The 57671-nt window shown below is 58.4% G+C and carries 47 protein-coding genes and 3 tRNA genes (1 of these 50 running past the window's edge); 16 read left to right on the top strand and 34 right to left on the bottom strand.

The features are described 5' to 3' along the window. From HWX89_RS01470 to rpmG, 9 genes are all read left to right on the top strand, one after another. Nucleotides 1–979 carry the 3' portion of a dihydroorotase gene (locus HWX89_RS01470; protein WP_138795538.1) on the top strand. It extends 311 nt beyond the left edge of the window, so only the last 979 of its 1290 coding nucleotides appear in the window; the start codon falls outside the window, past its left edge; the stop codon is at nucleotides 977–979. Between the two features lie 52 nt (nucleotides 980–1031). Next, a complete protein-coding gene (plsY, locus tag HWX89_RS01465) occupies nucleotides 1032–1649 on the top strand; it encodes a glycerol-3-phosphate 1-O-acyltransferase PlsY (RefSeq protein WP_178340578.1) in 618 nt (205 codons plus the stop codon). Nucleotides 1650–1685: 36 nt separating this feature from the next. Beyond that, nucleotides 1686–2828 (top strand): DNA-processing protein DprA, encoded by a 1143-nt coding sequence (gene dprA, locus HWX89_RS01460; RefSeq protein WP_138795539.1) that lies wholly within the window; start codon nucleotides 1686–1688, stop codon nucleotides 2826–2828. 306 nt (nucleotides 2829–3134) lie between these two features. Next, nucleotides 3135–5813 carry a type I DNA topoisomerase gene (topA, locus tag HWX89_RS01455; RefSeq protein WP_138795540.1) on the top strand — a complete coding sequence of 893 codons (2679 nt, stop codon included), beginning with the start codon at nucleotides 3135–3137 and terminating at the stop codon, nucleotides 5811–5813. Further along, nucleotides 5810–8164, top strand: a complete 2355-nt coding sequence (rnr, locus tag HWX89_RS01450) for a ribonuclease R (protein ID WP_138795541.1) — start codon at nucleotides 5810–5812, stop codon at nucleotides 8162–8164. The genes topA and rnr overlap by 4 nt, the downstream gene beginning before the upstream one ends. 36 nt (nucleotides 8165–8200) lie before the next feature. Beyond that, complete coding sequence (locus HWX89_RS01445; protein WP_138795542.1) at nucleotides 8201–8644, top strand: DUF983 domain-containing protein; 444 nt, start codon at nucleotides 8201–8203, stop codon at nucleotides 8642–8644. 56 nt (nucleotides 8645–8700) lie between these two features. After that, on the top strand, nucleotides 8701–9327 hold the full coding sequence (locus HWX89_RS01440; protein WP_246705077.1) for an NUDIX hydrolase: 627 nt from the start codon (nucleotides 8701–8703) through the stop codon (nucleotides 9325–9327). A gap of 8 nt (nucleotides 9328–9335) precedes the next feature. Then, the gene (locus HWX89_RS01435) at nucleotides 9336–10508 is read left to right on the top strand and encodes an MFS transporter (RefSeq protein WP_138795544.1); all 1173 of its coding nucleotides are present in this window, start codon (nucleotides 9336–9338) and stop codon (nucleotides 10506–10508) included. A gap of 88 nt (nucleotides 10509–10596) precedes the next feature. Then, nucleotides 10597–10764: a 50S ribosomal protein L33 gene (gene rpmG / locus HWX89_RS01430; RefSeq protein WP_003496403.1), complete on the top strand. Its 168-nt coding sequence runs from the start codon at nucleotides 10597–10599 to the stop codon at nucleotides 10762–10764. Nucleotides 10765–11465: 701 nt separating this feature from the next. Here rpmG and HWX89_RS01425 read toward each other — a convergent pair. Next, on the bottom strand, nucleotides 11466–12836 hold the full coding sequence (locus HWX89_RS01425; RefSeq protein ID WP_138795545.1) for a PleD family two-component system response regulator: 1371 nt from the start codon (nucleotides 12834–12836) through the stop codon (nucleotides 11466–11468). A gap of 17 nt (nucleotides 12837–12853) precedes the next feature. Then, nucleotides 12854–13225: a response regulator gene (locus HWX89_RS01420; RefSeq protein WP_003496409.1), complete on the bottom strand. Its 372-nt coding sequence runs from the start codon at nucleotides 13223–13225 to the stop codon at nucleotides 12854–12856. Between the two features lie 131 nt (nucleotides 13226–13356). On the opposite strand from HWX89_RS01420, the gene HWX89_RS01415 reads away from it, so the two are divergent. From HWX89_RS01415 to HWX89_RS01405, 3 genes are all read left to right on the top strand, one after another. Further along, a complete protein-coding gene (locus HWX89_RS01415; protein WP_138795546.1) occupies nucleotides 13357–13665 on the top strand; it encodes a DUF3572 domain-containing protein in 309 nt (102 codons plus the stop codon). Between the two features lie 85 nt (nucleotides 13666–13750). Then, a complete protein-coding gene (locus tag HWX89_RS01410; RefSeq protein ID WP_138795547.1) occupies nucleotides 13751–15034 on the top strand; it encodes a DNA polymerase IV in 1284 nt (427 codons plus the stop codon). A 146-nt stretch (nucleotides 15035–15180) separates the two neighbouring features. After that, complete coding sequence (locus tag HWX89_RS01405) at nucleotides 15181–16419, top strand: L,D-transpeptidase family protein (protein ID WP_138795548.1); 1239 nt, start codon at nucleotides 15181–15183, stop codon at nucleotides 16417–16419. Nucleotides 16420–16429: 10 nt separating this feature from the next. Here HWX89_RS01405 and dnaE read toward each other — a convergent pair whose 3' ends face one another. The 25 genes from dnaE to HWX89_RS01280 all read right to left on the bottom strand — a co-directional run bounded on the left by dnaE (nucleotide 16430) and on the right by HWX89_RS01280 (nucleotide 43860). Continuing rightward, entirely contained in the window at nucleotides 16430–19933 is a 3504-nt protein-coding gene (dnaE, locus tag HWX89_RS01400) for a DNA polymerase III subunit alpha (RefSeq protein ID WP_422646287.1), read from the bottom strand. A 460-nt stretch (nucleotides 19934–20393) separates the two neighbouring features. Then, complete coding sequence (locus HWX89_RS01395; RefSeq protein ID WP_138795549.1) at nucleotides 20394–21077, bottom strand: ABC transporter ATP-binding protein; 684 nt, start codon at nucleotides 21075–21077, stop codon at nucleotides 20394–20396. 15 nt (nucleotides 21078–21092) lie between these two features. After that, nucleotides 21093–22400 (bottom strand): lipoprotein-releasing ABC transporter permease subunit, encoded by a 1308-nt coding sequence (locus tag HWX89_RS01390; RefSeq protein WP_138795550.1) that lies wholly within the window; start codon nucleotides 22398–22400, stop codon nucleotides 21093–21095. Nucleotides 22401–22422: 22 nt separating this feature from the next. Next, nucleotides 22423–23745, bottom strand: coding sequence for a proline--tRNA ligase (gene proS, locus HWX89_RS01385; protein WP_138795551.1), 1323 nt, complete (start codon nucleotides 23743–23745; stop codon nucleotides 22423–22425). Between the two features lie 557 nt (nucleotides 23746–24302). Continuing rightward, nucleotides 24303–24572 carry a DUF1467 family protein gene (locus HWX89_RS01380; protein WP_138795552.1) on the bottom strand — a complete coding sequence of 90 codons (270 nt, stop codon included), beginning with the start codon at nucleotides 24570–24572 and terminating at the stop codon, nucleotides 24303–24305. Nucleotides 24573–24806: 234 nt separating this feature from the next. Continuing rightward, on the bottom strand, nucleotides 24807–26474 hold the full coding sequence (locus tag HWX89_RS01375; RefSeq protein ID WP_138795553.1) for a ribonuclease J: 1668 nt from the start codon (nucleotides 26472–26474) through the stop codon (nucleotides 24807–24809). 202 nt (nucleotides 26475–26676) lie between these two features. Then, nucleotides 26677–27417 carry a biotin--[acetyl-CoA-carboxylase] ligase gene (locus tag HWX89_RS01370; protein WP_178340590.1) on the bottom strand — a complete coding sequence of 247 codons (741 nt, stop codon included), beginning with the start codon at nucleotides 27415–27417 and terminating at the stop codon, nucleotides 26677–26679. A gap of 26 nt (nucleotides 27418–27443) precedes the next feature. Then, complete coding sequence (gene nuoN, locus HWX89_RS01365) at nucleotides 27444–28886, bottom strand: NADH-quinone oxidoreductase subunit NuoN (RefSeq protein ID WP_138795555.1); 1443 nt, start codon at nucleotides 28884–28886, stop codon at nucleotides 27444–27446. A gap of 18 nt (nucleotides 28887–28904) precedes the next feature. Continuing rightward, nucleotides 28905–30416, bottom strand: a complete 1512-nt coding sequence (locus tag HWX89_RS01360) for an NADH-quinone oxidoreductase subunit M (protein WP_138795556.1) — start codon at nucleotides 30414–30416, stop codon at nucleotides 28905–28907. After that, nucleotides 30416–32416 (bottom strand): NADH-quinone oxidoreductase subunit L, encoded by a 2001-nt coding sequence (gene nuoL / locus HWX89_RS01355; RefSeq protein WP_138795557.1) that lies wholly within the window; start codon nucleotides 32414–32416, stop codon nucleotides 30416–30418. Before nuoL ends, HWX89_RS01360 begins: the two co-directional genes overlap by 1 nt. A 7-nt stretch (nucleotides 32417–32423) precedes the next feature. Beyond that, nucleotides 32424–32732, bottom strand: coding sequence for an NADH-quinone oxidoreductase subunit NuoK (gene nuoK / locus HWX89_RS01350; protein WP_138795558.1), 309 nt, complete (start codon nucleotides 32730–32732; stop codon nucleotides 32424–32426). A 28-nt stretch (nucleotides 32733–32760) separates the two neighbouring features. Continuing rightward, nucleotides 32761–33375, bottom strand: a complete 615-nt coding sequence (locus HWX89_RS01345) for an NADH-quinone oxidoreductase subunit J (RefSeq protein ID WP_138795559.1) — start codon at nucleotides 33373–33375, stop codon at nucleotides 32761–32763. A gap of 140 nt (nucleotides 33376–33515) precedes the next feature. Next, the gene (gene nuoI, locus HWX89_RS01340) at nucleotides 33516–34007 is read right to left on the bottom strand and encodes an NADH-quinone oxidoreductase subunit NuoI (protein ID WP_138795560.1); all 492 of its coding nucleotides are present in this window, start codon (nucleotides 34005–34007) and stop codon (nucleotides 33516–33518) included. A 36-nt stretch (nucleotides 34008–34043) separates the two neighbouring features. Then, nucleotides 34044–35090, bottom strand: a complete 1047-nt coding sequence (nuoH, locus tag HWX89_RS01335) for an NADH-quinone oxidoreductase subunit NuoH (RefSeq protein ID WP_138795561.1) — start codon at nucleotides 35088–35090, stop codon at nucleotides 34044–34046. 12 nt (nucleotides 35091–35102) lie between these two features. Then, on the bottom strand, nucleotides 35103–37184 hold the full coding sequence (gene nuoG, locus HWX89_RS01330; protein WP_138795562.1) for an NADH-quinone oxidoreductase subunit NuoG: 2082 nt from the start codon (nucleotides 37182–37184) through the stop codon (nucleotides 35103–35105). A 152-nt stretch (nucleotides 37185–37336) separates the two neighbouring features. Further along, on the bottom strand, nucleotides 37337–38641 hold the full coding sequence (gene nuoF / locus HWX89_RS01325; protein WP_138795563.1) for an NADH-quinone oxidoreductase subunit NuoF: 1305 nt from the start codon (nucleotides 38639–38641) through the stop codon (nucleotides 37337–37339). Between the two features lie 10 nt (nucleotides 38642–38651). Continuing rightward, on the bottom strand, nucleotides 38652–39770 hold the full coding sequence (locus HWX89_RS01320; protein ID WP_138795564.1) for an NADH-quinone oxidoreductase subunit E: 1119 nt from the start codon (nucleotides 39768–39770) through the stop codon (nucleotides 38652–38654). 17 nt (nucleotides 39771–39787) lie between these two features. Continuing rightward, complete coding sequence (locus HWX89_RS01315; protein WP_138795565.1) at nucleotides 39788–40048, bottom strand: hypothetical protein; 261 nt, start codon at nucleotides 40046–40048, stop codon at nucleotides 39788–39790. Then, a complete protein-coding gene (locus HWX89_RS01310; RefSeq protein ID WP_138795566.1) occupies nucleotides 40048–41238 on the bottom strand; it encodes an NADH-quinone oxidoreductase subunit D in 1191 nt (396 codons plus the stop codon). Before HWX89_RS01310 ends, HWX89_RS01315 begins: the two co-directional genes overlap by 1 nt. Nucleotides 41239–41240: 2 nt before the next feature. Next, nucleotides 41241–41669: a GFA family protein gene (locus tag HWX89_RS01305; RefSeq protein ID WP_138795567.1), complete on the bottom strand. Its 429-nt coding sequence runs from the start codon at nucleotides 41667–41669 to the stop codon at nucleotides 41241–41243. Further along, nucleotides 41666–42268 (bottom strand): NADH-quinone oxidoreductase subunit C, encoded by a 603-nt coding sequence (locus HWX89_RS01300; protein ID WP_138795568.1) that lies wholly within the window; start codon nucleotides 42266–42268, stop codon nucleotides 41666–41668. The genes HWX89_RS01305 and HWX89_RS01300 overlap by 4 nt, the downstream gene beginning before the upstream one ends. A gap of 20 nt (nucleotides 42269–42288) precedes the next feature. Then, entirely contained in the window at nucleotides 42289–42873 is a 585-nt protein-coding gene (locus tag HWX89_RS01295) for a NuoB/complex I 20 kDa subunit family protein (RefSeq protein ID WP_138795569.1), read from the bottom strand. Continuing rightward, a complete protein-coding gene (locus HWX89_RS01290; protein WP_138795570.1) occupies nucleotides 42864–43229 on the bottom strand; it encodes an NADH-quinone oxidoreductase subunit A in 366 nt (121 codons plus the stop codon). The genes HWX89_RS01295 and HWX89_RS01290 overlap by 10 nt, the downstream gene beginning before the upstream one ends. A gap of 437 nt (nucleotides 43230–43666) precedes the next feature. After that, nucleotides 43667–43743 (bottom strand) — tRNA-Asp (locus HWX89_RS01285). 40 nt (nucleotides 43744–43783) lie between these two features. Further along, nucleotides 43784–43860 (bottom strand) — tRNA-Asp (locus tag HWX89_RS01280). A gap of 448 nt (nucleotides 43861–44308) precedes the next feature. On the opposite strand from HWX89_RS01280, the gene HWX89_RS01275 reads away from it, so the two are divergent. Together HWX89_RS01275 and HWX89_RS01270 are read left to right on the top strand one after the other, a co-directional pair. Then, nucleotides 44309–44384 (top strand) — tRNA-Val (locus HWX89_RS01275). 452 nt (nucleotides 44385–44836) lie between these two features. Beyond that, entirely contained in the window at nucleotides 44837–44977 is a 141-nt protein-coding gene (locus tag HWX89_RS01270; RefSeq protein WP_178340558.1) for a hypothetical protein, read from the top strand. Between the two features lie 274 nt (nucleotides 44978–45251). Here HWX89_RS01270 and HWX89_RS01265 read toward each other — a convergent pair whose 3' ends face one another. The 6 genes from HWX89_RS01265 to clpP form a co-directional block, all read right to left on the bottom strand. After that, complete coding sequence (locus HWX89_RS01265) at nucleotides 45252–47450, bottom strand: esterase-like activity of phytase family protein (RefSeq protein ID WP_138795571.1); 2199 nt, start codon at nucleotides 47448–47450, stop codon at nucleotides 45252–45254. A 288-nt stretch (nucleotides 47451–47738) separates the two neighbouring features. After that, a complete protein-coding gene (gene hbs / locus HWX89_RS01260; protein WP_138795572.1) occupies nucleotides 47739–48014 on the bottom strand; it encodes a non-specific DNA-binding protein Hbs in 276 nt (91 codons plus the stop codon). Nucleotides 48015–48218: 204 nt separating this feature from the next. After that, a complete protein-coding gene (gene lon, locus HWX89_RS01255) occupies nucleotides 48219–50636 on the bottom strand; it encodes an endopeptidase La (protein WP_138795573.1) in 2418 nt (805 codons plus the stop codon). Nucleotides 50637–51020: 384 nt separating this feature from the next. Further along, a complete protein-coding gene (locus HWX89_RS01250; protein WP_138795574.1) occupies nucleotides 51021–51389 on the bottom strand; it encodes a VOC family protein in 369 nt (122 codons plus the stop codon). An 84-nt stretch (nucleotides 51390–51473) separates the two neighbouring features. Then, on the bottom strand, nucleotides 51474–52751 hold the full coding sequence (gene clpX / locus HWX89_RS01245; protein WP_138795575.1) for an ATP-dependent Clp protease ATP-binding subunit ClpX: 1278 nt from the start codon (nucleotides 52749–52751) through the stop codon (nucleotides 51474–51476). 291 nt (nucleotides 52752–53042) lie between these two features. After that, on the bottom strand, nucleotides 53043–53675 hold the full coding sequence (gene clpP / locus HWX89_RS01240) for an ATP-dependent Clp endopeptidase proteolytic subunit ClpP (protein WP_138795576.1): 633 nt from the start codon (nucleotides 53673–53675) through the stop codon (nucleotides 53043–53045). A gap of 455 nt (nucleotides 53676–54130) precedes the next feature. Between clpP and HWX89_RS01235 the strand changes: the two genes are divergently transcribed. Next, nucleotides 54131–55378 carry a GGDEF domain-containing protein gene (locus HWX89_RS01235; RefSeq protein ID WP_138795577.1) on the top strand — a complete coding sequence of 416 codons (1248 nt, stop codon included), beginning with the start codon at nucleotides 54131–54133 and terminating at the stop codon, nucleotides 55376–55378. 90 nt (nucleotides 55379–55468) lie between these two features. Next, nucleotides 55469–56716 (top strand): cytochrome P450, encoded by a 1248-nt coding sequence (locus HWX89_RS01230; protein ID WP_138795578.1) that lies wholly within the window; start codon nucleotides 55469–55471, stop codon nucleotides 56714–56716. A 16-nt stretch (nucleotides 56717–56732) separates the two neighbouring features. On the opposite strand, the gene HWX89_RS01225 is transcribed toward HWX89_RS01230, so the two are convergent. Further along, nucleotides 56733–57614, bottom strand: coding sequence for a LysR family transcriptional regulator (locus tag HWX89_RS01225; protein ID WP_138795579.1), 882 nt, complete (start codon nucleotides 57612–57614; stop codon nucleotides 56733–56735). Nucleotides 57615–57671: the final 57 nt, after the last annotated feature.

The raw sequence follows: 57671 nt of genomic DNA, 5'->3' as shown, positions 1-57671 counted from the left end.
CGTCATCGACGAGATCGCGCTGGTGGAATTCGTCAAGAAGACCGCACGCGACAAGGCGCTGGTCAACGTGCACCCGGCAGCCGCGCTGACCAAGGGTCTGAACGGCGAGGAAATGACCGAATTCGGCATGTTGAAGGAAGCGGGCGCCGTTGCCTTCACCAATGGCCGCAAGGGGCTCTACGATACGCTGGTGCTGCGCCGGGCCATGACCTACGCCCGTGAACTGGGTGCCGTCATCGCGCTCGAGACACGCGACAAATATATCGGCAACGGCGATATGAACGAGGGGCTTTTCGCAAGCTGGCTCGGCCTTCCCGGCATTCCGAAAGAAGCTGAAATCATTCCGCTGGAGCGCGACCTGCGGATCGCCGGACTGACGCGGGCGCTCTACCATGCCGCCAAGATTTCCGTGCCGGAATCGGCAGAGGCGATCAAGCTGGCAAGATCGCGTGGCGTACAGGCCACCTGCGGCATCTCCATCAACCACCTGACGCTCAACGAGAACGACATCGGTGAGTACCGCACCTTCTTCAAGCTTTCCCCACCGCTTCGCGCGGAAGACGACCGCAAGGCCATGGTGGAAGCGCTGAAGGACGGCACCATCGACATCATCGTTTCCTCGCATGATCCGCAGGATGTCGACACCAAGCGCCTGCCGTTCTCCGATGCGGCAAGCGGCGCGGTCGGACTGGAAACCATGCTGGCGGCAGCGCTTCGTCTGCACCACAGCGGCGAAGTTCCGCTGATGCGGCTGATCGATGCGCTTTCGACCCGTCCGGCCAAGATCTTCGGGCTCGATGCCGGCACGCTGAAGGCTGGCGCCAAGGCCGACATTACCTTGGTCGATCTCGACGAACCGTGGCTGGTCGCCAAGGAACAGCTCGTTTCAAAATCGAAGAATACGCCGTTCGAGGACGCCCGTTTCAGTGGCCGTGCCGTTGCAACCTATGTAGCCGGCAAGCAGGTTCATGCATTGTAAGACATGTGGGCATAACCACGGTGCGGAACGCACGATGACTGGGGACATTTGAATGACTGCATTGACTGTCTGGGAGACGGCGCCCTCCCTTCTCGCACTGTCCGCGCTGGTGGGTTACCTGCTCGGCTCGATCCCGTTCGGCCTGATTCTGACCCGCATGGCGGGTCTGGGAGACGTGCGCAAGATCGGTTCGGGCAATATCGGCGCAACCAATGTGCTGCGCACCGGCAACAAGAAACTTGCCGCCGCGACATTGCTGCTCGATGCGCTGAAGGGTACGGCAGCGGTCTTGGTTGCCAACGCACTCTGGGGTTACGAGGCATCGCTGATTGCCGGCTTCCTTGCCTTTCTCGGCCACCTGTTTCCGGTCTGGCTGGGCTTCAAGGGCGGCAAGGGTGTGGCGACCTATATCGGTGTGCTGCTGGGTGCCGCACCGCTGATGATGCTGGGCTTTGCCGTGGTCTGGCTGGTGACGGCATTTGTCACACGCTATTCCTCGCTTTCCGCACTGGTTGCGATGCTTGTCATTCCGGTTGCATTGTGGATACTCGGCCCGGAAAAGACCGCGCTGCTCGTGACGGTGCTGAGTGTGATTTCCTGGTGGAAACATCGCGAAAACATCAAGCGCCTGATGGCAGGCACGGAAAGCAAGATCGGCCAGAAGGGCTAAGACGACAGGTCTTACGCCCTCTTTCGGGGGCGTTTGATGCCGCATGACGGGACGAAACGGCAAGGCATGGCGCTTTCCGAACGGCAAAAGATCGCCTGGCTGCGACTGATCCGCAGCGACAATATCGGTCCCGTCACCTTTCGCGAACTCATCAATCACTATGGCAGTGCCGAAAAAGCGCTGGATGCCCTGCCGGAATTGTCCCGGCGCGGCGGCGCGGCACGCAATGTGCGTATCGCCACGCAGGCGGAAGCCGAGCAGGAAATCGAGGCGGCAGAGCGCTTCGGCGCCCGCTTCGTCGGCATCGGCGAGCCGGATTATCCGCCCGCCCTGCGACATGTGGATGGCGCCCCGCCGCTGATTGCCATGAAGGGATCGGCTACGGCCGCGATACGCCCCTCCATCGGCATCGTCGGCTCCCGCAACGCCTCGATCAACGGCGCGAAATTCGCCGCCATGCTGGCGCACGAATGCGGGCGCGCCGGTTATACCATCGCATCCGGTCTGGCGCGTGGCATCGATGCCGCCGCACACCGCGCCAGTCTTGCGAGCGGCACTGTGGCCATGCTGGCAGGCGGGCTCGATCGCCCCTACCCGCAGGAAAATTTCGGTCTGTTGCAGCAGATCTATGAACAGGGTGGCGCGACCATCAGCGAAATGCCCTTCGGCTGGGAGCCGCGCGCCCGGGATTTTCCCCGCCGCAACCGGCTGATTGCCGGTGTCTCGCTCGGTGTCGTCATCGTCGAGGCCGCCGAACGCTCCGGCTCCCTGATCACTGCCCGGCTTGCCGGCGAAGCGGGCCGTCTGGTCTTTGCCGTGCCGGGGTCGCCACTCGACCCGCGCTGCCAGGGCACGAACCGGCTGATCAAGGAGGGCGCGATGCTGACAACAGGCGCCGCCGACGTTCTGGATGCGCTGCAACCGCTTGTCGAACCCGGCCTGCCGCTTGGCCGCACGGTCGAGGAACCGTCTCGCGACGCGGACATGTCACCACCCGCAGACAATCAGCGCGAGATGATTGCCGCAGCCATTGGCCCCTCGCCGGTCGAAACCGATGATGTCATCAGGCATACGGGTCTTTCCGCAGCGACGGTGCATATGGTGCTGCTGGAACTGGATATTGCCGGGCGACTGAACCGCCACGCCGGCGGCCAGGTTTCCCTTATCATGGCCGAGTGATTGCCGACGTCGTTGATATCTGCGGATTGCGCCATCGCCACGCGACACCATATATGTGTCAGCCAGCCACCACGAAGACAGGATCTCGGGTGTCGTCACAGGCATCATGCAACCGGGGATCGATGACCCGAAGTTGCGAATCCGGCAAAAATAACCCATCGGCTGCATTCGTGCCGATATGAGAAAATCGCCCTTGCCTCTTGACCAGCGCGCATTACCTGTCCATGTCGAAATATAAGGAAGCCTTGCTGCAGTACGCCAATGCACCGGGCACACACTAACGGACCCGTTCCCAGAGAAAAAAATATGAATGTCGTCGTCGTAGAATCTCCGGCCAAAGCCAAGACTATCAACAAGTATCTTGGTTCGGGCTACAAGGTTCTTGCATCCTTTGGCCATGTTCGCGACCTTCCTGCCAAGGACGGCTCGGTGCTGCCCGACCAGGACTTTGAAATGTCCTGGGAGGTTGACCCTGCCTCGCAGAAGCGCATGAAGGACATTGCCGACGCGGTCAAATCCTCCGACGGACTGTTTCTGGCAACCGACCCTGATCGCGAAGGCGAAGCGATTTCCTGGCACGTTCTCGATCTTCTGAAAAAGAAGAAGGTGATCGGCGACAAGCCCGTCAAGCGCGTGGTGTTCAACGCCATCACCAAGAAGGCGGTGCTGGATGCGATGGCCAATCCGCGCGACATCGACGTGCCGCTGGTGGACGCCTATCTGGCGCGCCGCGCACTCGACTATCTCGTTGGCTTCAATCTTTCGCCGGTGCTGTGGCGCAAGCTGCCGGGCGCACGCTCGGCTGGACGTGTGCAGTCGGTGGCGCTGCGTCTCGTCTGCGATCGCGAGTCCGAAATCGAGCGTTTCGTCTCGGAAGAATACTGGAACCTTTCCGCCCTGCTGAAGACACCGCGCGGCGACGAATTCGAAGCCAAGCTGGTTTCTGCCGACGGCAAACGCCTTCAGGGCAAGTCGATCAAGACGGGCGATGACGCCAACCGCCTGAAGGCGCTGCTCGATGGTGCGACCTATCTGGTCGACACGGTCGAGGCAAAGCCGGTCAAGCGCAATCCCGGCCCGCCCTTCACCACTTCGACGCTGCAGCAGGCCGCGTCGTCGCGCATGAGCTTTTCCGCCTCGCGCACCATGCAGGTGGCGCAGAAGCTTTATGAAGGTATCGACATCGGCGGCGAGACTGTCGGTCTGATCACCTATATGCGTACCGACGGCGTGCAGATGGCGCCGGAAGCGATCGATGCGGCGCGCAGCGCCATCGGTGAGCAGTTCGGCAGCCGTTACGTGCCGGAAAAGGCCCGCTTCTATTCCACCAAGGCCAAGAACGCCCAGGAAGCGCACGAGGCGATCCGTCCGACCGATTTCAACCGTACGCCGGATCAGGTGAAGCGTTTCCTCGATCCCGATCAGTTCCGTCTCTACGATCTGATCTGGAAGCGTGGCATCGCCAGCCAGATGGCATCGGCAGAAATCGAGCGCACCACGGTTGAAATTCTGGCCGACAACAAGGGCGAGCAGGCCGGTCTACGTGCGGTTGGTTCGGTGATCCGTTTCGACGGTTTCATCGCTGCCTATACCGACCAGAAGGAAGATGGCGAACAGAGCGACGACGGTGACGACGAAGGCCGTCTGCCGGAGATCAATGCACGCGAGAACCTCGCCAAGCAGAAGATCAACGCCAGCCAGCACTTCACCGAACCGCCACCGCGCTATTCGGAAGCATCCCTCATCAAGAAAATGGAAGAGCTCGGCATCGGCCGTCCTTCCACCTATGCGGCGACACTGAAGACGCTGAGTGACCGTGAATACATCATCGTCGACAAGCGCAAGCTGATCCCGCATTCGCGTGGACGTCTGGTGACGGCGTTCCTGGAAAGCTTCTTCACGAAATACGTCGAATACGACTTCACCGCTGCTCTGGAGGAAAAGCTCGACCGCATTTCCGCCGGTGAACTGGACTGGAAGCAGGTTCTTCGCGATTTCTGGACGGACTTCTTCGCGCAGATTGAAGACACCAAGGAACTGCGTGTCACCAACGTTCTCGACGCGCTGAACGAGGTTCTGGCACCGCTGGTATTCCCCAAGCGCGAAGACGGTTCCGACCCGCGCATCTGCCAGGTTTGCGGCACCGGCAACCTCTCGCTGAAACTCGGCAAGTATGGCGCCTTCGTCGGCTGCTCGAACTATCCGGAATGCAACTTCACCCGCCAGCTCAACTCTGACGGTGCGGAAGCGGAAGCTGCAGCGCTGAACGAGCCGAAGGCATTGGGCGCAGACCCGATGACCGGCGAGGAACTCACGCTGCGTTCCGGTCGCTTCGGACCTTACATCCAGCGTGGCGACGGCAAGGATGCCAAGCGCGCATCGCTGCCCAAGGGCTGGAAGCCGGAAGAGATCGACCACGAAAAGGCTCTGGCGCTGATCAACCTGCCGCGCGACATCGGTCAGCATCCGGAAACCGGCAAGATGATTTCCGCCGGTATCGGCCGCTATGGCCCGTTCCTGCTGCATGACGGCGGTTACGCCAACCTAGAGAGCGTCGAGGACGTGTTCTCGATCGGCCTCAACCGTGCGGTTACGGTGATTGCCGAGAAGAAGGCGGCACCGGGCCGTGGCCGATCCTCCACGCCTGCCGCGCTGAAAACGCTTGGCGATCACCCCGATGGTGGCGCGATTACCGTGCGTGACGGACGTTTCGGTCCCTACGTCAACTGGGGCAAGGTCAACGCCACCATTCCGAAGGCTCAGGCGCCTGACAGCGTGACGCTGGAGGAAGCGCTGGTGCTGATTGCCGAGCGCATCGCCAAGACCGGCACCGGCAAGCCTGCGAAGGCCAAGAAGACGACTGCAAAGTCTGCGGATGGTGACACGACAGCCAAGCCGAAGGCGACCAAAGCAAAAACGGCCACCAAGGCCAAATCCGCTGCCAAGCCGAAGGCCGCAGCAAAATCGAAGAAGGCAGAATCGTGAGCAAAGCGCCGCGTCAGGGACAGGATTCGGCTAAGGACGGTTTCGGACGCACTGCGCGATCCAAGCGCGTCAACGAAGGTGAAGGCATCATCCACGGTGAGGTGCCTTCCCGCGAAGTGCTGCTGAAATTCATTGCCGACCATCCGCAACAGGCTTCCAAGCGTGAAATCGCCAAGGCTTTCGGGCTGAAGGGTGAAAACCGCGTGCTGCTGAAAGCAGTGCTGAAGGAGCTGGAAGGCGACGGCATGGTGCAGAAGAGCCGCAAGTCGCTGGTTCGACCGGGCGGCCTGCCGCCTGTCACGGTTCTCGATATCACCACCCGCGACAAGGACGGCGAATTGATCGGTCGGCCAGCGGAGTGGCCGGATGATCTGGGCGCAGCCCCTGCCGTTCTGATCCGCCAGTCGTCGCAGGATCGCGGCAAGAAGGCGCCGACCGCCGGTCTCAACGACCGGGTTCTGGCAAAGATCTTTCCAGCCAAGGAACGCGGTGGCCCGGCCTATACGGCGCGTGTCGTCAAGATTCTCGACCGCAGACAGGGTGCACTTCTCGGCGTATTCAAGCTGTCGCCTGGCGGCGGCGGTCGCCTGATGCCGATCGACCGGCGCGGCGAGGAAATGGTCATCGACCCCGATGGCGTAGGCGAGGCCAAGGACGGCGATCTGATCGAGGTCGAAACCTCGCGCAACAGCGGGCGTTATGGCCTGACGCGAGCAAAGGTTCTGTCTGTCGTCGGTTCGGTAGCATCCGAAAAGGCGATCTCGATGATCGCAATCCATGCGCATGGTATTCCGCACATCTTCCCGCAGAACGTTCTGGCCGAGGCTGACGATGCCAAGCCGGCGACGATGTCACACCGCGAAGACTGGCGTGACCTGCCGCTGATCACCATCGACCCTGCCGATGCCAAGGACCATGACGACGCGGTTTATGCCGAGCCCGATCCTTCGCCCGACAACCCTGATGGCGTGATCGTGACGGTGGCGATTGCCGATGTCTCCTGGTACGTGCGCCCAGGTGCGCCGCTGGACCGTGAAGCGCTGAAGCGCGGCAATTCAGTTTATTTCCCGGATCGCGTCGTGCCGATGCTTCCCGAACGCATTTCCAACGACCTCTGCTCGCTGAAGGAAGGTGTCGATCGCCCTGCCCTTGCGGTGCGGATGATCTTTTCGAAGGAAGGCCGCAAAGCGGGTCACACATTCCATCGCATCATGATGAAGAGTGCTGCCAAGCTGTCCTACCAGCAGGCGCAGGCCGCAATCGACGGCAAGCCGGACGACAAGACCGGGCCAATGCTGGAGCCGATCCTCAAGCCGCTGTGGCACGCTTATGAGGTGATGAAGCGCGGGCGTGATCGTCGCCAGCCGCTCGAACTCGACATGCCGGAGCGCAAGATCCTGCTTCGCCCCGACGGTACCGTGGACAAGGTCGTTATTCCGGAACGCCTCGATGCGCACAAGCTGATCGAGGAAATGATGATCCAGGCAAACGTTGCCGCCGCCGAGACGCTGGAAAAGAAAAAGCAGCGCCTTGTCTACCGCGTGCACGATGCGCCGACGCTTTCCAAACAGGAAACGCTGCGCGAATTCCTGGGCACCATCGGTATTTCCATGGCCAAGGGTGCGGCGATGCGCGCCAACTCCTTTAATGGCATTCTGGCACGTGCGCTGGATACGCCGCATCAGATCATGGTCAACGAGATGGTGCTGCGCGCCCAGAGCCAGGCGATCTACAGCCCTGAGAACATCGGGCACTTCGGCCTGAACCTGATGAAATACGCGCACTTCACCTCGCCGATCCGCCGTTATGCCGACCTGATCGTGCATCGCGCGCTGGTCGGTTCCCTCGGCCTTGGCGAAGGTGGCATCACCCCGCAGGAAGAAGCGACACTCGACGATATCGCAGCGGAAATCTCGACCTTCGAGCGCCGCGCCATGGCAGCCGAGCGCGATACCATCAACCGCCTGATTGCCCATCACCTGTCCGAACGTGTCGGTGAGGAATTCGAGGGTCGCATCGGCGGTGTCACCAAGGCGGGACTTTTTGTAGCGCTGCCTCAGTTTGGTGCCGATGGTTTCATACCTATATCAACGCTCGGAACCGATTATTTCATTTACGACGAGGCGCATCAGGCCTTGACGGGTGAAAAGACCGGTCTCGGCTATCAGCTTGGCGACAGTGTGCAGGTACGTCTTGCCGAAGCGGTACCGTTGGCGGGCGCCCTGCGTTTCGATATGCTGAGCGAGGGAAGGAAGATGCCGGTCGCCACACGGTCGTTTCATAAAGCGGGGCGGCGGACATCGCGCGTGGCGGCAAAGCCCGGAACGCGCCCGCCAAGACGGCGGCGATAAAACGGCGGCAGGAACCGCCACGGGAAGGAAACGAGCATGGGTAATGAACACAGCTCCGACATTCTGACGTTCGGCGACAAAGGTGTGGAGCGGCCGCTTGGCCGTTCGATCATGCGGGGCATGTTGAACCGCTGCCCGGCCTGTGGCTCGGGACGCCTGTTCCGTGCCTGGCTGAAGCCCGTGGACAATTGTGCGGCCTGCGGCGAGGAAATGCACCACCACCGCTCCGACGATCTGCCGCCCTATATTTCCATCGTCATCATCGGCCACATCGCGGTTGGCGGTTTCATGATGACCGACCTCGTCATGCAGGTTCCGATGTGGGTTCACTTCGCCATCTGGGTGCCGATCACCATTCTCGCGGCACTTCTGACACTGCAGCCGATCAAGGGCGGTGTCGTTGGCCTGCAATGGGCGCTTCGAATGCATGGTTTCGACAGCCGGCCGGCAAAACCCGTCATCGACGGCTCCTCGCATTAGGCTGTCGCGTGACGCCACTGAATTCCACCACAGACCCGGGCCGAACGACGGCTGTGCTGCGTCCACGCGACGCCGCTGCCCTTCTCCTGTTCGACCGCTCGAACCGAGGGCTGCGCGTGCTGATGGGCAAACGCAGCGCGGCACATGTCTTCATGCCCAGCACCTATGTCTTTCCGGGCGGCAAGCGTGACCGACAGGACCATGCCCTTCCCTATTGCGGCGATCTGCACCCGAGTGTCCTGGAGCAGCTTTCCGCATCCGTGCCGCGCCGTTTAAGCGTTGCCGGTGCGCGCGCTCTGGCGCTGGCTGCCGTGCGCGAACTGGCTGAGGAAACCGGTATCCGGCTTGGCAAGGAAAACACCGGCCCCAATCTGTCGCCGCTGCGCTTCGTGGCGCGGGCAATCACGCCACCGGGATTGTCGCGCCGCTACGACACGCGATTCTTTTGCGGTTTTACCGATGAAATCGACGTGGATATCGATGCGATCAGCGATTCGGACGAGCTTCACGACGTGCGATGGGTTGACACGGCGGAGCTTTCCGGTCTGAACATGCCGACGATCACACGCACGGTTCTCGAAGATGTCACAAAACTTATGATAGGTGATCCCTCACTGCCCTTTGAAAGCCCCGTGCGGTTCTACTTCACGCGCCACGGCCGGTTCATTCGAGACTTTGTATAAAGGCCGTTATGTCACAGACGAAATGCGAAGAAGACGCCATTCACTGGCCTTCCCTGATCGCCGCCATTGCTTCCATCAGCGCGGTCGGTGTGGCCATCGGTCTCGGCCTGCCACTGTTGTCCATCATTCTGGAAAAGCGCGGCATCTCCTCGACGATGATTGGCGTCAACACGGCCATGGCCGGTGTGGCGGCGATGATGGCGGCACCTGTGGCATCGAAAATCGCCCACGACTTCGGCGTCGCACGCACCATGCTGGTGGCGGTGGTGATTTCGGCGCTTAGTGCCCTCGGTTTCTATTTCGCCGATGCGTTCTGGATGTGGTTTCCGCTGCGACTCGTTTTCCACGGCGCGACCACGACGCTGTTCATCCTGTCCGAATACTGGATCAACATGGCCGCGCCACCGAAAAAGCGCGGCATGGTGCTCGGCATTTATGCCACCGGGCTTGCTGTGGGGTTTGCGGTTGGGCCGCTGCTGTTTTCGGCTGTCGGCAGCGAGGGTATTCTTCCCTTCCTCGTAGGCGCCGCGATCATTCTTCTGGCGGCTATTCCGATCTACATGGCGCGAGGCGAAAGCCCTGAGCTCGATGAACGGCCAAACCACCATTTCGCACGCTACATCTGGCTCGTGCCGATGGCCTCTGCCGCTGCCTTCGTGTTCGGCTCGGTGCAGGCGGGCGGTCTCTCGCTCTTTCCGATCTATGCCACGCGTGAAGGCTTCAACGAATCGCAGGCGGCGCTGCTGCTGACGGTGATGGGCATCGGCAACATGGTCTTCCAGATCCCGATCGGCCTTATGTCCGACAGGATGAAGGATCGCCGCACGCTGCTTGGCCTGATGGCGCTTGCCGGCGTCGGCGGCACGCTGGCGCTGCCATTGATGGTGGATAGCTGGTTGCTGGTGGCCGGTCTGCTGCTGTTCTGGGGCGGCCTGGTGTCCGGCATGTATACAGTTGGCCTGACGCATCTGGGCTCGCGCCTGACGGGTGCTGACCTGGTGGCAGCCAATGCCGCTTTCATCTTCTGCTACGCGCTGGGAACGATCTGCGGGCCGCAGGCGGTGGGTGCTGCAATGGACATTGCCGGCACCGATGGTTTTGCCTGGGCGCTTGCCATGTTTTTCGGTCTTTACGTCGTGCTTTATGTCGTCCGTTTTGTTTTCCGGGCAAAACAGACTTGACTTTTCGAGCGCGATACGTAGTTTCGCGCCAGATTTAGCCGAGGTGAAAGCGCCTGCGGCTTCTCTTTTGTTTAAAGGCAGGACGACCATGGCGAAAGCTACAACAATCAAGATCAAGCTGCTGTCGACAGCCGACACCGGTACCTTCTACGTCACCACCAAGAACAGCCGTACGTTCACGGACAAGATGACGAAGACGAAGTACGACCCGGTTGTACGCAAGCACGTAGAATTCAAGGAAACCAAGATCAAGTAATCCTTGATCGGGTATTCCGACAAAAGCGCGCCCTCCGGGCGCGTTTTTTGTTTGTGGCCACGCGAACCCCTCTCCCGCCGCAGATAGAGCCACAAAGCCGCGACAGGCCATCCGCCTGCGTGCACCTGATCACCTGCCTCGAGAATCAGTGCAGCGCCGAACGAACCGTGACTGTTGCGCAGAGCGCACGCGAAAGCGCCTAGAGGCCAAAAGCAGTCGGTGAAGATGGGGTGGATGTCAGCGGGGAAATAGGGGGTCGGCCAACGATGTGATTACGGCACGAGGAACCGATTCGAACATCGCCGGCCGACCGACCCCACGATTCAGGAGATGCGGCGGACCTGGCATCATGGGGTATTCTAAGCTACGCAATACGACCCCTGATGAGCGATATTCTGCAGCGTCTTCGCCGCAATCATCACTTCATCCGCGGCAAAAAAGCCGCCTTAAAGATCCTTTTTCGTTGGCTTAGATTTTCGCAGAACCTAAAGAAAAATCAACAAATTCTTAAGCGAAGCCCATTTCCGTCGAAAGATATGGTTAAATATACCAGTATGATACACAATACTGCGCGATGCGATTGAATTTATTTTAAATTTCAACTTACGCTATAGTCGCACAAAAGCTTGCGGCACCGGGCTTTTCCGTCTGGAGAACGCAGGAGACAAAGCAACCCGGCTCAAAAGATGGTGATCGGCTGGTTAAGCCGCAGCGGCAACGACCCGGTTGCGGCCTGAATTCTTCGCTTCATACAAAGCCTTGTCAGCCTGCTTGAGAAGCTGATCCGGCAAAACAACCGAGGGGCTGTTGGTGGCGATGCCAAGCGATGCAGTGATCCTCAGCTCACGGTCGATGGAGCGGACATAGAAGGGCTCGCCTTCGACAATCTCGCGCAGACGTTCGGCGACGCCGACGGCATGTTCCATCGACGTATCCGGCATGACCACAACAAATTCCTCCCCGCCATACCGGCAGGCAAGATCGGCGCCACGGACAGCCGAGCGGATGCGGGCTGCGAACTCACGCAGCACCTCATCGCCAACGTCGTGGCCATAGGTGTCGTTGACTGTCTTGAAGCGATCGATATCGGTGATGCAGATCGAAATCGGCCGGCCACGCGCTGCCGCGCGGTCGAAGAGGATCTTGAGATGATTGTCCAGGTAACGGCGGTTGTTGAGGCCAGTCAGCCCATCGACAACAGCAAGCTCCATCGTGTGCTGCAGGTTGCGGCGCAGATGGTCGTTGAAGCGCTTGCGTTTGATCTGCGTGAGCGTGCGGGCGACCAGTTCATTGGGATCGATAGGGCGCAGGATGTAGTCGTTGACGCCAAGATCGAGCGCACGCGCCACCATATCGTCAGCGCCCTGCTCCGCCACCAGGAGAAGCGGCAGGAAGCGGGTGCGCTCCAGTGACCGCAATTGCGAGCACAGGCGAAGCGGATCGTAGTCGTCGAAGTTCGCGTTGACGATCACCAGTTCGAAAGGGTTTTCCGCTGCCGTGAACAGGGCCGCTTGCGGATCGCTCATGACCTCGACCTCGGCAACCGGCTTCAGCGCCCTGATGATGCGCTCCTGCGAGCTTGCACGGCCATCGACGAGCAGAACACGACCTGGCGTCTGCATCGTGCTGTCGCCGCGCAGCAGGTCTTCCATACCGATCTGCCGTGCTGTTTCGGCGCGCATGCGCAGTTCGTCGCTGACGGACTTGAGACGCACCAGGCTTTTGACACGGGCAATAAGCTGGAGGTCGTTGACAGGCTTGGTCAGGAAATCGTCGGCGCCGGCTTTCAGGCCACGCACGCGGTCGGAAGGCTGATCGAGCGCCGTAACCATGACAACCGGAATGTGCGCCGTGTTCGGATTGGCCTTCAACCGCTCGCAGACTTCAAAGCCATCCATGCCCGGCATCATGATGTCGAGAAGGATGATATCGACCTGCTCGCTGTCGCAGATGGCCAGCGCCTTGAAGCCGTCTTCGGCTGTGACAACGTCGAAATACTCCGCCAGAAGCCGCGCCTGAAGCAGCTTGACGTTTGCGGGTATGTCATCAACGACAAGAACTCTCGCTGTCATGGTTTTCCCCAGCCGCCTTACGCGTCACCAAGATAGGTCTTGATGATCTCGATGAATTTCGGGACGGAAATCGGCTTAGAGACATAGGCCTCGCAACCGCCCTGACGAATACGCTCCTCGTCCCCTTTCATCGCAAAGGCGGTAACGGCGATGACAGGGATAACGTGCAGCTCATCGTCTTCCTTGAGCCATTTCGTGACCTCCAGACCTGATACCTCAGGAAGCTGAATGTCCATCAGAATGAGATCGGGACGGTGTTTGCGGGCGAGGTCGAGCGCTTCCATGCCGTTGCGCGTCTGAATCGTCGTGTAACCCGATGCCTCGATCAGATCGCGAAAGAGCTTCATATTCAGCTCGTTGTCTTCGACTATCATGACCTGTTTGGGCATGGCGAACAGTCCCCGCTCCGCTTTGAAACCTTCATCAAGACATATAAGTTGCCTCAGAGCCGATTCCATCGTCCAATTGTCGCGCTAGGCTAAAGCGATTTGGTTTCAAAATAGGTAACTTCGGAAGAGAAATGCTGCGACACACCAAAAACAAAGATAACATCGAAAAAGATCCGCAAGAAACGGCGGCCGCCATACTTGGCTGGCTGGCAAACGAGCCGGACATGCTCTCGCGGTTTCTGGCACTGAGCGGATTGCAGGCCAATATGCTTCGCGAAGCGTCGAACGACCCGGGCTTTCTGGCGGGGCTGACCGACTTCCTGATGAGCCACGAACCTGATCTGATGGCGTTCTGTGCAGCAACGGAAACAACACCTGAGACGGTTGCTGCGGCATGGCACCACTTTTCAGGCCCCGGCCTCGATTCCGGTGTGTATTGACGGCGCAGCGCTTGAGCGCAGATCGCTTGCAAGCTATGGTTGGCGACGTTCCCGTTTTGTTTAGGCTTCGGTTTGCTGTCAGGCCATGTCCACGTCGCACGCTTATGATCCCGGTTTCTGCCGTGACTGCCTGACGGGCCAGCCTGCCGGGCTGAAGCGTTGCCGTGCCTGCGGCAGCCCTCGCCTGCTGTATCACGACGAACTCTACCAATTGACGATTGCCCATATCGACTGCGACGCCTTTTATGCGTCCGTTGAAAAACGCGACAACCCCGATCTTGCCGACAAGCCGGTGATTATCGGCGGCGGCAAGCGTGGCGTGGTGTCTACCGCCTGTTACATTGCCCGTATCCACGGTGTGCGCTCCGCCATGCCGATGTTCAAGGCGCTGGAAGCCTGCCCCGACGCCGTGGTCATCAAGCCGAACATGGAGAAATACGTTCAGGTCGGTCGCCAGATCCGCAGCATGATGCAGGAGCTGACGCCGCTGGTGCAGCCACTTTCCATCGATGAAGCATTTCTCGATCTGTCCGGGACCGAGAGATTGCACCACGATCCTCCCGCCCGCGTGCTGGCGAAATTTGCCAAGCGCGTGGAAAAGGAAGTGGGCGTGACGGTGTCCGCCGGGCTCTCCTACTGCAAGTTCCTCGCCAAAGTCGCGTCTGACCTGCGCAAGCCGCGCGGTTTTTCGGTAATTGGTGAGGCCGAAGCCCTGTCCTTTCTGGCCACACGGCCTGTCACGACCATATGGGGCGTCGGAAAGGCCTTTGCCGCAACGCTGGAGGCGGATGGCATTCGCATGATCTCGCAACTGCAGGAGATGGAAGAAGGTGACCTGATGCGCCGCTACGGATCGATGGGACAGCGGCTCTATCGCCTGTCACGCGGCATCGACGAGCGCGATGTGCAAAGCAACGATGCCGCCAAGAGCGTGTCGTCAGAAACCACGTTCTTCAACGATATCTCGCGCCATGACGATCTGGTGCCGATTTTACGGTCGCTTTCGGAAAAGGTATCCGCCCGCCTGAAAAAGCACGGCATCGCCGGCAAGACCGTCGTTCTGAAAATGAAGACGTCAGACTTCAAGATCCGCACCCGCAACCGCAAGCTCGATGATCCCACCCAGCTTGCCGACCGGATATTCCGTATCGGTCTGTCGCTGATGGAAAAGGAAACCGACGGCACCAAATTCCGTCTCTTGGGAATTGGCGTGAGCGAGCTTTGCGATGCGGCACTGGCCGATCCGCCCGATCTCGTCGACAAGCTGGCAGGGCGACGTGCTGCGGCGGAAGCCGCCATGGACAAGCTGCGGGACAAATTCGGCAAGAGCAGCGTCGAGACCGGATACACCTTCGGTACCCGAAAATAGAGGCTGCATTCAGCCCGCGCCGACAAATGCGGGGTTATTTTAGCATTTACACAATCTCGTGATGGCACAGACAAGGCCGTCCTTAAACTTCCTTAAACTTAACATGGTTGAGTAGAGGCAGTTTTGTACATGTGGTGTATTGCGTCATGTCCCTTCGCCTGCGTCTCCTGACCGGCATGTTGTCGGCCAGCATTCTTGCCTTTCCAGCTCTTGCTGCCGACCAGAAATCGCTCCAGATCGTCGTCTCGAAAAGCGAGCAATCGCTGGCGCTTTACGAGAATGGTGAAATCATCGCCACCTCGAAGATTTCGAGCGGCAAGGCGGGACATGAAACGCCAAGCGGCATCTTCTCCATTCTGGAAAAGCGCAAATATCACGAGTCCAACATCTATTCGGCCGCGCCCATGCCGTTCATGCAACGGCTGACATGGTCCGGCATTGCACTGCATGAAGGCAAGGTGCCGAACTATCCGGCCTCGCACGGATGCGTACGGTTGCCCTCCAAGTTCGCTCAGTCACTGTTTAGCCAGACCGATCGCGGTGTTCATGTGATCATCACCGGTGCACCTGTCTCGCTGCGCTTCGTGCAGCATCCCGCCCTGTTCCAGCCGCGCGACGATTCCGATGACGGCAAGCTGCTGCTTTCCGACGTAGAACTGCGCCCGGCGACATTCGACACCGCCCTTGGTTCAGTCGAGGTTGCCGTCAACGAGCGCACCAACGCCATCAAGCCGGCGGTCAGGGAAAAGCAGTCCGCACCGCTACGCATTCTCATCACCCGCCGTGGCGAGCGAGAGAAAGTCATGGATATCCAGTCACTTCTGACCCGGCTCGGCTTTGATGCCGGCACGGCCGACGGTTACGCGGGCGAGATGACCATCAGCGCCATCAATGGCTTCAAACGCTGGAAGGGCATGAAAACGACCGGCCCGCTGCTGACGGATGCCTTTACCAGGGCACTCTACCAATCCGCCGGAGAAGACCACGCGCCAAGTGGCCAGATCATGGTGCGGCAGGACTTCAAGCCGCTGTTTGAAGCGCCCGTCGACATCAAGGACCCCAACATCGCGCTCGGCACACATTTCTTCGAGGCGGTTTCTGTCGATCGCGACAGCGGTCATGCCGAATGGAACGGCATGACGCTGGAAAACCACCTGCCGGCAGCAGCCCGTAAACGGCTTGGGATCACCGAGGCAGAGGCACCTGGCGGTTTCGATCAGCTAAGCGCCGTGCTCGACCGCATCGACATCCCGAAAGACATCCGTGAGAGGATCGAGGAAGAGCTGTCGACCGGAAGCTCGATCACGGTGTCGGATCTCAGCCATGCGATGGAAACGGGCCAAGGCACGGATTTCATCACGGTGACGAAGGAAGGGCCGGTCTGAACCTTCAGGATCAGACCAGTTCGACGTCCACGACGCCGGGTGCCGAGCGCAAGGCGGCGGCGATTTCCGGCGAGATGCGGTATTTCTCCGTCAGTTCCACCTCGATCTCACGGCTTCCCTCGTCCTTGATGACGATGAAATACACCGAGCCATCGCCTCTGGTGTTGAGGTGGCGCGCTACGGTTTTCAAAGGACCGGAATCACGGACGTAAACGCGCAGCGCCTTCTGCATCTGCACGGATTTCTCCTCCAGCGACTGCGCCGTCTGGATACGCAGTCCGATGCCTTCCGGCCGCTCTTCGGCTTGAACGGTGATTACCAGCGACTTGCCGACTTCGAGCAGGTCACGATACTGCCCGAGACCTTCGGAAAACAGCACGGCTTCAAACTGGCCGGATGAATCCGAGAAGGTGATGATACCCATCTTGTTGCCGGTGCGTGTCTTGCGCTCCTGCTTGCCGGTAACGGTGCCGGCCAGACGCCCGGCTGTCGCGCCCTGTTTCACCGCGCCGGAGAAATCCGCGAAGGTCTGCACCCGGAGTTTTTCGAGAATGGGCTTATAGGTATCGAGCGGATGCGCGGTGAGGTAAAAACCGAGCACCTGATATTCACGCAGCAGCTTTTCCGAGGCAAGCCAGGGCTGGAAGGCCGGCAGAACCAGCTTTTCCGGACCGCTTGCGCCGCCAGAGCCGAACATGTCCGACTGGCCGGTGACACGGCTTTCCTGCGCGCGCTGCGAATAGCCCATGATGCGATCGAGACCGCCAATCAGTTCGGCTCGATCCTTGCCGAAGCAGTCGAAGGCGCCGGCATTGATAAGGCTTTCCAGTACGCGCCGGTTGATCTGTTTGGGATCGATACGCAGGCAGAAATCTTCAAGGCTCGAAAACGGCTTGTCACCACGCACCGCAACGATGTGTTCGACCGCGCCCTCGCCGACGCCCTTGATGGCGGCGAGCGAATAATAGATGCGGCTCTCACCCGTTTCGAACTGGCGATAGGAGGTCTGCACCGATGGTGCAACGATCTCGATACCAAGACGACCGGCATCCTGACGGAAATCGTTGAGCTTTTCCGTGTTGGCCATATCGAGCGTCATCGACGCAGCCAGGAACTCGACCGGATAGTGCGCCTTCATGTAGGCGGTCTGGTAGGAGACGATAGCGTAAGCGGCTGCGTGTGACTTGTTGAAGCCGTAGTTCGCGAACTTGGCGAGAAGATCGAAGATCGTATCGGACTGAGCCTTCGATACGCCATTCTTGATCGCGCCATCCACGAAACGTTCGCGCTGCTTGTCCATTTCCTCCTTGATCTTCTTACCCATGGCGCGGCGCAGAAGATCGGCTTCGCCAAGCGAATAACCGGACAGAACCTGGGCGATCTGCATCACCTGTTCCTGATAGACGATAACGCCCTGCGTTTCCTTCAGGAGATGATCGATGGTCGGATGGATCGACTCGATCTCTTCCTCACCGTGTTTACGGGCGTTGTAGACCGGAATGTTTTCCATCGGGCCCGGACGGTAAAGGGCGACCAGCGCAATGATGTCCTCGATGCAGTCGGGCCGCATGCCGATCAGGGCTTTGCGCATGCCCGCACTTTCCACCTGGAAGACGCCGATGGTCTCGCCGCGGGACAGCATTTCATAGGTTTTCGGATCATCGAGCGGGATCGCGGCAAGGTCGACACTGACGCCGCGCTTGGCGACGAAATCCACCGCGACCTTCAGAACCGTGAGTGTTTTCAGGCCGAGGAAGTCGAATTTGACGAGACCGGCGCTTTCCACCCACTTCATGTTGAACTGGGTGACGGGCATGTCCGAACGCGGATCGCGATACATCGGCACGAGCTGCGACAGCGGCCTGTCGCCAATAACGATACCGGCGGCGTGGGTCGATGCGTGGCGATAAAGCCCTTCGATCTTCTGGGCGATATCCAGCAGGCGGGCAACGACCGGTTCCTTGTCGGCCTCTTCCTGCAGGCGCGGCTCTTCCTCAATCGCCTTCGACAGGGGCGTTGGATTTGCCGGATTGTTCGGCACCAGCTTACAGATTTTGTCGACCTGGCCGTAGGGCATTTCCAGCACGCGGCCGACGTCGCGCAACGCGGCGCGCGCCTGCAACGAACCGAAGGTAATGATCTGCGCCACCTGCTCGCGACCATATTTCCGCTGCACATAGCGGATCACCTCTTCGCGACGATCCTGGCAGAAGTCGATATCGAAGTCAGGCATCGATACGCGTTCCGGGTTGAGGAAGCGCTCGAACAGCAGCGAGAAACGCAAGGGGTCGACGTCGGTGATCGTCAGCGCGTAGGCAACGAGCGAGCCCGCACCCGAACCGCGGCCGGGACCAACGGGAATATCGTGCTGCTTGGCCCATTTGATGAAGTCGGCAACGATCAGGAAGTAGCCGGGAAACTTCATGCGTTCGATAACGCCGAGTTCGAAATCGAGCCTGTCGCGGTACTCCTGTTCCGTATAACCAGCCGCCATGCCGAGTGCGGCCAGACGATCATTCAGACCTTCGACGGCCTGACGGCGAAGCTCGCCGGACTCGGCGCGTTCCGCCGCCTCCGGATCGTCGCTGGCGCCGGTAAAGCGCGGCAGAATCGGTCCACGCTTCTTCAGAACGTAGGAGCAGCGCAGCGCAATCTCGACGGTGTTTTCCAGAGCCTCGGGAACGTCGGCGAACAGCGCCATCATCTCGGCGCGGCTTTTCAGATAGTGGTCCGGTGTCAGGCGGAAACGGCTGTCATCGGACACGATGGCATTGTGCGCCACCGCCATCAGGGCGTCATGCGCCTCATAGTCGGCCTTCGACGGGAAAAACGCCTCGTTGGTGGCAACCAGCGGAACCTCGTGCTCGAAGGCAAGACCGATCATCCGCCGTTCATGGGCACGGTCGAAATTGCCCTGCCGCTGCAGCTCGATATAGAGCCTGTCACCGAACAGAGACTTCAATGTCAGCAGCCGGTCTTTCGCCTGATCGGCATGACCTTCCCGCAAGGCGATATCGATTGGGCCGCCCGAAGCACCGGTCAGGGCAATCAGGCCGGCATTGGAACTTTCCTCCAGCCAGGCACGGGAGATGTTGACCGCATGGTGCCCGCTGCCCTCACCTTCTAGGTAAGCGCGGCTGACGAGGTCCACCAGACGCTCATAGCCTTGCGCATCGGCAGCAAGCAGCACGATGGAAGGAAGTTTTGCGAGATGTGCATTGTTGTTGCGACGGTCTTCCACCGCATCCTGCATGTCGATGGAAACCTGACAGCCGATGATCGGCTGCAGACCCTCATCACGCGCCTTTTCGGAAAACTCGAGCGCAACGAAAAGGTTGTTCGTATCGGTGATGGCAATGGCCGGCTGGCCGTCTGCCACCGCCTTCGACATGATCTTCTTGAGGGGAAGCGCCCCCTCAAGCAGGGAGTAAGCGGAGTGAACCCGCAGATGGACAAAACCGGGCGTCGTCAGTTTTTCGCCCGAGGTTTCGCCGCTTGCAGTCATCTCGCCCATTCCGTCATCCCGTCATTCTGAATCGCGGCCGATTTTCGAACTTCCGGGCGGTAAAGTCCACAGGCAAGAGGGACATATTCAGGCTTGAATTCAAGCCAGCCAATTCAAGCCTGCCATCAGAGGGCAGTGAGGATCATCGAAAAGCTAGCGACAAAAACGGCGATCGAGGTGAAAGCGGCGACGTCACGAACGAAATCAGTCATTTGGTCTCTCCTTACTCGTTATGTTCCACCTTTGTTCTCATTTTGTTTCATTGTCAACAGGCTTTTGCCCGCTTCTGTCTTGTACAAACGGCAGAATCGAGTCCGGGTTCCCTTGCCTCCAAAGCAAGCCTTTGACTCCAAAACGAAAAACCCGAAGGTGCAGAAAGCGCCTTCGGGTTGAAAAAATTCTGGTGTGGAGAACAAAGCGGCTGAGTGGATGTTCCTCTCAGCCCAAAATCGCCAGGCTTCCGCCGTGATCAGAAATCGACGATCTTGCCTTCTGACAGCGTCACACGGCGATCCATACGAGCAGCAAGTTCGTGATTGTGGGTGGCGATCAACGCCGCAAGACCGGACTGGCGCACCAGCGCCTCCAGCGCGTCGAACACATAATGCGCCGTCTCGGGATCGAGGTTGCCGGTAGGCTCGTCAGCGAGCAGCAGCAGCGGCGCATTGGCCACGGCGCGGGCAATCGCCACACGTTGCTGCTCACCGCCTGACAGCTCGGCCGGGCGATGTTCGGCGCGGTGACCTACACGCATGTAGTCGAGCAGCGCACTGGCGCGTGCTGCCGCTTCCTTGTTCGAAAGACCGGCGATCAACTGCGGCATCATCACGTTCTCCAGCGCGGTGAACTCCGGCAGCAGGTGATGGAACTGATAGACGAAGCCGATATCGCTTCGGCGGATTGCCGTGCGGGCCTCGTCACCCAGATCGCTGCAGGGCTGGCCATTGATGAAGACCTCGCCCGCATCGGAATGTTCCAGCAGCCCAGCCAGATGCAGCAGGGTCGACTTGCCCGTTCCGGATGGAGCGACCAGTGCTACCATCTCGCCGCTCTTCATTTCAAATTCGGCCTTGCGCAGAATGGACAGCGAGGTTTCACCCTGACCGTAGGTCCGCTCGATGCCGGTAAGCCGCAGCACAGTTTTTTTAGCCATATCGGGAAGCGGTCCTTATTCGTAACGCAGAGCCTGAACCGGATCGAGCTTGGAAGCCCGCCATGCAGGGAAGATGGTTGCCAGGAAAGACAGCGTCAGCGCCATGATGATGACGGAGATCGTTTCGCTTACATCCATTTCCGCCGGAAGCTGGCTGAGGAAATAAAGCTGCGGATCGAAGAGCACGGTACCGGACACCCAGGAGAAGAACTGGCGGATCGATTCCACGTTCAGACACACAAGGATGCCAAGCGCCACACCGGCAAAGGTGCCGACGATACCGATGGCCGCGCCAGTCATGAAGAAGATGCGCATGACCGAGCCTGAACTCGCACCCATGGTGCGCAGGATGGCGATATCGCTGCCCTTGTCCTTCACCAGCATGATGAGACCGGAAATGATGTTCAGCGCCGCGACCAGAACGATCAGCGTCAGGATCATGAACATCACGTTTCGTTCCACCTGAAGGGCGGAGAAGAAGGTCTGGTTTCGTTGTCGCCAGTCGGTGATATAGACCTGCCGTTCGGCAGCCTGCTCGACAAGCGGCCTGATGCCGTCAACATTGTCGGGGTGGCTGACGTAAAGCTCGATCGACTGGACGATGCCCTCGGCATTGAAATAGAGCTGCGCCTCGCTGAGCGGCATATAGATCATCGACGCATCATATTCCGACATGCCGATCTCGAAGACGCCGGAGATCTTGTAGGATTTGACGCGCGGATTGACGCCCATCGGCGTCACGTCGCCTTCCGGCGAAATCAGTGTGATGTCATCGCCTGCCGTCACGCCGAGCTGTGAGGCGAGCCTGGAGCCGACCAGAACGCCCTCGCCCGACATGAAACCGACGAGATCGCCCGTCTTCACGTTGGAGGAGACTTCCTTGATCTTCTCGATGTCTTCGGTGCGAACGCCGCGCACCAGAGCGCCGGAACCTGCACCGCCACGGCCGGAGGCCAGCGTCTGGCCCTCCACCAGCGGCAGGGCCATGGTGACGCCCGGGACGGCGCCGAACTTCTTTGCCAGATCGTCGTAATTGTTGAAAGGCGTATCGATCGGCTGCACGATCATGTGACCGTTGATGCCGAGAATGCGGGAAATCAGCTCGGTACGGAAACCGTTCATCACCGCCATGACGATGATGAGTGTCGCCACACCCAGCATGATTCCAACGAAGGAAAAGCCGGCGATGACGGAAATGAATGCTTCCTTGCGCCGCGAACGCAGGTAGCGCCAGGCCACCATGCGTTCAAACGCAGAAAACGGCCGGGCGGCAGTTTCCTTTACGGAAGCTGCCGCACTTTTGTCAGCCTCGGCTTTTGCCATGTCGTCTCCTCGATCCGGCTTCTCAGCCAAGCACCTTGTTCATCGCAGCTTCGATCGTAACGGTTTCGCGCTCGCCGGTTCTGCGGTTCTTGACTTCGACTTCGCCGTTCGCAACCGAACGCGGACCGACGATGATCTGCAACGGAACGCCGATCAGGTCGGCAGTTGCAAACTTCTGGCCCGCACGGTCGTCCGTGTCGTCGTAGAGAACATCCTTGCCCGCTGCGGTGAGCGAATAATAAAGCTTTTCGCAGGCCGCATCGCAGGCGGCATCGCCAGACTTCATGTTGATGACGACGACGTCGAAAGGCGCGACCGAAGCAGGCCAGATGATTCCGTTCTCGTCATGCGAGGCTTCAATGATGGCGGGAACAAGGCGCGTCGGGCCGATACCATAAGAACCCATGTGGACAAGGTGTTCCTTGCCATCTGCGCCCTGAACCTTGGCGCCCATCGGCTCGGAATATTTGGTGCCGAAGTAGAAGATGTGACCGACTTCAATACCGCGTGCGGAAAGCCGCTCGCCGTCCGGGATCGCATCATAGGCCGTTTCGTCATGCATTTCCGAGGTTGCGGCATATTCAGACGTCCACTCGTCGAACACGGCCTGCAGGGCGTTCACATCATCGAAATCCGTATCGACGGACGGGATGGCGCGATCGAGGAAGCTCTTGTGGCAGAAAACTTCCGACTCGCCGGTATCGGCCAGAATGATGAACTCGTGGCTATGGTTGCCGCCGATCGGGCCGGTGTCGGCGCGCATCGGAATGGCGCGCAGGCCCAGACGCTCGAACGTACGCAGATAGGCGACGAACATCTTGTTATAGGAATGGATCGCGCCTTCCTTCGTCAGATCGAAGGAATAGGCGTCCTTCATCAGGAACTCGCGCGAGCGCATGGTGCCGAAACGCGGACGAACCTCGTCACGGAACTTGAGCTGAATGTGGTAGAGGTTCAGCGGCAGGTTCTTGTAGGACTTCACGTAGGAACGGAAGATGTCGGTGATCATCTCCTCATTGGTGGGGCCGTACAGCATCTGACGATCCTGACGGTCCTTGATGCGCAGCATCTCCTTGCCGTAGTCGTCATAACGACCGCTTTCCTGCCACAGCTCGGCCGACTGCAGGGTCGGCATCAGAAGCTCGATGGCGCCGGAGCGATTCTGCTCTTCGCGGATGATCGCGTTGACCTTGTCCAGCACACGCTTGCCGAGCGGCAGCCAGGAATAGATGCCGGCGGACTGCTGCCGGATCATGCCTGCGCGCAACATAAGACGGTGAGAAACGATCTCCGCTTCCTTGGGATTTTCCTTCAGGATGGGCATAAAATAACGGCTGAGACGCATGACGGCTTCCATTGTATCTGGCGAGAGCCCACTGACGCGGGAATCGCCTCTAATAAAGGGATATTGGCGCCGTACATAACCGTTTCGGGTGAAGAAGAAAACCCGCCGTTGAAACGGGCCGCAGGGCGTTTTCATGACAATTTTGAGACACGCGGTTCTCACAAAACGCTTTGATCGGAATATTATTCTTGATTGGGTGCGACAAATTGAAACGCAGAGAATTTTTTGCCGACTGTAACAAATATGCAAAAAATTAGATGACAAGCCTGGGGGATTAGGCTAATTTTAGCTCACAAAAGAGGCAAGAAGTCTAAATTCTTGTCGTTTTCGCGGTCAGTCTTGGGAGGATCAGATCTTAGGCGCGCTAGTTCGCTGCCCCGGTAACGGTTACAGATCACGCGAAACCTAAAAAACAAGGCTGAAATGCCTTGTTTTTTTTTGCTTTTTTCAAAACAACGCAAAATTGCGTTTCATCAATCCGGTAAAATTGTGATTGTCAACCGAACGAGTTTGGCGACCCTCCTAGCACCAGACTCATGACAGCCATATGACAGGTTTCAGTCGTAGACTGGTACGATGCGTGGCAAATCATCCAGGGTAAAACCAAACCACCAGGATGCGCCGTACCAGATGCCGCAGACAAATGCCGAAATCGCCGTCGTCATCAACAGCACGCGCAGCCCCCTGAATTTTGCTGGCGCGCTGGCGACCGTGCCGAGCGCAACGTCACCATCTTCTGCCTGCGTGCGCAGGCCAATCGGCAAAACGACGAAAAGAACCGTCCACCAGACGATGAAATAGACGGCAAAAACCGAAAGCCACTGCACGAATATCCTCCCAGACTTCGAAACGGCGGGAACCGAAAACGGTAACGGCGCCGCGCTATTTTTCTTTGGCGCATATGTTTATCGCAAAACCACCGCTCTGCGCGACGTGCTGCGGGATCAAATCGGCGTTTGATCCCGCTTATCCTTGTAGCGCATTCACCGGGAAACCGGAATGCAACCTCATTCTTTCGCAAGCCCCGGTTACGGAGCCTGCCCACCAACGTGGTATGCCGATCAGACTTTTGTGAGGAAGACCGTAACGATCGGCTTTTTGCCCCAGGCCTGATTTGCCGCAGCACGAACGGCGCGACGCACCGCTTCGCGTACCATTTCGAGATCTTTGCGACGGGCACGCGGAATGCTTTCAACGGCGCCGAGAACGGCGTCGTACAGCGTGTCTTCCATGTCCTCGCCTTCGTCATCGAACTCCGGCAGGCCGAACGGCACGACATCGGGGTCTCCCATGAAATCGAACCGGCTGTCCAGCACGACATTGACGGAGACGTGACCAGCGAAGGAGAGCTTGCGGCGGTCGCTTATGCCCATTTCGTCCATGTCGCCGATCAGTTTGCCATCTTTGAAGACACGGCCATGCGGCGCATCGTCGATGACCTCTGCAGGACCCGGCGCAAGGCGGAGAATGTTGCCGTTGCGGACCTTCGGTACCTGCGGAATACCAGCCTGCTCGGCAAGCTCCTTCTGGGCGACCAGGTGAGCGGCTTCGCCATGCACCGGAACGACGATCTGCGGCTTGGTCCATTCGTACATGCGCAGCAGTTCGTTGCGGCGCGGGTGGCCGGAAACGTGCACGAGCGCCTCGTTATCGGTCACGATATGGATGCCCTGCTCGATCAGGCCGTTTTTGATATCGATGATTGCCTTTTCATTGCCAGGAATGGCGCGGGACGAAAAGACGACCGTGTCACCAGACGCAAGCGCGACATTGCGCATTTCATCACGAGAAAGCTTGGCAAGCGCGGCACGCGGTTCGCCCTGCGATCCGGTCAGGATCAGCACGACCTTGTCGCGCGGAATATAACCGTACTCATCTTCGGCCAGGAATGGCTTGATGCCTTCCATGATGCCGAGGTCCTGCGAGACATTGACGACGCGCTTCAGGGACGAGCCGAGCAGCAGCACCTCGCGGCCTGCGGCCTCCGCCGCCTGGGCGATGGAACGGATACGGCCGACGTTGGAGGAGAAGGTGGTAACAGCCACACGTCCTTCGGCATTTTCGATGATCTGCCGCAAACCTTCGGACACCTCATGTTCGGAGGGCGAAACACCATCGCGAACCGAGTTGGTGCTGTCGCAAAGCAGCGCCAGGACACCTTCTTCACCAATGGCGCGGAACCGTGCCTCGTCCGTCAACGGCCCGAGTGATGGCGCTTCGTCGATCTTCCAGTCACCGGTGTGGATGACATTGCCGAGCGGCGTACGGATGACCAGCGACATCGGCTCGGGAATAGAGTGATTGACGCCGACAGCCTCGATTTCGAACGGACCGACATTGATACGGTCGCCCGCCTTGAACGGCGTGATCGGAATTTCGGCGCGTGTACCCTCATAGTTGCGCTTAGCCTCGAGCATGCCGGCGGTGAAGCCGGATGCATAGACCGGCACGTTGAGGCCGGGCCAGAGGTCGTTCAGAGCGCCGTAGTGGTCCTCGTGGGCGTGGGTGATGATGATGCCCTTGAGGTTTTTCTTCTGCTGCTCGATGTAGCTGATATCGGGAAGCACCAGATCGACGCCCGGCAGATCGGGACCGGCGAAGGTAACGCCGCAATCGACCATGATCCACTGGCGCTTGCTTGCCGGTCCATAACCGTAAAGCGCCAGATTCATGCCGATTTCACCGACCCCGCCGAGCGGCAGGAAAACGAGTTCGTCCTGTGTAGCCATTGTTGTTCTTGTCCATTCATAACGGCATGCGGGCCGCAGCGGCTGGCTGCAACCCGGTATCCATTGTCAAAGCATCGGACATATCAAGCGTCAGGACAACCGGGCCGATGCGGAACCGGTCTGACGCCCTGCTTTTCATGAGCAGCAGGGGTACTCCAAACCTTTTGGGCAGGCACGGCGCGTCCGTTGCAGCGCGTGGCACTTACCCGAAAAATACGTCGCCGGCGGCAATTGCCCGTCTTGGGCCATCGTCCTCATCCAGCAAGAGATAACCGTGATCGTCGATCCCGACGAAACGCCCGCCGACAGACCGGTCCGGGAAATTCACGGTGATGCGTTCACCAATACCACAGGCGGCAGCGCGCCAGCCTGTCATGACTTCTGCGACACCTTTGCCCTGATCCCAGGCCTGCAACACCTCTGCCGTCTCACGAAACAGATGCGCAAAGAGCTCGTCCGGCGAGCAGGCAGCGCCATGCTCGGACAGCATGGTAACAGGGTAATGCGGATTATCGGGTTTGTGGGCGATATTGATCCCGATGCCGATCACCACCGCACGGCGACCATCGGGGAGAATTTCCGCTTCCATCAGAATACCGCAGGTCTTGTTGCGGCCAATCAGGATGTCGTTCGGCCACTTGATTTCGAGCGGCGCACCGCCGGTGGGCAGAACAGAGCGAACGGCGCGATATACGGCCAGCGCGAAAGCGAGCGGCAGGGAGCCGACATGCTCCATCGGCGCGGGATCGATGAGGAGAAGCGATGCGTAGAGATTGCCGGGTTCCGAAACCCAAGGCCTGCCACGGCGGCCCTTGCCACCAGTCTGGCGGGATGCGGTAACCCAGAGGTTGCCGCTGTCCCCTGCCCGCGCACGGGCAAAACATTCGATGTTGGTCGATGGCGTTTCCGCCATCGCCTCGTGCCGGAAGTCGTCGATCGACATCCGGCCCGTGTTTTTCAGCGTATCAATCAAAAGAACGTCTTTGCTGCGGCGGTAACCGCGTTGCCCAGGGCGCCACCAAACAGGATGAAGCCGAGAACGAAGATACCGGAGAAGGCATAAACGATCTTCAGTTCGCCAGCAGGACGGTCGAAGCTATCCTTGGCTTCGTCGAACCACATCACCTTGACGACGCGGATATAGTAGTACGCGCCGACAACCGAACCGATGACACCGATGATGGCAAGCGCATAGAGCTTGGCTTCGATGGCAGCGAGGAAGACGTAATACTTGCCGAAGAAGCCGGCCAGCGGCGGAATGCCTGCGAGCGAGAACATCAGAATGGTCAGCACTACCGCCATGAAGGGGTTGGTTGAAGACAGACCAGCCAGATCCTCGACATTTTCAACATTGCCGATTTCCTTGCGACGCATGGCAAGAATGCAGGCGAACGTGCCGAGCGTCATGACCATGTAGATGGTCATGTAGAGGATGACGCCGGAAACGCCTGCCTCCGTGCCGGCGGCTAGGCCAACCAGCGCGTAACCCATGTGACCGATGGAGGAATAAGCCATCAGGCGCTTGATGTTCTTCTGACCGATCGCTGCGAAGGAGCCGAGCAGCATCGAAGCAATCGAGATGAACACGACGATCTGCTGCCAGTCGGCAAATACCGGCTGGAAGGCTTCAACGACGATGCGCACGAGAATTGCCATGGCGCCGATCTTCGGAGCAGCGGCAAGGAATGCCGTAACCGGGGTCGGTGCACCTTCGTAAACATCCGGCGTCCACATGTGGAACGGAACAGCCGAGATCTTGAACGCCAGACCGGCGAGAACGAAGACCAGACCGAAGACGAGGCCGAGCGAACGGGTTTCAGCCGTCAGAACCTGAGCGATTTCTGCAAAGCCGGTGTTGCCGGTGAAACCGTAAACCAGAGACATGCCATAAAGCAGCATACCGGAGGACAGTGCACCAAGAACGAAGTACTTCAGACCGGCTTCGGTCGAACGGAGGCTTTCGCGGTTGATCGCGCAGATGACGTAGAGAGCCAGCGACTGCAGCTCCAGCGCCATGTAGAGCGAGATCATGTTGTTGGCCGAAATCATCAGCAGGATGCCGAGCGTCGCCAGCACCAGCAGGACCGGATATTCGAAACGGCCGATCGGCTCGAAACGGCTTTGGCCGACAGAAAGGATCATCGCGGTGATCGAACCGATCAACGCCAGAACCTTCATGAAGTTGCCGAAGGCATCGGCGACGTAAACGCCGCCGAAGGCCAGTCCCGAAGCGGGAGCGAAGACGATCCAGAGACCGACGACAAGAAGCAGCGCCACGGAAAGGCCCGTGACCGTCGTCGTCGACTTGTCGCCCGAGAAGACGCCAATCATGAGCAGCGCCAGCGCGCCGACCGCAAGGATCAGCTCGGGCGTCGCGATGTGCAGACTGGCAAAAAGAATTTCAGCGGTCATGTCCAACGGGTCCTGTCGTCAATTCATAGAGAGCGCAACGTTCTGCGCCGCCTGCAATGCAGCCGTATAGTTGTTTACCAGAAGATCAACCGATGCAGCCGTCGCATCGAACACCGGAGCCGGGTAGACGCCGAAGAAGATCGTCAGGACAACCAGCGGATAAAGGATGACCTTTTCGCGGGTCGACAGATCGAGCATCGACTTCAGGCTTTCCTTCTCGAGCGCACCGAAAATGACGCGGCGGTAGAGCCACAGCGCATAGGCGGCCGAAAGGATGACGCCGGTTGCCGCGAAGAGAGCAACCCAGGTGTTGGCGCGGAACACGCCGACCAGCGTCAGGAACTCGCCGATGAAGCCAGACGTACCCGGAAGACCGACATTGGCCATGGTGAAGATCATGAATGCCACGGCGTATTTCGGCATGTTGTTCACGAGACCGCCGTAAGCAGCGATTTCACGGGTATGCAGACGATCATAGACGACGCCGACGCAAAGGAAGAGCGCGCCGGAGACGATGCCGTGCGACAGCATCTGGAAGATCGCACCCTGCACGCCCTGAACGTTGGCGGCAAAGATACCCATGGTCACGTAACCCATGTGGGCAACGGAGGAGTAGGCGATCAGCTTCTTGATGTCGTCCTGCATCATCGCGACCAGCGAGGTGTAGATGATGGCGAGAACCGACAGGGTGAAGACGAACGGCGCGAAATAGTCCGATGCCAACGGGAACATGGCGAGCGAGAAACGGATGAAACCGTAACCGCCGAGCTTTAGCATGACGCCAGCCAGGATGACCGAACCAGCGGTCGGAGCCTGAACGTGCGCATCCGGAAGCCAGGTGTGGACAGGCCACATCGGCATCTTCACCGCGAAGGCTGCAAAGCACGCCAGCCACAGCCAGGTCTGCATACCGGCCGGGAAGCCGTATTTCAGCAACTCGGTGATGTCGGTCGTGCCGGCCTGCCAGTACATCGCCATGATGGCGAGCATCGTCAGAACCGAACCGAGCAGCGTGTAGAGGAAGAACTTGTAGGATGCGTAAACACGATCCTTGCCGCCCCACACGCCGATGATGACAAACATCGGGATCAGCGTTGCTTCGAAGAAGACGTAGAAGAGAACGGTGTCGAGCGCGACGAACACGCCGATCATGACGACTTCCAGAAGAAGGAAGGCGATCATGTATTCCTTGATGCGCTTTTCAACCGAATCCCAGCTTGCCAGCACGCAGAACGGCATGAGGAAGGTGGTGAGGATGACGAACAGCATGGAGATGCCATCGACGCCGAGGTGGTAGGAGGCAATGTTGCCGAACCAGTCATGCTTCTCGACCATCTGGAAGCCCGGGTTCGAATTGTCGAACCCGATCCAGACGAACAGCGAAACGATGAAGGTGAACACGGTCGTCAGCAGCGAAACATTGAGAATGTTGCGGCGACCGTAAGGACCGTTCTCGTTGGTGAGCAGCAGCAGCACCACGCCGACCAGCGGCAGGAACGTGACCGTTGAAAGAATGGGCCAATCGGTCATCAGAAGGCACTCCCGAGCATCATCCAGGTGACAAGCGCCGCGATGCCGATCAGCATCGCAAAGGCATAATGATAAAGGTAGCCGGACTGCAGGCGGACCATGCGGTTGGTCACATCAACCACACGCGCTGCAATACCGTTCGGACCGTAATGATCGATGACCGCCACGTCGCCCTTCTTCCACAGGAAGCGGCCGAGTGCCTTCGCCGAACGGACGAAGAGGAAGTCATAGAGTTCATCGAAGTACCATTTGTTGAGAAGGAACTGGTACAGGCCACGATGGGTCTCGGCCAGACGCTTCGGCGTCTCCGGCGACTTGATGTACATGTACCATGCCGTCACGAAACCAAGAGCCATGGCTGCGAACGGGCTCCACTTCACCCACTTCGGAACATTGTGGAACTCATGCACGATGTGGTTTTCAGGACCGGTGAACAGCGCACCCTTCCAGAATTCCTCATAGTGATGGCCGAAGAAATATTCGACGAAGCCGACACCAGCAAACAGTGCGCCAGCGGTCAGGATGAACAGCGGCAGCAGCATCACCATCGGCGATTCATGGACATGGTGCATGACATCTGCGGAAGCGCGCGGCTTGCCGAAGAAGGTCATGAACGCCAGGCGCCAGGAATAGAAGCTGGTGAACAGTGCAGCGATGACGAGAAGCGTGAAGGCGAAACCGCCAAGGCTCGAATGCGAGGCAAATGCCGATTCGATGATGGCGTCCTTGGAGAAGAAGCCAGCGAAGCCGATGGACGTGCCGGGGATACCAACACCGGTCAGCGCGAGCGTACCGACAGTCATCGTCCAGAAGGTGACCGGGATGTGCTTACGCAGGCCGCCCATGTAACGCATGTCCTGCTCGCCATCGACGGCGTGGATGACGGAACCGGCGCACAAGAACAGCAGAGCCTTGAAGAAGGCGTGCGTGAACAGGTGGAACACGGCCGCACCATAAGCACCAACGCCAAGCGCCACGAACATGTAACCGAGCTGCGAGCAGGTCGAGTAAGCGATGACGCGCTTGATGTCGTTCTGAACCAGACCGACAGTCGCGGCGAAGAACGCCGTGATCGCACCGATCAGCGTAACGAAGGTCAATGCATCCGGCGACAGTTCGAACAGCGGCGACATGCGTGCCACGAGGAAGACACCGGCGGTCACCATGGTTGCGGCGTGAATGAGCGCCGAAACCGGCGTCGGGCCTTCCATGGCGTCCGGGAGCCAGGTGTGCAGCAGGAACTGCGCCGACTTACCCATGGAGCCCATGAACAGCAGCAGGCAGACTGCGGTGATGGCGTGGCCCTTGTCGAGGCTCATGCCGAACAGGTTGATGACGGCGTCGGTGGACGCAGCGCCTTCAGCCGGCAGATAGGTCGAGGCGGCAGCAAAGATCGTTTCGAAGTTGATCGAGCCGAACAGAACGAAGACGCCGGAAATGCCGAGGATGAAGCCAAAGTCACCAACGCGGTTGACGATGAACGCCTTCATGGCCGCAGCCGATGCGGACGGCTTCTTGAACCAGAAACCGATCAGAAGGTAGGACGCCAGACCCACGCCTTCCCAGCCGAAGAACATCTGCAGCAGGTTGTCGGAGGTGATGAGCATCAACATCGCAAAGGTGAAGAGCGACAGGTATGCGAAGAAGCGCGGACGATGCGGATCGTGGTGCATGTATCCGATCGAATACAGGTGCACGAGACAGGACACCGTGTTGACCACGACGAACATGACAGCCGTCAGCGTGTCGATACGGAACGCCCACTCGACATCGATGCCGCCGGACTGAATCCAGCGCATGACGCTGACCTTGATGATTTCGCCGCCCTCACCGTGGCCGAGAAGCGCGACATTCACAAACACGATCCAAGACAGGACCGCGACCACGATCATCAGACCGGTGGTGACATATTCCGAGGCCTTGGCACCGATCGAGCGGCCAAACAGGCCAGCGATCAGGAAGCCGATCAGCGGAAGAAAGACGATAGCCTTGTAGATCATAGCCTTATCAGCCCTTCATCATATTGACGTCTTCCACCGCGATCGATCCACGGTTGCGGTAGAAGACAACGAGTATTGCAAGACCGATGGCCGCTTCGGCAGCAGCGACGGTCAGGATGAACAACGCAAAGACCTGGCCGACGATGTCGTTCAGGAAGGACGAGAACGCCACCATGTTGAGGTTGACCGCAAGCAGGATGAGTTCGATCGACATGAGGATGACGATGACGTTCTTCCGGTTGAGGAAGATACCGAAGACGCCGATCGTGAAGAGGATCGCGCTGACCGTCAGGTAGTGGGAAAGACCGATTTCCATTCTAATATTCCTTAGATCCGTTCGCGCCTCAGATACCCTGGCCCGGCTTGACCTTGACCGTCGTAACGGCGGTCTTGGGGTCACGTCCGACCTGGGTGGAGATGTCCTGCCGCTTGATGTCGGTGCGGTGACGCAGCGTCAGCACGATCGCGCCGATCATGGCGACCAGCAGCACGAGACCCGCGAGCTGGAAGAAGTAGACGTAGTTTGTATAGAGAACGTCGCCGAGAGCTGCCGTGTTGGTGCGCTCAGTGACAGGCGGGATCGGCATGGTGATCGACTTGGCCGCCTGCGGCGACAACATGCTGCCGCCGATGACGACGATCAGCTCTGCCGCGAGGATAAGACCGATCAACGCACCAACAGGTGCATATTGCAGCACGCCCGAGCGAAGTTCGGCGAAATCGACATCCAGCATCATGACGACGAAGAGGAAGAGCACCGCCACGGCGCCGACATAAACAACCAGCAGGATCATGCCGAGAAACTCGGCTCCCGTCAGCAGGAACAGCGCAGCCGCGTTGAAGAAGGTCAGGATCAGGAAGAGAACCGAGTGAACCGGGTTCTTCGATGCGATGACCAGAAACGCCGACGCCACCGCGACGAAAGCGAATATGTAAAAGAATATAGCGTGCAGACCCATGTTGGTGCCTTCTCGTCCTCATCCGGGCAGAGAAGACCTCCTCGGTCCCCTCACCCGTTTGTCCCTGCCGGTAACACCGGACAGGCATTTACTCTCTCAACGTTCATCGAAGCCGAAGCTCCGCGGAACACGGTTGCGCCTTAACGATAAGGCGCATCCAGCGCGAGGTTGCGCGCGATTTCACGCTCCCAGCGGTCGCCGTTGTCGAGAAGCTTCTGCTTGTCGAAATACAGCTCTTCGCGGGTCTCGGTTGCGAACTCGAAGTTCGGACCTTCGACGATCGCGTCGACCGGGCATGCTTCCTGGCAGAAACCGCAATAGATGCACTTCACCATGTCGATGTCGTAGCGCACGGTACGACGGGTACCGTCGTTGCGGCGCGGACCAGCTTCGATGGTGATCGCCTGAGCAGGACAGATCGCTTCACACAGCTTGCAGGCGATGCAGCGTTCTTCACCGTTGGGATAACGGCGCAGAGCGTGTTCGCCACGGAAGCGCGGAGAAACCGGACCCTTTTCAAACGGGTAGTTCACCGTCGCCTTCTGCTTGAAGAAGTGACGCATCGTCAGGAAGATTGCGCCGACGAATTCCTTGAGGAACAGCGAATTGACGGCTTGGGAAATGCTTGCCATCTCAACCTCCAGTTCTTTGAGCGAGGAGTTCAGACATCAACCGGCCCACCCCGTCAGCTTCAATACGAATGCAACAATAACAACCATGGCAAGCGACAGCGGCAGGAACACCTTCCAGCCAAGGCGCATGAGCTGGTCATAGCGGTAACGCGGAACGAAAGCCTTAACCAGAGCGACCATGAAGAAGACCATGCAGCCCTTGATCGCGAACCAGACGATGCCCGGTACCCAGTTCAAGAACCAGACGTCCACGATCGGCAGCCAGCCACCGAGGAACAGGATCGTCGTCAGGCAGCAGATCAGAACGATGGCAGCATATTCGCCAAGCATGAACATCATGTACGGCGTGGAGCCATATTCGACCATGTGACCGGCGACCAGTTCCGATTCCGCTTCCGGAAGGTCGAAAGGCGGACGGTTGGTTTCGGCAAGACCCGAAATGAAGAACACGATGAACATCGGGAACAGCGACAGCCAGTGCCAGTCGAGGAACGACGGCGGCAGGCCGAGCATCGTGCCGAGGCCGGTGCGCTGTGCCAGAACGATGTCCGTGAGGTTCAGCGAACCGACGCAAAGCAGAACGGTGACGATGACGAGACCGATGGACACTTCGTAAGAGACCATCTGCGCAGCGGAGCGAAGCGCGCCGAGGAACGGGTACTTCGAGTTCGAAGCCCAGCCGCCCATGATGATGCCGTACACTTCAAGCGAGGAAATCGCGAAGATGTAGAGAATGCCGACGTTGATGTTGGCAACCACCCAGCCATCCGCAAACGGGATAACGGCGTAAGTGGCAAGTGCCAGCGTCACGGCAACCAGAGGCGCCAGCAGAAATACGGCCTTGTTGGCACCGGCCGGAATGACCGGCTCTTTCAGAATGAACTTCAAAAGGTCGGCGAAGGACTGGAACAGACCGAAGGGACCAACGACGTTCGGGCCGCGACGCAACTGTACGGCAGCCCAGACCTTACGGTCGGCCAGCAGCAGGAAGGCGATGGACACCAGCAAACACACGAGAAGCAGCAGGGACTGGCCGACCATAATCAGCGCGGGCCAGACGTAGCTCCAGAAAAACGATTCCATAATCCCCTACCCTTACTCTGCCGCAGCCTTGAAGTTGTTGCGGGCCAATGCGGAGCACTCGGCCATCACAGCGGAGGCGCGCGCAATCGGGTTCGTCAAATAAAAGTCTTTTACCGGCGAGGCAAACGCCGATTTGTTGAGTGAGCCAACCTTGCCGGCCAGTGCCTCGATATCCTTGCCGTTGCCAGCAATGACGTCGTCGGTTTCAGCCAGATGCGGATGGGCAACGTAAAGCTGGCCGCGCAGAGCCGACAGCGAGTCGAACGGCAGCTTCTTGCCGAGAACGTCGGAGAGCGCACGCAGGATTGCCCAGTCTTCGCGGGCTTCGCCAGGTGCGAAACCTGCACGGTTGCCAACCTGAACGCGGCCCTCGGTGTTGACCCAGATACCGGACTTTTCGGTATAGGCCGCACCTGGCAGGATGACGTCGGCGTGCATTGCGCCGTGGTCACCATGGCTGCCGATGTAGACAGTGAACTTGGCACCCTTGTTCGACAGGTCGATCTCGTCCGCGCCGAGCAGGAAGAGAACGTCCATCGACGCGACCATGTCAGCAGCGGCAACACCGCCCTCACCCGGTACGAAGCCGATATCCAGACCGCCAACGCGAGCAGCCGCCGTGTGCAGAACCGAGAAACCGTTCCACTCTTCGGTGACAGCGCCAACCGAAACGGCAAGCTTTGCAGCAGCGGCGAGAACGGCAGCACCATCAGCGCGCGCCACAGCACCCTGACCGATGATGATCAGCGGGTTCTTGGCAGACTTCAGCTTGTCAAAGAAGCTGTGCGAGCCGTTTGCCAGATCCGACAGCGTTTCTGCGCCGGAACCGAGGTATTCGTAGTCGTAACGCAGTTCGCCGCCTTCACCGATCACACCGATCGGGAAGCCGCCACGACGCCAGCGCTTGCGGATGCGGGCGTTGAGAACGGCCGCCTCGTAACGTGGGTTGGCGCCAACGATCAGCAGCGCGTCAGCCTGTTCGATGCCTTCGATGGTGGCGTTGAACAGGTAGCTGGCGCGGCCGAGCGACGGATCGAGCGCTGCACCATCCTGACGGCAATCGACATTGGCCGAGCCGAGCGATGCGAGAAGCGACTTCAGCGCGAACATTTCTTCAACAGAGGCCAGATCGCCGGCGATTGCGCCGATCTTGCTGCCCGAGGTTGCGCTGACGGCGGAACGGATCGCGCCGAAAGCTTCGCCCCAGGTCGCAGGCTGCAGACGGCCATCCTTGCGAACATACGGACGGTCAAGGCGCTGCGTCTTCAGGCCATCCCAGATGAAGCGGCTCTTGTCGGAAATCCACTCTTCGTTGATGGCTTCGTTGACGCGCGGCATGACGCGCATGACTTCACGGCCACGCGTATCGACGCGGATCGCCGAACCGAGCGCGTCCATGACGTCGATGGTTTCGGTCTTGTTGAGTTCCCACGGACGCGCCGTGAAAGCGAATGGCTTGGAGGTCAGCGCGCCAACTGGGCAAAGGTCAACAACGTTGCCCTGAAGCTCTGAGGTCATCGCCTGCTCGAGATAGGTGGTGATCTCGGCGTCTTCGCCGCGGCCGATCAGGCCAAGCTCTGCAATGCCGGCCACTTCCGTGGTGAAACGAACGCAGCGCGTGCAGTGAATGCAGCGGTTCATGACCGTCTTGACGAGCGGCCCGATGTACTTGTCTTCGACCGCACGCTTGTTCTCGGCGTAACGCGAACCGGCAATACCGAAGGCCATAGCCTGGTCCTGCAGGTCGCACTCACCGCCCTGGTCGCAGATCGGGCAATCCAGCGGGTGGTTGATGAGCAGGAACTCCATCACGCCTTCGCGGGCCTTCTTGACCATCGGCGTGTTGGTGAAAACTTCCGGCAGTTCGCCGTTCGGGCCGCCGCGGATATCGCGCACGCCCATGGCGCAGGATGCTGCAGGCTTGGGCGGTCCGCCCTTCACCTCGATAAGACACATGCGGCAGTTACCCGCGACCGACAAGCGCTCGTGAAAACAAAAGCGCGGAACTTCGGCGCCAGCCTCCTCACACGCCTGCAACAGCGTGAAATGATCCGGAACCTCGATCTCTTTACCGTCAACCTTGAGCTTTGCCATGGTTCTACTTACGTCCTGTTGCCTGTTCGTCCCGTGTCCCACACAGTCCGCAACAAATCCTTAATCACGCCCAACACTTCAATGAGTTAGCCAGACGCTTCATGATGGTTCGACGCCGGTTGGGGCCAGCGCCGCAGCCAACTGCCGAATGATTATTCGGCAGCCTCGAGAACAGCGCCATCATCCATGGCCCTGTAGGTATACTGATCGATCCGCTTTTCGATTTCCGGACGGAAATTGCGGATCAAAGCCTGAACCGGCCATGCAGCCGCGTCGCCGAGCGCGCAGATGGTGTGGCCTTCGATCTGCTTCGTCACTTCGAACAGCATATCGATTTCGCGCTTCTGCGCGTTGCCCTTGACCATGCGCTCGAGAACGCGCCACATCCAGCCCGTGCCTTCGCGGCAAGGCGTGCACTGGCCGCAGCTTTCGTGCTTGAAAAAAGCTGCAATACGGGCAATCGCCTTGATGACGTCGGTGGACTTGTCCATGACGATCATGCCGCCCGTACCGAAGGACGACTTGACTTCACGCATGCCGTCGAAGTCCATGATGGCATCCTTCATGTCCTCACCGCGAACGATGGGGCACGATGCGCCGCCAGGGATAACGCCGAGGAGATTGTCCCAGCCGCCGCGAATACCACCACAGTGGTGTTCAATCAGCTCGCGGAACGAAAGACCCAGCGCGTCTTCGAAGGTGCACGGACGCTCGACGTGACCCGAAACCATGAACAGTTTCGTGCCGACGTTGTTCGGACGGCCGATGGACGAGAACCATGCAGCGCCACGACGCAGGATGGTCGGAGCAACGGCGATGGACTCGACGTTGTTCACGGTGGTCGGGCAGCCGTAGAGACCCATGTTGGCCGGGAACGGCGGCTTCAGACGCGGCTGGCCCTTCTTGCCTTCAAGGCTTTCGAGCAGCGCGGTTTCTTCACCGCAGATATAAGCGCCGGCGCCGTGATGGACGTAAACGTCGAAATCCCAGCCGTTCTTGTTGTTCTTGCCGAGCAGGCCGGCGTCATAGCATTCATCGATCGCGGCCTGAAGGGCTTCGCGCTCACGCATGTATTCGCCACGAACGTAGATATACGCCGTGTTTGCACCCATGGCGAAACCGGCAATCACGCAGCCTTCGATCAGCGTATGCGGATCGTTGCGCAGGATTTCACGGTCCTTGCAGGTGCCGGGCTCGGATTCGTCAGCGTTGACGACGAGATAGTGCGGACGACCGTCGTTTTCCTTCGGCATGAAGGACCACTTCAGACCGGTCGGGAAGCCAGCGCCGCCACGGCCACGCAGGCCGGACGCCTTCATCTCGTTGATGATCCAGTCACGGCCCTTTTCGATGATCTGCTTGGTGCCGTCCCAATGGCCGCGCGCCCGCACACCCTTCAGGGACTTGTCCTTGAGGCCGTAGAGATTGGTAAAGATGCGATCCTGATCTTTTAACATACTTCACCTCTTACCGCGGCTTCTTGCCGAAGACCTTGATATACTCGGCTTCGCCACCCTTGGCGAGCGCCTCGGCCTGCTTGAGCCATTCGTCACGCTCGATACGGCCCTTGAAATTCAGATAGCCATCAACCCAGTCGCATTCGGCCTTCTTCCAGGCAGCAATCTGCGCGAACGTGAAGATGCCGAGCTCATGCAGTGTACCTTCAATCTTCGGGCCAACGCCGGAGATCAGCTTCAGGTCATCGGGCGTTGCAGGCTTTTCGATACCAGCCGGGCGATCCTTGCTGTCGAGCGCAGGCTTTGCGGTCTCGGCAGAGCCGGACGCTTCCTTTTCGGCAGCCTTGACGTTTGCTTCCGCAGCCTTCGGCTCGGTTACCGGCGTCTTCAGCTTGGCGTCGGCTTCCGGTGCAGTCGTCTTCGGCTTGGCAGCTTCAGACGGCGCAGGTGCCGCTGCGGCAGCAGCAGGTGCGGCAGGCGCCTCGGCAGGCTTGTCCAGGTTCGAACGATCCGGCTTGATTTCTTCAGTCAGCGTGGTGAGGCCGCCGACGGGAACGGACTGGTGACGATCGATCTGCGGACCGGTCTTGACGGTCTCGCCCTTGCCTGCCTCGAACTGATCGATGATCTCTTCCAGACGCTCAGGCGTCAGATCTTCGTAAGCATCCTTGAAGATGATGACCATCGGCGCGTTGACGCAGGCGCCCTGACATTCGACTTCTTCCCAGGAGAGCGTGCCGCTCTCGTTGGTGTGCAGCGGATCGTGATGGATCTTCTTGCGGCAGACATCCATCAGCGCTTCGGAACCGCGCAGCATGCAGGGCGTGGTGCCACAGACCTGAACGTGGGCGCGCGTGCCGACCGGCTTCAACTGGAACTGGGTGTAGAAGGTCGCAACTTCGAGCACGCGGATATAGGGCATATCCAGCATGTCGGCGATCTTTTCGATACAGGCGCGGGTTACCCAGCCATCCTGTTCCTGCGCACGCATGAGCAGCGGAATGACCGCGGACTGCTGGCGTCCTTCCGGATATTTCTTGATCGTCTTTTCCGCCCAGGCGGTGTTATCCGCATTGAATACGAAACCCGTGGGCTGGAACTGATCTTCGGCTAGTCGACGAACGGACATACTTCCTCACGCCTTTTTCAGTTTAGCGTCTCACACCGCGAATTCGTCACCGTAACGAACTCACAGGCGTAAGCTGCCTTGTCTTTTTGCATGAATACAATGAACTTGCTGCCGTTCGGGACCGAGGCCTTGATCTCGTATCCTGACGACAGAAGCTGCTTGATGGTCGAAGAACCGCCGCTTGCCTTTGAAGACACGCCGTCACCCGCCGCAGTCTGGGCGAGAACAGGCGTGGCAAAAGCAGCAAGAAGAGCCAGAATGGCCAGCGGCAAACGCATCAGCGGTCGACCTCCCCGAACACGATGTCGAGAGAGCCGAGAACGGCTGTTACGTCGGCAAGCTGATGTCCCTTGCAGAGGAAATCCATGGCTTGCAGATGCGCATAACCCGGCGCGCGGATCTTGCAGCGGTAAGGCTTGTTGGAGCCGTCGGCGACCAGATAGACGCCGAACTCACCCTTGGGCGCTTCCACGGCGGCGTACACTTCGCCAGCCGGCACGTGGTAACCTTCGGTGTAAAGCTTGAAGTGGTGGATAAGCGCTTCCATCGAACGCTTCATCTCGCCACGCTTCGGCGGAACCACCTTGCCGTCGAGCGACGACACGGGGCCAATCCGATGTTTGCCGGAGAGGAGTTCGACGCACTGCTTCATGATCTTTACCGATTCACGCATTTCCTGCATGCGGATCAGGTAACGGTCATAGCAGTCGCCGTTCTTGCCGACCGGAATATCGAATTCCAGATCGGAGTAGCATTCGTAAGGCTGAGCGCGACGCAGGTCCCAGGCAGCGCCCGAACCGCGTACCATGACGCCGGTGAAGCCCCACGCAAACGCGTCTTCCAGCGAGATGACGCCGATATCGACGTTACGCTGCTTGTAGATGCGGTTGTCGGTCAGAAGACCTTCGATGTTGTCGAGAACCGTGATGAACGGGTCGCACCACTTGCCGATATCGTCGACGAGTTCCGGCGGCAGGTCCTGATGGACGCCACCTGGACGAACGTAAGCGGAGTGCATGCGCGCGCCGCAGGCACGCTCGTAAAACACCATCAGCTTTTCGCGCTCTTCGAAGCCCCAGACAGGCGGGGTCATGGCACCAACGTCCATGGCCTGCGTAGTGACGTTCATGATATGCGACAGGATACGGCCGATTTCCGAGTAGAGAACGCGGATCAACTGACCGCGCATCGGAATTTCGAGACCGAGCAGCTTTTCAACGCCAAGCGCGAAAGCATGTTCCTGGTTCATCGGCGCAACGTAGTCCAGACGGTCGAAATACGGGACCGCCTGAAGGTAGGTCTTTGTCTCGATCAGCTTTTCCGTACCACGGTGCAGCAGGCCGATGTGCGGGTCCACTCGCTCGACGATTTCACCATCGAGTTCGAGAACGAGACGCAACACGCCGTGCGCGGACGGGTGTTCCGGGCCGAAGTTGATCGTGAAATTGCGGACGTTATGCTCTGTCATTCTTAGTGCTCCGCCGAGGTAATCATGGCGATGAATTCGGGGCCGGTCATGTTTTGCGTGGTTTCAGCGAAAGAGTAGCTGGAAGGCTTCTCATCGATGAAAATCTGCGACGCAAACTTGAAACTGGAAGGGTTGTCGAAGGCCTGCAGCGATACGGCAAAATGATTACCGTCCTTTGAACGCCACAGAAGCGTGCTGCCGCAATTCTTGCAGAAGCAGCGCTCGCCCCATTCCGAGGAAGAATAGACGCCCAAATTCTGCTCGTTTTCAAAAGCAACTTCGGTGCATTCTACAGCAAGGAATGTTCCGCCGGACCAACGGCGGCACATAGAGCAGTGACAAACGCCGAATTCACGGGCACCAGCCTTCGCTGTAAAGCGAACGGCGCCGCAAAGACATTGTCCCTGCTCTGTTGCAACGGCTTCGCTCATTGCTTGGCCTTTTCGTCACCCGGAAGAACGTAGTCCGTGCCTTCCCATGGGGAAAGGAAATCGAAGCTACGGAATTCCTGCTTCAATTCGACGGGCTCATAGAGAACGCGCTTGAGAACGTCATCGTAACGTACTTCAACGAAGCCGGTAACCGGAAAATCCTTGCGCAGCGGATGGCCTTCGAAGCCATAGTCCGTGAGGATGCGGCGCAGGTCGGAGTGACCTTCGAATGGAATACCGTACATATCCCAGGCTTCGCGCTCGAACCATTCCGCACCGTAGAACACGGAGGTCGCCGAAGGCACGCCCTCGTCTTCCGCCACCTGCAGCTTGACGCGCACGCGCATGTTCTGGCGCGGCGACAACAGATGGTAGACGACATCGAAGCGCTTTTCGCGCTGAGGCCAGTCAACGCCGCAGATATCGATGAAGTTGACGAAACCGCACTGCACGTCGTCCCGAAGGAACGTCAGAAGTGCGATGACGCTCTCCGGCGTCGTCGTCAGCGTCAGTTCGCCAAAGGCGACGTCAGCCGCCTCGACCAGAGAACCGCGCGCTTCCTTCACGTAAGCAGCAAGATCCTTGAGAGCTTCGCTCATTGCCTGTCTGTCCTTTGCCCTTAACGCTCGATCGTTCCGGTACGCCGGATTTTCTTTTGCAGCAGAAGTACGCCGTAAAGCAGCGCTTCCGCCGTGGGGGGACAGCCCGGAACATAAATGTCGACGGGCACGACACGATCGCAGCCACGCACTACGGCGTAAGAATAATGGTAATAACCGCCGCCATTGGCGCAGGAACCCATCGAGATGACGTAACGCGGCTCAGGCATCTGGTCATAGACCTTGCGGAGCGCAGGCGCCATCTTGTTGGTCAGCGTGCCGGCGACGATCATGACGTCCGACTGGCGCGGTGAGGCGCGCGGCGCGACGCCGAAGCGCTCCATGTCGTAACGCGGGCCGGAGGCCTGCATCAGACCTTCGACAGCGCAGCAAGCCAGACCGAACTGCATCCACATCAGCGAGCCCGTGCGAGCCCAGGTGATCAGTTCGTCGGTCGAGGTAACGAGAAAGCCCTTGTCGGCCAGCTCATCGTTGATATCGGTAAAATAGGCGTCATCACTGCCAACAGGCTTGCCGGTGTTGGGATCGATGATCCCACGCGGCTTGGGTGCGACGAGCGTGGTATCGTTCTGGCTCATGCCCATTCCAGCGCTCCCTTCTTCCATTCATAGATGAAGCCGATGGTGAGAACCAGGAGGAACACCATCATCGACCAGAAGCCGAACCAGCCCATCTCTCCGAACGAAACCGCCCACGGGAAAAGGAAGGCGACTTCAAGGTCGAAGATGATGAAGAGAATCGACACCAGATAAAAGCGGATATCAAACTTCATGCGGGCGTCATCGAACGCGTTGAAGCCGCACTCGAAGGCAGACAGCTTTTCCGGGTCCGGATTTTTATATGCAACCGCGAAAGGCGCAATCAGAAGCGCCAGACCGATAACAAGAGCGATACCGATGAAGATTGCAATCGGAATATAGGAACTGAGGAGTTCAGTCATGGTCTCTTCCCTGCCCGGCCGGGTGCCGGACCTTACCTTGCGACGAAACGTCTCAAGGCGAAAAATATGTTGCAACGCCAAAGTCGTTAGCGCAGCCGCGCTCTCTCTGCAAGAGTTTCGGCACCATTTCAAGCCGCCTGCCGCATTGATTGGCAACAATATTGCCGGAATTGACGCAAAATTGGGCCGGTTATCGCGGCTAAGTCCCTCAAATAAAATAATAATCGATTGAATGGTGCGACCGCAAAAAAGTCACACAAATTTTACGCAGAAAAACCACGAAAGTGACGATTTTCAATATGCGAAACTTGACTAAAAAATGCAGGAAAAATGACGCCGCGAAGGCCGTCAAAAGAGCTGGAATCAGAGAGCAGAAACCAGACGCAAAACCGCTATCAGCGGCTCACATATATATAATGTAAGGGAGGAAAGAAAAATGGCGCGAGTGACGGGGCTCGAACCCGCGACCTCCGGCGTGACAGGCCGGCACTCTAACCGACTGAGCTACACCCGCGCATGTTGCAGATTTTCATCTGCGTTTCCGAGGATCAGGATGGCGCGAGTGACGGGGCTCGAACCCGCGACCTCCGGCGTGACAGGCCGGCACTCTAACCGACTGAGCTACACCCGCATCTCCTGACAGCGAAGCTTTCGTTTCGCCGTACGAACCAGCCTCGGCTGTTCGTTGAGCGGCTAACTACGGCGTTCGTGCTGGGGTGTCAAGCGAGTTTCACGACAAAAGAATAAGCTTGTGCATTTTCCGATGGGAAAAACCGGTTCGAACCGCCCAAAAAACAAACTAAGCTATTGTTTTATATTACACTTATTCGGGAAAAGAAAAACTTTATCCACAGACACCAGGCGGTTTCCGGCTGATTTTGCAGTGCAGCATTACAGGGGTCGACGATGCCGATTTGGGCAAAACCCCGGTTTTCCGGGCTTTCTGCCCGTCACCATCGAGGCTCGACAAAACAAACTCGAAAAAAAACAAAAAAACTTCACAAAAGCACTTGCGGTTTTTTTCTGATCCGCATACATCACGGCCACCGACGCGGCGGACACGATCCGCAGGACGCGAAGGGCGATTAGCTCAGTTGGTAGAGCGCCTCGTTTACACCGAGGATGTCGGGAGTTCGAGTCTCTCATCGCCCACCATTACTTCCCAGGACAATGCAGAGACTTAAATGTAAAGCGGGCTTTGGCTCGCTTTTGGCGTTTTATCGCCTCCTCATGCTGGCAGGACCTTTTTTCTCATCGCATTTGAGACGTTCTCGCTGCTTCGAAGATTCGCCCTCCCCCAGTTCGCATTCGCCCTTCCATTAGAAAAAGAGATTCGTTTGGCGGATGAATCGATTTGCCTGCTCAAAAAAAGTTTCGAGCATCCGTCGGCGACGTCGCAACCAAATCGGTACACACGAATAGACGTCTGTGTGTTGATTCCGGACTCAATGTTTCAAAACGCATCGTCCAGCCCACTATCTGCTGCGCCTGACCTTCCCTGTTCAAAACAGCGCCCTCTGACGCGAAGTAACGCGGCATCTGTGATTCAGTATTTCTCAATAGTTTTATCGCAAGGTCAGCTTGCCGGCTCATGATGAGCGGTTTTAATGATGGATGAAACCATGTCGATCGACGCGTTTGTAACACTCGCGCTCATTGCGCTGCCTATTTATATTTTTTTCCGCTGGGTCCAGCAGGACTCAGAAAAGCAAGATACTCCGGGCAAGAAAAGCTCCCCCGGTCGCTAATCCTCCCCTTACCTGTCAAAACAGCAATCGGCATTTGAACGCGACATGACGTTTGAATGGCGTTGCGGCTTTCTCACGCTGATATCCTCACCGATGGCATCCGGCAGCCCCCGCGCCTGATTCCTGTCGTCTGATGAGACCGGTGGCAAACGCGCTCTGTGTACCCCCCAATCAACGCGCGCCGAGAAAGCCTGCATTCCCAGCCGCAACTGCGGTCGAAAGCAAAAAAGCCGGTCGAAAGACCGGCTTTTTCTTTTACATATGATCGATGCGATCAGTTGATTGCCTTCAGGTTGACCGTGAAGAACAGGGTTTCGCCGGAGGAATCATCCACGCCGTCATTGTCGGTCACAACGTAAGCGGTGCCATCCTTGTCGAAAGTGAAGCCTTCCAGCTTGTCGACGACGTAACCGTTGGTCTGCGCCTTCAGGTCCGGCAGGAAGTCATGAGCTTCCTCTTTCTTGACCAGCGGCAGTTCGCCACCGATTTTGGCCGGCTTCAGTTCTGACAGAGCGACGCGGTAGAGCTTCTTAAGCTTTGCCTTGTCACCGATCTGGTTGTCGCGCTCGACGATATAGACGTGATCACCAAAAGCCGCGATTTCAGACAAACCTACCCAGCCCTCACCCGCCTTTTCGAGCGGATAACGCACTGCGCCCCATTCCTTGGACTTTGGCTTGTAGGAAACGAGCTTGACCGTGCCTTTCTCGTCCGTACCCCATTCACGCTGCACAGCCATCCAGAGGGTTGCGTCATCACCTTCGCCGATAACGGTCACACCTTCAAAGCCGAAGCGTGTTTCGCCGTTGAGAAGTTCCTTCGGCAGGGCGATCTCGGCCTTGATCTCGCCCTTGGCGTTGACGTTGTAGAGCGCGTGCGGGACGAGCTTGCTGCTATCGCCTTCAGATGCCAGCCAGAAACCACCCTTGCCATCGCGTGCGATGCCTTCGATATCGAGCTTCTGGGCAGCCATGCCGTCACGCTTGACGCGCAGGACGCTGGTGATGACGGCAGGCTTCTTGGTGGCGTCGATGGTGAAGATCGACGGCTGGTTGCCGTATACCGAGTCGGAGACGGCATAGAGAATGCCAGGCTTTTCGGCGTCGGCGGTCAGGCCAGACAATGCACCCCAGCCGATCGGCAGTCCATCGATTTCAGCGGAAACGAGCTGCGGGTAAGCTGCCTCGCCTTCGCTGCGCTCATAGAGCATGACGTGCGAACGCGCGCCGCCATCTTCGCCGAGGTCGGCTTCGTTGGCGGTGACCAGCAGGTTGCGCGAGGGAATGGCAACAGCACCTTCCGGGGAAATACCGGATGGCAGTAGCTGCACGAGCTGCGGTTCAGCGCCGGTGTCCTTATAGACGCCAACAACAGAAGCGCGCTCGCTGAGAACGAAGATGTACTTCTCACCGCCGAAGGTCGCGGCTTCCAGACCTTCCGGCTCGATGCCTTTGGCCTTGGAGCGCTTTTCCGGATAGTGGCCGATGGCGGCAATGGCGTGCTCGAGCGAAGCACCCGCCTCGTAAACCAGCTTGCCGGTCTTGTCGAAAATGGTGAAACCGCGCGAACCGCCCTGCCAGTCCCCCTCGTTGGCGATGACGATACGGTCATTGTCGAGCCACTTTACAGCGTCGGGCTCGCGCTTACGAGCCTCCTGCTTGTCGGTGAACTTCAACTGGCCATCGGATTTCGTGTCGATGCCTTCCAGATCAACCGAACCGGCCGAGAAATGGCTGGTCACCTTGCCGGACTTGCCGTCGATGATGGCGATGTGGTTGTTTTCCTGCAGCGTCACGGCGATTTCGCCATTGGCATTGATGGAAACGAATTCCGGCTCCGGATCTTCAGGAGAAATCTCTGCAAGACCGGTCAGGTCGATCTTCTTGAGCGTCGCGCAGTCGGCCGCACCGTTCTTGAGGCCAACGGTAACGAGGAAGCCAGCCGGCATCTGCGGCAAGGCGCCTTCGTTCACCTCTTCATCACGCTCGTTTTCAATGGCGATGGCGGCAAAGGTCTTGTCAGGCGAAATGGCAACCGAATCCGGCTGACCGCCGAGATCGCAGCTTGTTTCAACCTTTTTGGTGGCAAGATCCACGGTCACCAGCTTGCCGGACGGGTTTGCGCGGTTCTCAGAGGTGTTGACGCCGGCCAGAACCTTGGAACCTGCAACGGCAACAGAGGTGGGTTCGCCGTCCAGCAGCAATGCACCGCCAGCCTTCGGCGCCTTTGCGTCGGTGATGTCAACAAAACCGATGCCGCCCAGCGGGCTGTCCGAATAGATCAGCGTGTTGCCGTCTTCGCTTGCGGTGATGATTTCGGACGAAGTCGCGGTCTTGGCGTCCTTGTCAGCCGGGAGGTTGTTCGCGACCGGAAAAGACGCGATGCGGTTGAAGACCTGGTCCGCAGCCGCCGGAAAAGCGGCTGACGTCAGCAATGCTGCGGTCAAGGCCATGTGAGAAAATCGGAGCGCCATAGTAAATCCCCCTTTGCGTCCAGAAACCGTTCCCAAGGCTTCTGCGTCAAAGACATGACAGGGGCATGACACCGGCTGGCCGCGTGCTGCTGAATCGATCTTCAGTTGCACTTATCCAGCCCTGTTGTGCGGCGTCTTCTGACAGAATCAAAAAGCCCGGCCAAAAGGCCGGGCTTCTTTTCGTTTGTGCGCACATTCCGCGGTTAGGCTTCAAGGCGTCAAAACATGTTTCCTCGTGAACCTGAAGATCGCACGCACGCCGCACGGCGAAACGATCTTCCGGAAACCTTACGAGTTGACAGCGTCCTTCAGGCCCTTGCCTGCGGAGAATTTTGGAACGTTGCGAGCCGGGATGTCGACTTCAGCACCCGTGGACGGGTTACGGCCCTTGGAAGCTTCGCGGCGGCTGACAGAGAAGCTGCCAAAGCCAGCGAGGCGAATGTCGCCGCCGTTCTTCAGTTCGTTCTGTACAGTTTCGAATACTGCATCAACAGCGGAAGCAGCATCTGCCTTCGTGAGACCAGCCTTTTCGGCAACAGCAGAGACGAGCTCGTTCTTGTTCATGTTTCCACCCCTTTCATCGGTATGAAACGACTCAAATTAAGCCGGCGCAGAATACTTTTGCATCCGCGCGTAGCAACCCAAAAGCGCTGGAATCGCCTGAAAAACAAGAGGTCTGGAGTTATTTTCACAAAAAAGGCCGGCATTTCTGCCGGCCTTCCCCATAAATCGTGCCAAATTCGCATCACTCATTCCGAGTGCGGTGCATCAATGCGCGATGCCGGTGTTGTTATCGTCGACGCCTTCAACCGTCGCGATGACCGGAGTCTCGATGCTGCCGTCCCATTCAATGGGTTCCGGCTGGCGGATCAGCGCGTGTTTGATGACTTCGCCCATACGTGAAACCGGAATGATTTCCATTTCGTTTTTCACGTTGTCCGGAATTTCTGCCAGGTCCTTGGCGTTCTCTTCCGGGATCAGCACCTTCTTGATGCCGCCGCGAAGTGCTGCAAGCAGCTTTTCCTTCAGGCCGCCGATCGGCAGAACACGACCACGCAGGGTGATTTCACCCGTCATCGCCACATCCTTGGAAACCGGAATGCCGGTCATGATGGAAACGATGGCGGTTGCCATGGCAACACCGGCGGACGGTCCGTCCTTCGGGGTTGCACCTTCCGGTACGTGCACGTGAATGTCGCTCTTGTCGAAGCGCGGTGGCTCGATGCCGAAGTCCACAGCGCGCGAACGGACGTAAGACGCCGCTGCCGAGATGGATTCCTTCATCACTTCCTTGAGGTTACCGGTCACGGTCATGCGACCCTTGCCCGGCATCATCACGCCTTCGATGGTAAGCAGCTCACCGCCGACTTCCGTCCATGCGAGACCGGTGACAACACCGACCTGATCCTCACGCTCGGCTTCACCGTGGCGGTACCGCGGAACGCCCAGGTAATCCGGAACGTTGGCTGCGGTGACTTCAACGGACTTGACCTTGCCCTTGATGATCTCGGTCACGGCCTTGCGTGCAAGCTTCATCAGCTCGCGCTCGAAGCTGCGTACGCCCGCTTCGCGGGTATACTGCTGAATCACGATCATCAGCGCATCATCGGTGACGGAGAATTCCTCCGGACGCAACGCATGCTCCTTGATTGCCTTCGGCAGCAGGTGACGCTTGGCGATTTCGCGCTTTTCGTCTTCGGTGTAACCGGCAATACGGATGACTTCCATACGGTCCATCAACGGGCCAGGAATGTTCAGCGTATTGGCCGTCGTCACGAACATGACGTCGGACAGATCGTATTCCACTTCCAGGTAGTGATCCATGAAGGTAGAGTTCTGTTCCGGATCAAGCACCTCGAGCAGAGCCGACGACGGGTCGCCACGGAAGTCCATGCCCATCTTGTCGATTTCGTCGAGCAGGAAGAGCGGGTTCGACTTTTTGGCCTTCTTCATCGACTGGACGATCTTGCCCGGCATGGAGCCGATGTAGGTGCGGCGGTGACCGCGGATTTCCGCTTCGTCACGAACGCCACCCAGCGCCATACGAACATATTCACGACCGGTCGCCTTGGCGATCGACTTGGCAAGCGAGGTCTTACCAACGCCGGGCGGGCCGACGAGGCACAGGATCGGGCCGCGAATCTTCGTTGCACGGGCCTGAACGGCCAGATACTCGACGATGCGCTCTTTCACCTTGTCCAGACCGAAGTGATCCTGATCGAGGATCTTTTCGGCGTTGTTGAGGTCAGCCTTGATCTTCGACTTCTTGCCCCAGGGCAGGCCAAGCAGCCAATCCAGATAATTGCGCACGACGGTGGCTTCGGCCGACATCGGGCTCATCTGGCGAAGCTTCTTCATTTCCGCCTCGGCCTTTTCCTTGGCCTCCTTGGAAAGCTTCGTCTTGGCGATGCGCTCTTCCAGCTCGGCCATCTCGTCACGGCCGTCTTCGCCGTCGCCGAGTTCCTTCTGGATCGCCTTCATCTGCTCGTTCAGGTAATATTCGCGCTGGGTCTTTTCCATCTGGCGCTTGACGCGCGAGCGGATGCGCTTTTCCACCTGCAATACGGAAATTTCGCCTTCCATGAAGCCGAGCGCTTTTTCAAGCCGCTGCTTCACGCTGACGGTTTCCAGCATTTCCTGCTTTTCGGTGATCTTGATCGACAGGTGCGATGCAACCGTATCGGCAAGCTTCGAGTAGTCGTCAATCTGGCCAGCGGCGCCAACCACTTCCGGCGAAATCTTCTTGTTGAGCTTTACGTAGCTTTCGAATTCCGAAACAACGGAACGCGACAGCGCCTCGATCTCGACCGGGTCTTCCGCAGACTCGACGAGCTGCGTTGCCGTGGCTTCATAGAAATCTTCGCGACCGGTGTAGGAATCGATCTGCGCGCGGCCCTTGCCCTCGACCAGCACCTTGACCGTGCCATCGGGAAGCTTCAGAAGCTGCAGAACGTTGGCAACCGTACCGACCTTATGAATGGCCTCCGGCTCCGGATCGTCATCGCTGGCGTTGATCTGGGTGACAAGCATGATCTGCTTGTCGGAACCCATGACCTCTTCCAGAGCACGAATAGACTTTTCCCGCCCGACGAACAGGGGAACGATCATATGCGGGAAAACAACGATGTCGCGCAGGGGAAGTACGGGATAGGTACCGCCGGATGCCGCAGACGTGATGTTCGTCATATCATTTCCTTTCCATGGTCCCTCTTCGGGACATGTTGCCGGATGTCTTGGGGGCACCCGGCATATTCATTTCTCGAGACTGAAAGTGGAGTTTGCGAACACCGATTTCAAGTCGCCGGAACAGACGGCTTCGCGTGGCGACAAAGCCGTGAAATTCTACAAAACCCAGCGCAGGCCTTAACTCTCAACATTCCGGTTATCCTTCCCGTAGCAAAGAACCGGCCCGCCGACGGATATTCACATTCCCGTCATGTCGCGCTGCAAATCAGTTGTAAGACATTATCAGTAAAGCGCAATCCGCTCAAAACGCAAAATGGCGGCTGACGCTTTCCCTCCACGCCATTATTACCACGAACACTCTGCGTCCCCGACACACAACTGCGTTCAACTCAAAGTTTTCACCATCGGACCACGAAGACCGACGCAATTGCCCCAGGGATCACGAAACTGGCACATCCAGAGATCGCCATCGATTCTCATCGGGCCACGATAGAGAACGCCGCCAATATCGCGCCAGTGGGCCATCGCGCCCTCGAAATCATCCGTCCACCAGTAGACGACAGAGCCGGCCGCACCACTTGCGACTTTCTCATCGGCAGGCACGATCTCGAGCTGGACGTCGCCCACCTGAAGAAACTCAAAACCGGAGGGATGACTGACCGAGGGTAAAGCTTCGGGGAACGCCCTTGCGTACCAGGCGAGCCCCTCCTCCACATCGGCGACATGAACCAGAATTGCAGTGATTAAACTCATGACGACACCTGAGAGATCGCGCGGCACAAAAAAGCCCCCCGCGGCTGAAACCGCGAGGGGCTCTGATGATGTTCAGTTCGCAGATCAGGCCGAAACGTTGGCCTTCTCGTCCTTGCGATCGGCGTAGATGTAGAGCGGACGAGCGAGACCGCTGACAACTTCGTCGGAAATGACCACTTCGCGAACACCTTCCAGAGTCGGCAGTTCGAACATGGTGTCGAGAAGGATCTTTTCCATGATCGACCGCAGGCCACGGGCGCCGGTCTTGCGGGTGATCGCCTTGCGGGCGATTTCGCGCAGAGCGTCCTCGTGGAAGGTCAGCTCGACGTCTTCCATCTCGAACAGGCGCTGATACTGCTTGACGAGCGCGTTCTTCGGCTCGGACAGGATCTGGATCAATGCGTCTTCATCCAGATCTTCCAGCGTTGCCAGAACAGGCAGACGGCCGATGAATTCCGGGATGAGACCGAACTTCACCAGATCTTCCGGCTCCAGTTCGCGCAGCACTTCGCCGACGCGGCGATCGTCTTCCGCCTTGACCGTCGCACCGAAACCGATGGAGGTCTTTTCGCCACGGGCAGAGATGATCTTGTCGAGACCGGCAAAAGCGCCGCCGCAGATGAACAGGATGTTGGTCGTATCCACCTGCAGGAATTCCTGCTGCGGATGCTTGCGACCACCTTGCGGCGGAACGGAAGCGACCGTGCCTTCCATGATCTTCAGCAGTGCCTGCTGCACACCTTCGCCCGATACGTCGCGCGTGATGGACGGATTGTCCGACTTGCGGGAAATCTTGTCCACTTCGTCGATATAGACGATACCGCGCTGGGCGCGCTCGACGTTATAGTCGGCTGCCTGAAGCAGCTTGAGGATGATGTTTTCAACATCCTCACCGACATAACCGGCTTCGGTCAGCGTGGTTGCGTCTGCCATGGTGAAGGGAACGTCGATGATGCGGGCCAGCGTCTGCGCAAGATAAGTCTTGCCGCAACCGGTCGGGCCAACGAGCATGATGTTCGACTTCGCCAGTTCCACGTCGCCGTTCTTGGAGGCGTGTGCGAGGCGCTTGTAATGGTTGTGAACGGCAACAGAGAGGATCTTCTTCGCCTGCTTCTGGCCGATGACGTATTCGTCGAGGATCTTGATGATGTCCTGCGGGGTGGGAACACCCTCACGCGACTTCACCATCGACGTCTTGTTCTCCTCGCGGATGATGTCCATGCACAATTCGACGCACTCATCGCAGATGAATACTGTCGGTCCGGCAATGAGTTTCCGGACTTCGTGCTGGCTCTTGCCGCAGAATGAACAATAGAGTGTATTTTTAGAGTCGCCGCCGTTGCTGCCGCTGACTTTGCTCATATCTCTTTCCTTCCAGCACGCCGCAGGTCCGTCGAACGGATCGCGGTCAACTTACCGCTCGCCGACACGGCTGTCCTTGGGTGCACTACCGTGTCCGCTTCGCTTCCCGGGGGTACTAACCGTATCAGATACATGACCTGACAACCGGCGGCAACGAATTCCCCATAAAACCAAGGCTACGTCATAAAAATTCAACACAGCCTTAATATGTACTATTAGCGCTTTCTTTTCCGCTTGAAAGCCCCGAAATTATTTTTACCGGGGCTAACAATCTTCAAAAAGCCGTGCGCCTCAATTCGCGGAGGCGCCTTCGATTTCCTGACGCGAGGTGAGGATCTTGTCGATCACGCCCCAATCCTTCGCCTCTTCCGAGTCCATAAAGTGGTCGCGATCAAGCGTCTTTTCAACCTCATCCAGCGTGCGGCCGGTGTGCTTGACATAGACCTCGTTGAGGCGACGCTTCATCTTGATGATGTCACGAGCGTGGCGTTCGATATCGGATGCCTGACCCTGGAAACCGCCGGAAGGCTGGTGAACCATGATCCGCGCATTCGGCGTTGCAAAACGCATGCCCTTCTCACCGGCGGCGAGAAGCAGCGAACCCATGGATGCAGCCTGACCAACGCACAGCGTGGATACGGCAGGACGGATGAACTGCATCGTATCGTAGATCGCCATGCCGGCGGTCACGACACCACCTGGAGAATTGATGTAAAGCGCGATTTCCTTCTTGGGGTTTTCGGCCTCAAGGAACAGAAGCTGCGCGCAGACGAGCGATGCCATGTGGTCCTCTACCGGGCCGGTGAGGAAGATGATGCGCTCTTTGAGAAGACGTGAGTAGATGTCATAGGACCGTTCGCCGCGATTGGTCTGCTCTACGACCATCGGCACCAGAGCCATGGCGGTATCAACTGGATTTTTCATGTCCGTCCTTTGTCAAACTCTTACCCGATGCGGAAACCCGCTCCGGAATCACTTCTAAACTTCATTTCTCTACATAGAGTGTCACTGCCCCGTACTTCAAGACACGAAGCCGCATATCCTTAACGACAGAAGCGCGTTTCGGCCTGCTCCTTAACAGGTCCGCGGTCTCCTGAAACCGGCAAACGTGGTCCAGACCCGTTTTCCACGAAGGAAGCAATTCTTGGTAACCGACGGGTAAACATAAAATCATTTGGTTATACACAGATGTAACTTATCAATGGCAAGAACTCGTTAGGTATTTGGTGGTGATACTACCTTCGAGTTTCGCCGCCTGCAGTGGTACGGTCCATCGTGGACGAAATGGCATTCTGATAGGTTTTCAGTGTTCGCGACATTGATCGAGCGCGGGAACCTGCCCTTTTGGGGCGTGATCGCGCGAGTAGGATTTTTTTGCAATGCTGGATGCGAAGACTGGCCTATTTCTATGGGCCGCCGAAACTCTGACCCTTGCCGTCCTGCTCGGTACGCTCTGGCTGCACCGCCCGTCCCGACCGCATAATCTCTACTTCGCAGCAGGTTTCATCGCGACCGGCACCGGCACCATCCTGATTGCCATGCGTGGCGATATCGCCAGTTTCCTGTCTATCGAGGTCGGCAACACGTTGACCCTGGCCGCCTTCGGTTTCTGGCTGGCGGGTCTGATGACATTCGAACAGCGCAAACTCGCCGGCTGGATCGCGATCCCGGCGCTTATCTGGATCGCCGGCATGTTCCTGCAGCCGGTGCGCGAAAACATGGTGTCGCGCATTCTGCTTTATCAAGGCTGCGCCGCCATCGGTTACTTCATGCTGGCAGCCATCGTTCTCAAGAAGGATGCGCCGAACCAGGGCAACCGCAAGGCGCTTGCCGCAATTCTGGTGTTTCAGGCAGTCTCCAGCGCAATCACCGCGTTTTTCGTGCTGCCGAAAGACATGTCGTCCTCACACGCCATACCCTTGACCGTGCCGCTCGCCTTCTCCAGCGCGCTTGGCTTTACCGCCATCATCATGATCAGCGCGAAGATCATGATGGAAGAGACCGAAAGACGCCTCAACCGCCTGGCGATGACCGACCATCTGACCGGCGTCCTGAACCGTCGCGGCCTTGCCGAAGAATTCGACCGCATCAAGTCACGCGTGCCTGCCGCAGCCAGTCATGTTGTACTGACGGTGTTCGACATCGACCATTTCAAGAAGATCAACGACAGGCACGGGCATCAGGCCGGTGACGCCGTACTGGTGCACTTCTGTCATCTCGCAGCAAAGATCATCAATGAGCGGGGTCTTTTCGTGCGCATGGGAGGCGAGGAATTTGCGCTGATCTGTGCAGCCGACGATCCGGCACAGGCGATCATCCTCGCCGAAAACATTCGTATGGCTCTGTGCAAATCGCCGATCCTCGCGGAAGGGCAGCAGATTCAGGTCACCGTCAGCGCCGGCATCGCCGATTCCGTCATCGGTGAGGCAGACCTCAACAAGTTGCTGACCGAAGCCGACCGGGCGCTTTATTCCGCCAAGAAATCCGGACGCAACCGTACTGTCGTCAACCGCGATTCCATGAATATCGTCGTTCCCGCTGTCGATCGTCAGGAAGATCCGATGGACAACAATGCCGACCGGCAGGTTGCGGCGCTGAACAAGATTGCGGCGATCGCAAACCGCTGAAACGCTGTCTCCCGAGAAAAAGAAACTCCTGCTACCGCAAGATGAAAAGGCACTCTTTTCAAATCTGCGAAGCCGGACTAAATCTTGGAAATGACAGCATCATCTCCCTTTTATAAAATCGATGCCGCTACTCGCCGCGTGTCTTTCGATGCGCGCGAACCGGCGTTCTACCGCAATCCGAACGCGGCCTATGCCATGCTTCATGCACAGTGTCCCACCTTTTACTGGGAAGAGCAGAAGCAATGGTTCTTCACCGGCTACGACCACGTCAGCAGCCTGTTGCGCGACCGTCGTTTCGGACGACAGATCCTGCATGTTGCAAGCCGCGAAGAACTTGGCCTGCCGGAACCGTCCGAACATGTGAAACACTTCTATGCCGCAGAACGGCACTCGCTTCTCGAAATCGAACCGCCGGAACACACGCGGCTGCGCACGCTGGTCAACCGCGCATTCGTTTCCCGGCATGTCGAGAAGATGACACCGGAGATCATGGCGCTGGCCAACCGGCTGATCGATGCCTTTGAGAAGGATGGCAAGACGGAGTTGCTTTCGACCTTCGCTGACATCATTCCGGTGACGATGATTGCCAACATGATCGGCATTCCCGAGGAGATGGGGCCGCAATTGCTGAAGTGGTCGCATGACTATGTCGGCATGTACATGTTCAAGCGCACCCATGAGGATGAGCTTGCGGCTGACAAGGCATCCAGGGAATTTGCTGATTATGTGCGCGGCGTGATCGCGGAGCGCAGGGCAAAGCCGCAGGACGACCTTCTGAGCCACATGATCCACACGGAACACAAGGGCCAGTATCTGACCGACGATGAACTCATTTCCACGACAATCGTGCTGCTGAATGCAGGCCATGAGGCAACGGTGCACCAGATCGGCAATTCGGTGCGGATGATCCTGGAAAGCGGCATCGCTCCGGAAACGATGTTTCGCGACGAAACGACGACCGAACGCGTCGTTGAAGAGACCTTGCGCATTTGCGCGCCGGTCCACCTGTTCCAGCGCTGGGCGCTGGAACCCGCCGAGATTGACGGTATCTCGTTCAAGCGTGGTGACCAGATCAATCTCATTCTTGCTGCGGCCAATCTCGATCCACTGAAATTCAGCGATCCGCTGGACTTCAGGCCAGAGCGCAACGAAGGCGCCAACGTCTCCTTTGGTGCGGGTATTCATTTCTGCATCGGCGCGCCGCTTGCAAGGCTGGAGCTCAATCTCGTTCTGCCGCTGCTTTTCAAACGGTTGCCGAACCTCAAGATTGCGACGTCCCCGAGCGTCAAGAACGTCTACCCCTTCCACGGGCTGGAGCGGCTTGACCTGACCTGGTGAGTTCGAGCGCGGTTCGTCAGGCGACGGTCTCGCTTCTGGCGAGATCAAGCCAGGCGCGCGCCGCATGTGAGAGATAAGCGCCCTTTCGCGATATCCACGCCATATGCCATTGCATTCCCGGTGTCGAAACCGGGATATGCACAACACCGGGGCGAACACGTTTTTCCGCTATCATCCGCGGCAGGAAACCGACCCCCAGACCTGCGCCGACCAGCTCGACGATGAAATTGATCTGGCTGCTTCTGGCGGCGATGCTGGGTGAAAATCCGGCCTGCCGGCACGCATCGAGAATGATCGGATTAAGCGCAAAACCGGCATCGAAGAGAATGAAGGGGATGTCCTGCAATTCATGCAGGTCTACCACGCTTCGCTCCGCCAGCGGATGATTGCTGCGTATCAGCACCTCGAGCGGCTCCTGACGCACATCCTGCCATTCAAAATCGTCCGGCACCGGCAACAGCGATGCGCCGAGATCGACCTCCCCCGCCTTGACCAGCTCTTCCAGACGTTTGCTGCCATGTTCCACAAGCTGGATGTCGATGCCGGGGTAGCGGCTTCGGTAAATGGCAAACAAGGGCGCAAACAGCATGTCCGAACCGATGGGCGGAAGACCGAGGCGCAAGGTTCCGCGCTGGAGGCCGCGCAGATCGGAAAGCTCGGCAATCAGGTCGGCGCGCTCCGCCAATATCCTGATCGCCCGTTCGTAGACGATCTTTCCCGCTTCCGTCAGCGTGGAACGATGTCCCAGCCGGTCCAGAAGCACCAGACCCAACTCATCCTCCAACTGCTTGACCGCCTTGCTGACGGTCGACTGCGTCATGAAGACGGTTTTTGCGGCCTGGGAAAAGCCGCCCTGACGGACGACTTCAACAAAGGCATTCAGAGTTCGCAGCTCCATACTATTCCAATCCTGACTTGATAGTATTCAATCAATTCATTTTGAGAATATAGGGGC

Origin of the sequence: Rhizobium sp. RM, assembly GCF_013390595.1 — a bacterium.
GTDB lineage: Bacteria > Pseudomonadota > Alphaproteobacteria > Rhizobiales > Rhizobiaceae > Agrobacterium.
This window is presented reverse-complemented; position numbering and strand designations above follow the sequence as displayed.

Coding starts and splice junctions, on each gene's coding strand:
- hbs (WP_138795572.1), bottom strand. CDS start 48,014: ATGAACAAGAACGAGCTCGTCTCTGCTGTTGCCGAAAAGGCTGGTCTC.
- HWX89_RS01420 (WP_003496409.1), bottom strand. CDS start 13,225: ATGCCCAAACAGGTCATGATAGTCGAAGACAACGAGCTGAATATGAAG.
- nuoG (WP_138795562.1), bottom strand. CDS start 37,184: ATGGCAAAGCTCAAGGTTGACGGTAAAGAGATCGAGGTTCCGGATCAT.
- nuoN (WP_138795555.1), bottom strand. CDS start 28,886: ATGACCGCTGAAATTCTTTTTGCCAGTCTGCACATCGCGACGCCCGAG.
- HWX89_RS01435 (WP_138795544.1), top strand. CDS start 9,336: ATGTCACAGACGAAATGCGAAGAAGACGCCATTCACTGGCCTTCCCTG.
- HWX89_RS01310 (WP_138795566.1), bottom strand. CDS start 41,238: ATGACAGAGCATAACGTCCGCAATTTCACGATCAACTTCGGCCCGGAA.
- nuoL (WP_138795557.1), bottom strand. CDS start 32,416: ATGATCTACAAGGCTATCGTCTTTCTTCCGCTGATCGGCTTCCTGATC.
- HWX89_RS01345 (WP_138795559.1), bottom strand. CDS start 33,375: ATGGGTCTGCACGCTATATTCTTTTACATATTCGCTTTCGTCGCGGTG.
- HWX89_RS01410 (WP_138795547.1), top strand. CDS start 13,751: ATGTCCACGTCGCACGCTTATGATCCCGGTTTCTGCCGTGACTGCCTG.
- HWX89_RS01395 (WP_138795549.1), bottom strand. CDS start 21,077: ATGGCTAAAAAAACTGTGCTGCGGCTTACCGGCATCGAGCGGACCTAC.
- dprA (WP_138795539.1), top strand. CDS start 1,686: ATGCCGCATGACGGGACGAAACGGCAAGGCATGGCGCTTTCCGAACGG.
- clpP (WP_138795576.1), bottom strand. CDS start 53,675: ATGAAAAATCCAGTTGATACCGCCATGGCTCTGGTGCCGATGGTCGTA.
- HWX89_RS01390 (WP_138795550.1), bottom strand. CDS start 22,400: ATGGCAAAAGCCGAGGCTGACAAAAGTGCGGCAGCTTCCGTAAAGGAA.
- HWX89_RS01250 (WP_138795574.1), bottom strand. CDS start 51,389: ATGAGTTTAATCACTGCAATTCTGGTTCATGTCGCCGATGTGGAGGAG.
- clpX (WP_138795575.1), bottom strand. CDS start 52,751: ATGAGCAAAGTCAGCGGCAGCAACGGCGGCGACTCTAAAAATACACTC.
- HWX89_RS01405 (WP_138795548.1), top strand. CDS start 15,181: ATGTCCCTTCGCCTGCGTCTCCTGACCGGCATGTTGTCGGCCAGCATT.
- nuoH (WP_138795561.1), bottom strand. CDS start 35,090: ATGGAATCGTTTTTCTGGAGCTACGTCTGGCCCGCGCTGATTATGGTC.
- HWX89_RS01415 (WP_138795546.1), top strand. CDS start 13,357: ATGCTGCGACACACCAAAAACAAAGATAACATCGAAAAAGATCCGCAA.
- HWX89_RS01265 (WP_138795571.1), bottom strand. CDS start 47,450: ATGGCGCTCCGATTTTCTCACATGGCCTTGACCGCAGCATTGCTGACG.
- HWX89_RS01230 (WP_138795578.1), top strand. CDS start 55,469: ATGACAGCATCATCTCCCTTTTATAAAATCGATGCCGCTACTCGCCGC.
- HWX89_RS01360 (WP_138795556.1), bottom strand. CDS start 30,416: ATGACCGATTGGCCCATTCTTTCAACGGTCACGTTCCTGCCGCTGGTC.
- HWX89_RS01225 (WP_138795579.1), bottom strand. CDS start 57,614: ATGGAGCTGCGAACTCTGAATGCCTTTGTTGAAGTCGTCCGTCAGGGC.
- HWX89_RS01270 (WP_178340558.1), top strand. CDS start 44,837: ATGATGGATGAAACCATGTCGATCGACGCGTTTGTAACACTCGCGCTC.
- nuoK (WP_138795558.1), bottom strand. CDS start 32,732: ATGGAAATCGGTCTTTCCCACTACCTGACGGTCAGCGCGATCCTCTTC.
- HWX89_RS01295 (WP_138795569.1), bottom strand. CDS start 42,873: ATGGGCATGAGCCAGAACGATACCACGCTCGTCGCACCCAAGCCGCGT.
- rpmG (WP_003496403.1), top strand. CDS start 10,597: ATGGCGAAAGCTACAACAATCAAGATCAAGCTGCTGTCGACAGCCGAC.
- HWX89_RS01315 (WP_138795565.1), bottom strand. CDS start 40,048: ATGCGTTTGCCGCTGGCCATTCTGGCTCTTCTTGCTGCTTTTGCCACG.
- HWX89_RS01320 (WP_138795564.1), bottom strand. CDS start 39,770: ATGTCCGTTCGTCGACTAGCCGAAGATCAGTTCCAGCCCACGGGTTTC.
- proS (WP_138795551.1), bottom strand. CDS start 23,745: ATGCGTCTCAGCCGTTATTTTATGCCCATCCTGAAGGAAAATCCCAAG.
- HWX89_RS01445 (WP_138795542.1), top strand. CDS start 8,201: ATGGGTAATGAACACAGCTCCGACATTCTGACGTTCGGCGACAAAGGT.
- dnaE (WP_422646287.1), bottom strand. CDS start 19,933: ATGGGCGAGATGACTGCAAGCGGCGAAACCTCGGGCGAAAAACTGACG.
- nuoI (WP_138795560.1), bottom strand. CDS start 34,007: ATGGCAAGCATTTCCCAAGCCGTCAATTCGCTGTTCCTCAAGGAATTC.
- nuoF (WP_138795563.1), bottom strand. CDS start 38,641: ATGTTAAAAGATCAGGATCGCATCTTTACCAATCTCTACGGCCTCAAG.
- HWX89_RS01375 (WP_138795553.1), bottom strand. CDS start 26,474: ATGGCTACACAGGACGAACTCGTTTTCCTGCCGCTCGGCGGGGTCGGT.
- HWX89_RS01290 (WP_138795570.1), bottom strand. CDS start 43,229: ATGACTGAACTCCTCAGTTCCTATATTCCGATTGCAATCTTCATCGGT.
- HWX89_RS01235 (WP_138795577.1), top strand. CDS start 54,131: ATGCTGGATGCGAAGACTGGCCTATTTCTATGGGCCGCCGAAACTCTG.
- HWX89_RS01300 (WP_138795568.1), bottom strand. CDS start 42,268: ATGAGCGAAGCTCTCAAGGATCTTGCTGCTTACGTGAAGGAAGCGCGC.
- topA (WP_138795540.1), top strand. CDS start 3,135: ATGAATGTCGTCGTCGTAGAATCTCCGGCCAAAGCCAAGACTATCAAC.
- HWX89_RS01305 (WP_138795567.1), bottom strand. CDS start 41,669: ATGAGCGAAGCCGTTGCAACAGAGCAGGGACAATGTCTTTGCGGCGCC.
- HWX89_RS01370 (WP_178340590.1), bottom strand. CDS start 27,417: ATGTCGATCGACGACTTCCGGCACGAGGCGATGGCGGAAACGCCATCG.
- plsY (WP_178340578.1), top strand. CDS start 1,032: ATGACTGCATTGACTGTCTGGGAGACGGCGCCCTCCCTTCTCGCACTG.
- HWX89_RS01425 (WP_138795545.1), bottom strand. CDS start 12,836: ATGACAGCGAGAGTTCTTGTCGTTGATGACATACCCGCAAACGTCAAG.
- lon (WP_138795573.1), bottom strand. CDS start 50,636: ATGACGAACATCACGTCTGCGGCATCCGGCGGTACCTATCCCGTACTT.